This window comes from Affinirhizobium straminoryzae (assembly GCF_007004135.1).
Taxonomy (GTDB): domain Bacteria; phylum Pseudomonadota; class Alphaproteobacteria; order Rhizobiales; family Rhizobiaceae; genus Neorhizobium; species Neorhizobium straminoryzae.
On the sequence record NZ_VJMG01000080.1, the window covers coordinates 1 to 46,867 of the forward strand.

45 protein-coding genes are annotated in these 46,867 nt (G+C 64.0%); 35 read left to right on the forward strand and 10 right to left on the reverse strand.

Going from position 1 to position 46,867, the window contains the following annotated elements; genetic code table 11:
- Nucleotides 1–615 (reverse strand): uroporphyrinogen-III synthase (locus tag FNA46_RS23080; RefSeq protein ID WP_143127573.1); only part of this gene is annotated, 615 nt, incomplete at its 3' end.
- Between the two features lie 6 nt (nt 616–621).
- Entirely contained in the window at nt 622–1,551 is a 930-nt protein-coding gene (hemC, locus tag FNA46_RS23085; protein WP_143127574.1) for a hydroxymethylbilane synthase, read from the reverse strand.
- A 73-nt stretch (nt 1,552–1,624) separates the two neighbouring features.
- Between hemC and tsaD the strand changes: the two genes are divergently transcribed.
- From tsaD to FNA46_RS23110, 5 genes are read left to right on the forward strand one after another with little or no spacing between them, the layout of a single operon-like run.
- Nucleotides 1,625–2,719 (forward strand): tRNA (adenosine(37)-N6)-threonylcarbamoyltransferase complex transferase subunit TsaD, encoded by a 1,095-nt coding sequence (tsaD, locus tag FNA46_RS23090; protein ID WP_143127575.1) that lies wholly within the window; start codon nt 1,625–1,627, stop codon nt 2,717–2,719.
- Complete coding sequence (locus tag FNA46_RS23095; protein ID WP_143127576.1) at nt 2,716–3,720, forward strand: NAD(P)H-dependent glycerol-3-phosphate dehydrogenase; 1,005 nt, start codon at nt 2,716–2,718, stop codon at nt 3,718–3,720. Before tsaD ends, FNA46_RS23095 begins: the two co-directional genes overlap by 4 nt.
- An 18-nt stretch (nt 3,721–3,738) precedes the next feature.
- Nucleotides 3,739–4,035: a YciI-like protein gene (locus FNA46_RS23100; protein WP_143127577.1), complete on the forward strand. Its 297-nt coding sequence runs from the start codon at nt 3,739–3,741 to the stop codon at nt 4,033–4,035.
- 7 nt (nt 4,036–4,042) lie between these two features.
- Nucleotides 4,043–4,486, forward strand: a complete 444-nt coding sequence (locus FNA46_RS23105; RefSeq protein WP_143127578.1) for an EVE domain-containing protein — start codon at nt 4,043–4,045, stop codon at nt 4,484–4,486.
- Nucleotides 4,487–4,542: 56 nt separating this feature from the next.
- Nucleotides 4,543–5,142: a class I SAM-dependent methyltransferase gene (locus tag FNA46_RS23110; protein WP_425468801.1), complete on the forward strand. Its 600-nt coding sequence runs from the start codon at nt 4,543–4,545 to the stop codon at nt 5,140–5,142.
- A 47-nt stretch (nt 5,143–5,189) separates the two neighbouring features.
- Here FNA46_RS23110 and FNA46_RS23115 read toward each other — a convergent pair whose 3' ends face one another.
- A complete protein-coding gene (locus FNA46_RS23115; protein WP_143127579.1) occupies nt 5,190–5,600 on the reverse strand; it encodes a hypothetical protein in 411 nt (136 codons plus the stop codon).
- Nucleotides 5,601–5,897: 297 nt separating this feature from the next.
- Between FNA46_RS23115 and sdhC the strand changes: the two genes are divergently transcribed.
- From sdhC to FNA46_RS23205, 18 genes are all read left to right on the forward strand, one after another.
- Entirely contained in the window at nt 5,898–6,290 is a 393-nt protein-coding gene (gene sdhC, locus FNA46_RS23120) for a succinate dehydrogenase, cytochrome b556 subunit (protein WP_143127580.1), read from the forward strand.
- An 11-nt stretch (nt 6,291–6,301) separates the two neighbouring features.
- Nucleotides 6,302–6,682 carry a succinate dehydrogenase, hydrophobic membrane anchor protein gene (gene sdhD, locus FNA46_RS23125; RefSeq protein ID WP_143127581.1) on the forward strand — a complete coding sequence of 127 codons (381 nt, stop codon included), beginning with the start codon at nt 6,302–6,304 and terminating at the stop codon, nt 6,680–6,682.
- A gap of 6 nt (nt 6,683–6,688) precedes the next feature.
- Complete coding sequence (gene sdhA / locus FNA46_RS23130; RefSeq protein ID WP_143127582.1) at nt 6,689–8,530, forward strand: succinate dehydrogenase flavoprotein subunit; 1,842 nt, start codon at nt 6,689–6,691, stop codon at nt 8,528–8,530.
- 2 nt (nt 8,531–8,532) lie between these two features.
- Nucleotides 8,533–9,459, forward strand: coding sequence for a glycosyltransferase family 25 protein (locus FNA46_RS23135; RefSeq protein ID WP_143127583.1), 927 nt, complete (start codon nt 8,533–8,535; stop codon nt 9,457–9,459).
- Nucleotides 9,452–10,231, forward strand: coding sequence for a succinate dehydrogenase iron-sulfur subunit (locus tag FNA46_RS23140; RefSeq protein WP_143127584.1), 780 nt, complete (start codon nt 9,452–9,454; stop codon nt 10,229–10,231). The genes FNA46_RS23135 and FNA46_RS23140 overlap by 8 nt, the downstream gene beginning before the upstream one ends.
- Nucleotides 10,232–10,400: 169 nt before the next feature.
- Entirely contained in the window at nt 10,401–10,946 is a 546-nt protein-coding gene (locus FNA46_RS23145; protein WP_143127585.1) for a protease inhibitor Inh/omp19 family protein, read from the forward strand.
- A 48-nt stretch (nt 10,947–10,994) separates the two neighbouring features.
- Nucleotides 10,995–12,161 (forward strand): cell division protein ZapE, encoded by a 1,167-nt coding sequence (gene zapE, locus FNA46_RS23150; RefSeq protein ID WP_143127586.1) that lies wholly within the window; start codon nt 10,995–10,997, stop codon nt 12,159–12,161.
- Nucleotides 12,162–12,336: 175 nt separating this feature from the next.
- Nucleotides 12,337–13,299, forward strand: a complete 963-nt coding sequence (mdh, locus tag FNA46_RS23155) for a malate dehydrogenase (protein ID WP_143127587.1) — start codon at nt 12,337–12,339, stop codon at nt 13,297–13,299.
- A gap of 33 nt (nt 13,300–13,332) precedes the next feature.
- Entirely contained in the window at nt 13,333–14,526 is a 1,194-nt protein-coding gene (gene sucC / locus FNA46_RS23160) for an ADP-forming succinate--CoA ligase subunit beta (protein ID WP_143127588.1), read from the forward strand.
- Nucleotides 14,527–14,545: 19 nt separating this feature from the next.
- A complete protein-coding gene (gene sucD / locus FNA46_RS23165; RefSeq protein ID WP_143127589.1) occupies nt 14,546–15,448 on the forward strand; it encodes a succinate--CoA ligase subunit alpha in 903 nt (300 codons plus the stop codon).
- 188 nt (nt 15,449–15,636) lie between these two features.
- Nucleotides 15,637–18,633, forward strand: a complete 2,997-nt coding sequence (locus tag FNA46_RS23170; RefSeq protein ID WP_143127590.1) for a 2-oxoglutarate dehydrogenase E1 component — start codon at nt 15,637–15,639, stop codon at nt 18,631–18,633.
- Nucleotides 18,634–18,693: 60 nt separating this feature from the next.
- Nucleotides 18,694–19,935, forward strand: a complete 1,242-nt coding sequence (gene odhB, locus FNA46_RS23175; protein ID WP_143127591.1) for a 2-oxoglutarate dehydrogenase complex dihydrolipoyllysine-residue succinyltransferase — start codon at nt 18,694–18,696, stop codon at nt 19,933–19,935.
- A gap of 21 nt (nt 19,936–19,956) precedes the next feature.
- Complete coding sequence (locus tag FNA46_RS23180; protein WP_143127592.1) at nt 19,957–20,370, forward strand: MAPEG family protein; 414 nt, start codon at nt 19,957–19,959, stop codon at nt 20,368–20,370.
- Nucleotides 20,370–21,011: a LysE family translocator gene (locus FNA46_RS23185; protein ID WP_143127593.1), complete on the forward strand. Its 642-nt coding sequence runs from the start codon at nt 20,370–20,372 to the stop codon at nt 21,009–21,011. Before FNA46_RS23180 ends, FNA46_RS23185 begins: the two co-directional genes overlap by 1 nt.
- Nucleotides 21,012–21,030: 19 nt before the next feature.
- Nucleotides 21,031–21,783 carry an SDR family oxidoreductase gene (locus FNA46_RS23190; RefSeq protein WP_143127614.1) on the forward strand — a complete coding sequence of 251 codons (753 nt, stop codon included), beginning with the start codon at nt 21,031–21,033 and terminating at the stop codon, nt 21,781–21,783.
- A gap of 24 nt (nt 21,784–21,807) precedes the next feature.
- Nucleotides 21,808–23,214 carry a dihydrolipoyl dehydrogenase gene (gene lpdA / locus FNA46_RS23195; protein WP_143127594.1) on the forward strand — a complete coding sequence of 469 codons (1,407 nt, stop codon included), beginning with the start codon at nt 21,808–21,810 and terminating at the stop codon, nt 23,212–23,214.
- A gap of 140 nt (nt 23,215–23,354) precedes the next feature.
- The gene (locus FNA46_RS23200; protein ID WP_143127595.1) at nt 23,355–23,876 is read left to right on the forward strand and encodes a DUF2867 domain-containing protein; all 522 of its coding nucleotides are present in this window, start codon (nt 23,355–23,357) and stop codon (nt 23,874–23,876) included.
- Between the two features lie 154 nt (nt 23,877–24,030).
- The gene (locus tag FNA46_RS23205; RefSeq protein WP_143127596.1) at nt 24,031–24,537 is read left to right on the forward strand and encodes a cytochrome b; all 507 of its coding nucleotides are present in this window, start codon (nt 24,031–24,033) and stop codon (nt 24,535–24,537) included.
- On the opposite strand, the gene FNA46_RS23210 is transcribed toward FNA46_RS23205, so the two are convergent.
- Together FNA46_RS23210 and FNA46_RS23215 are read right to left on the reverse strand one after the other, a co-directional pair.
- Nucleotides 24,521–25,594 (reverse strand): TraB/GumN family protein, encoded by a 1,074-nt coding sequence (locus tag FNA46_RS23210; protein WP_143127597.1) that lies wholly within the window; start codon nt 25,592–25,594, stop codon nt 24,521–24,523. The two genes, FNA46_RS23205 and FNA46_RS23210, sit on opposite strands and share 17 nt — an antisense overlap.
- A 216-nt stretch (nt 25,595–25,810) precedes the next feature.
- Nucleotides 25,811–26,710, reverse strand: coding sequence for a tyrosine recombinase XerC (locus FNA46_RS23215; RefSeq protein WP_143127615.1), 900 nt, complete (start codon nt 26,708–26,710; stop codon nt 25,811–25,813).
- Nucleotides 26,711–26,902: 192 nt separating this feature from the next.
- Between FNA46_RS23215 and FNA46_RS23220 the strand changes: the two genes are divergently transcribed.
- The 8 genes from FNA46_RS23220 (at nt 26,903) to FNA46_RS23255 (ending at nt 35,793) form a co-directional block, all read left to right on the forward strand.
- Entirely contained in the window at nt 26,903–27,826 is a 924-nt protein-coding gene (locus FNA46_RS23220; RefSeq protein WP_143127598.1) for a GNAT family N-acetyltransferase, read from the forward strand.
- Nucleotides 27,827–27,870: 44 nt separating this feature from the next.
- Nucleotides 27,871–30,105 (forward strand): primosomal protein N', encoded by a 2,235-nt coding sequence (locus FNA46_RS23225; protein ID WP_143127599.1) that lies wholly within the window; start codon nt 27,871–27,873, stop codon nt 30,103–30,105.
- A gap of 65 nt (nt 30,106–30,170) precedes the next feature.
- Nucleotides 30,171–30,563, forward strand: coding sequence for an AGROH133_08824 family phage infection protein (locus FNA46_RS23230; RefSeq protein ID WP_143127600.1), 393 nt, complete (start codon nt 30,171–30,173; stop codon nt 30,561–30,563).
- Between the two features lie 248 nt (nt 30,564–30,811).
- The gene (locus FNA46_RS23235) at nt 30,812–31,378 is read left to right on the forward strand and encodes a F0F1 ATP synthase subunit delta (protein ID WP_185969972.1); all 567 of its coding nucleotides are present in this window, start codon (nt 30,812–30,814) and stop codon (nt 31,376–31,378) included.
- Nucleotides 31,378–32,907 carry a F0F1 ATP synthase subunit alpha gene (gene atpA / locus FNA46_RS23240; protein WP_143127602.1) on the forward strand — a complete coding sequence of 510 codons (1,530 nt, stop codon included), beginning with the start codon at nt 31,378–31,380 and terminating at the stop codon, nt 32,905–32,907. The genes FNA46_RS23235 and atpA overlap by 1 nt, the downstream gene beginning before the upstream one ends.
- 27 nt (nt 32,908–32,934) lie before the next feature.
- The gene (locus tag FNA46_RS23245; protein WP_143127603.1) at nt 32,935–33,813 is read left to right on the forward strand and encodes a F0F1 ATP synthase subunit gamma; all 879 of its coding nucleotides are present in this window, start codon (nt 32,935–32,937) and stop codon (nt 33,811–33,813) included.
- A gap of 27 nt (nt 33,814–33,840) precedes the next feature.
- Nucleotides 33,841–35,313 carry a F0F1 ATP synthase subunit beta gene (atpD, locus tag FNA46_RS23250; protein WP_143127604.1) on the forward strand — a complete coding sequence of 491 codons (1,473 nt, stop codon included), beginning with the start codon at nt 33,841–33,843 and terminating at the stop codon, nt 35,311–35,313.
- 72 nt (nt 35,314–35,385) lie between these two features.
- Nucleotides 35,386–35,793, forward strand: coding sequence for a F0F1 ATP synthase subunit epsilon (locus tag FNA46_RS23255; RefSeq protein WP_143127605.1), 408 nt, complete (start codon nt 35,386–35,388; stop codon nt 35,791–35,793).
- Between the two features lie 101 nt (nt 35,794–35,894).
- On the opposite strand, the gene FNA46_RS23260 is transcribed toward FNA46_RS23255, so the two are convergent.
- The 4 genes from FNA46_RS23260 to FNA46_RS23275 form a co-directional block, all read right to left on the reverse strand.
- On the reverse strand, nt 35,895–37,550 hold the full coding sequence (locus tag FNA46_RS23260; RefSeq protein WP_143127606.1) for a GMC family oxidoreductase: 1,656 nt from the start codon (nt 37,548–37,550) through the stop codon (nt 35,895–35,897).
- 7 nt (nt 37,551–37,557) lie between these two features.
- Entirely contained in the window at nt 37,558–38,775 is a 1,218-nt protein-coding gene (locus FNA46_RS23265) for a mandelate racemase/muconate lactonizing enzyme family protein (RefSeq protein ID WP_143127607.1), read from the reverse strand.
- 11 nt (nt 38,776–38,786) lie between these two features.
- Nucleotides 38,787–40,211, reverse strand: coding sequence for an aldehyde dehydrogenase family protein (locus FNA46_RS23270; protein ID WP_143127608.1), 1,425 nt, complete (start codon nt 40,209–40,211; stop codon nt 38,787–38,789).
- A 96-nt stretch (nt 40,212–40,307) separates the two neighbouring features.
- Nucleotides 40,308–41,237, reverse strand: coding sequence for a LysR substrate-binding domain-containing protein (locus FNA46_RS23275; RefSeq protein WP_185969971.1), 930 nt, complete (start codon nt 41,235–41,237; stop codon nt 40,308–40,310).
- A 163-nt stretch (nt 41,238–41,400) separates the two neighbouring features.
- Here FNA46_RS23275 and FNA46_RS23280 point away from each other — a divergent pair, with 163 nt between their 5' ends.
- Complete coding sequence (locus FNA46_RS23280; RefSeq protein WP_143127609.1) at nt 41,401–42,333, forward strand: L-lactate dehydrogenase; 933 nt, start codon at nt 41,401–41,403, stop codon at nt 42,331–42,333.
- Nucleotides 42,334–42,339: 6 nt separating this feature from the next.
- Here FNA46_RS23280 and FNA46_RS23285 read toward each other — a convergent pair whose 3' ends face one another.
- Complete coding sequence (locus tag FNA46_RS23285) at nt 42,340–43,416, reverse strand: sensor histidine kinase (RefSeq protein ID WP_246103328.1); 1,077 nt, start codon at nt 43,414–43,416, stop codon at nt 42,340–42,342.
- A 151-nt stretch (nt 43,417–43,567) separates the two neighbouring features.
- Here FNA46_RS23285 and FNA46_RS23290 point away from each other — a divergent pair, with 151 nt between their 5' ends.
- From FNA46_RS23290 to FNA46_RS23300, 3 genes are all read left to right on the forward strand, one after another.
- The gene (locus tag FNA46_RS23290) at nt 43,568–44,503 is read left to right on the forward strand and encodes a LysR family transcriptional regulator (RefSeq protein ID WP_143127610.1); all 936 of its coding nucleotides are present in this window, start codon (nt 43,568–43,570) and stop codon (nt 44,501–44,503) included.
- 138 nt (nt 44,504–44,641) lie between these two features.
- Nucleotides 44,642–45,121 carry a formate dehydrogenase subunit gamma gene (locus FNA46_RS23295; RefSeq protein ID WP_143127611.1) on the forward strand — a complete coding sequence of 160 codons (480 nt, stop codon included), beginning with the start codon at nt 44,642–44,644 and terminating at the stop codon, nt 45,119–45,121.
- Nucleotides 45,118–46,686, forward strand: a complete 1,569-nt coding sequence (locus FNA46_RS23300; protein WP_143127612.1) for a formate dehydrogenase beta subunit — start codon at nt 45,118–45,120, stop codon at nt 46,684–46,686. Before FNA46_RS23295 ends, FNA46_RS23300 begins: the two co-directional genes overlap by 4 nt.
- Nucleotides 46,687–46,867 lie beyond the last annotated feature (181 nt).

Genomic DNA, 46,867 nt, shown 5'->3' on the forward strand with positions numbered 1-46,867 from the left:
GGCCACCTGCGGGCTGAGGCACAGAACATGGAAAGCATGATCCCGCTTTTCGGTCAGCCGGGGTGTTAGCCGGCGAAAGACATGCCGGGCTGCTTCCTTCGAATAGAGAAGCAGGGCCTCGGGCAGCGGCGAGAGCGCCGCCACAGCCTCGGCACCCCATGCCACCTCCCGCATCGCATAGGCGACGACGGTGGACACCTTGATGCCGGCCCGGGCAAGCCCGGCCTCGAAGGCGGGAGAGCGCGGATCGCCCGCCAGATAGAGAAGGTTCCCCACCTGTCGGTCAATGATCAGCCTTGCCAGCGCCTCGCCCGTGCCGGTTCCGGCCTCGACATGGTGGAAGCCGGCCTGCCGCGCCGCCTCGGCGGTCGCCGCGCCGACCGCAAACACCGGTGTGTCGTAATGTGCGGTCAGGTCGAGGCCGATCAGTGCCCGCACCGCCTCGGCGCTGGTGATCGCAAGGCTGCCATGCGGGGTGGTGAGCGCTGCGGCAATCGCCTGCGAGTGATGTACCGGCTCCGTGACCGGCAGCAGGATTGGCTCGTGCCCGAGACGGCGGAGCTTTTCCGCCGTGCGTCCGGCACTTGCCGAAGGCCGGGTCACGATCACCCGCATGGTCCGTCAGCTCCAGTCGGAGAAGAAGGCGGGGCCGGCGGCCATGCGCACGGTGGTGCCGGCCTTGTGGCCGAGAGCCACCGCATCGCGGCGCCTGCCGTCCAGCTGCACTGCATGTTCCTGGCGCCCGTCCGGGGTCAGGATCAGGCCGGAGAATGTCAGGTGATCGCCGTCGCAGACCGCATAGCCCGCGATCGGCGTGCGACAGCTTCCGTCCAGCGCCGACAGAAAGGCGCGCTCGCAGCTGACCGCGTCGAATGTCGGCCGGTCGTTGATCGCTTCCAGCAGGTCGAGCACCCTGCGGTCGCCGATCCGGCTTTCGACGCAGATCGCCCCTTGCGCCGGTGCCGGCGGAAACTCTTCCGGATCCATCAGTTCGGTCACGACATCGGTCATGGAGAGACGGTTCAGCCCGGCAAGTGCCAGAAGCGTCGCATCCACCTGGCCTTCTTCCAGCTTGCGCAACCGCGTTTCCACCAGCCCGCGAAAGGTGATGACGGAAATGTCCGGCCGGCGGCGGCGGATCAGCGCCTGGCGACGCAGCGAGGAGGAGCCCACCACCGCGCCATCCGGCAGTGCGGACAGCGTCGGCGCGGTGCGGCCGATGAAGGCATCGCGAAAATCCTCGCGCGGCAGGAAGGCCGAAAGCTCCAGCCCGTCTGGCAGCATGGTCGGCATGTCCTTGGAGGAATGCACGGCAAAATCCAGTTCGCCGGTCAGAAGCTTGGCTTCCAGTTCCTCCGTGAACAAACCCTTGCCACCCACTTCCGAAAGCGCGCGGTCGGTGATGCGGTCGCCCTTGGTGGAGAGCACCACGATCTCGAACATCTCTTCCGGAAGCTGATGCGCCGCCATCAGACGGGCGCGTGTTTCAGAAGCCTGGGCCAGTGCCAGCGGGCTGCCGCGCGTGCCGATCCGGAAAGGTTTTGTTTGCATCTGTCGTCATCCATTGTTACCCGTCAGCTTCGTAACCGGCTTTGGCGGGCATCGCAATTCAACCTGACGCTTCATGACCTCTTCCCTGCGCATCCTTGGCATTGAAACCAGCTGCGACGAAACCGCGGCGGCCGTGGTTTTGCGGCATGCGGACGGCCGTGGCGAAATCGTCTCCGACGTCGTTTTGTCGCAGCTCGAGGAACACAGCGCCTTTGGCGGCGTGGTGCCGGAAATCGCCGCGCGCGCCCATGTGGAGGCGCTGGACGGCCTCGTCACCGAGGCGCTCACCCGCGCCGGCGTTTCCCTGCAGGAGATCGATGCCGTGGCGGCGACCGCCGGTCCCGGCCTGATCGGCGGCCTGCTGGTCGGCCTGATGACCGGCAAGGCGATCGCCATGGCGGCTGGCAAGCCGCTCTATGCCGTCAACCATCTGGAAGGCCATGCGCTGACGGCGCGATTGACCGATGGCCTTGCCTTTCCCTATCTGATGCTGCTCGTCTCCGGCGGCCATACGCAACTGGTCCTGATCAAGGGCGTGGGCGATTACGAGCGCTGGGGCACCACCATCGACGATGCGTTGGGCGAGGCCTTCGACAAGACCGCCAAGCTGCTCGGTCTGCCCTATCCCGGCGGTCCGGCGGTGGAGAAGGCGGCGCGGTCCGGTGATCCCGAACGTTTTGATCTGCCGCGTCCGCTGGTCGGCGAGGCGCGCCTCGATTTCTCCTTCTCCGGCCTGAAGACGGCCGTGCGGCAGGCGGCAACCGCCATCCAGCCGCTGACGGAGCAGGATATTGCCGATATCTGCGCCTCCTTCCAGCGCGCCATTTCGCGCACGCTGAAGGATCGCATCGGCCGCGGTCTTGCCCGGTTCCGTGAGCGCTATCCCGAGGAAAACAAGCCTGCGCTGGTCGTTGCCGGCGGTGTCGCCGCCAACCAGGTTTTGCGCGCCACGCTGCAGGAGCTTTGCTCCGCGCACGGCTTTTCCTTCATCGCGCCGCCGATCCGGCTCTGCACCGACAATGCAGCGATGATCGCCTGGGCGGGGCTGGAGCGCATGGCCGCCGGCCTGCCAGACGATCCGATGGCGGTTGCGCCGCGCTCGCGCTGGCCGCTCGATGCGGAGGCGGCCGCGCGGATCGGATCCGGCAAACGGGGAGCCAAGGCATGAGCGCACCACAGGACGGCCAACGCGAAAAGATCGTGGTGATCGGCGCCGGCGCCTTCGGCACGGCGCTCGCCACCGTGATTGCGCTGGAGGGCAAGGCTGGCGTCACGCTGCTCGGCCGCGATCCGGCCCTGATGTCGGATCTGCGCAATGACCGGATGCATGAAGCGGCGCTGCCCGGCGTTCCGCTGCCCGATGCCCTGGATTTTTCCACCGAGCCGGATGCGCTTGACGATGCAAGCATCGTGCTGTTTGCCATGCCCTCGCAGGCGCAGGGCGATGCGGCCCGCCATTACGGCCCCTATCTGCATGCTGATGCACTGGTGGTGACCTGCGCCAAGGGCATCGAGCGTTCCACCGGCCGTCTGCTGACCGACGTTCTGGAGCAGGCGCTCCCGCGCCATCCGGTTTCGGTGCTGTCCGGCCCCGGCTTTGCGGCCGACATCGCCCGTGGCCTGCCGACCGCGATGGCGATTGCCGCCGGCGATCCGGCGGTGGCCGAACGCCTCGCGCATGCGGTGTCCGGCCGCACCTTCCGGCTTTATGCCGCTACGGATCGCATCGGCGTCCAGCTCGGCGGTGCCTTGAAGAATGTGCTGGCGATTGCCTGCGGCATTGTGGAAGGCGCCGGCCTTGGCGATTCCGCCCGCGCCGCGCTGATTTCGCGTGGACTGGCCGAAATGTCGCGGCTGGTGTCTGCGATGGGCGGCCAGGCGGAAACCGTGCGCGGCCTCTCCGGCCTCGGCGACCTGGTGTTGACGGCAACCAGCCATCAGTCGCGCAACCTGCGCTTCGGTATCGGGCTCGGACAGGGGGAGCCTGCCGATGCGCTGGGCGGGCTGCTGGTCGAAGGCGCCTTCACGGCGGCCATTGCCGCAAGCCTTGGCCAGAGCCATCAGGTGGACCTGCCGATCACGGCGGCCGTCGCCGCCATCATCGAGGGCCGGCTAGACGTCGCGACCGCGATGGAACAGCTGATGACCCGCCCCATCACCACGGAATAGTCCAAGGAGACACGACCCATGGCCATCTTTGCCTTCGTTTGCGCCGACAAGCCGGATCACCTGCATGTGCGCATGGAAACCCGCCCGGCCCATCTCGACCACCTGAATGCGCTGAACGACAAGGGCATCCTGAAAATGGCCGGCCCCTTTCTCGATAACGAAGGCAAGCCGAATGGCAGCCTCGTGATCGTCGAGACCGACACGATCGAGGAAGCCCGCGCGCTGGCCGATGCCGACCCTTACGCCAAGGCCGGCCTGTTTGCCTCCGTCGAGGTCAAGCCCTTCAACTGGGTCTTCAACAAGCCGGGCGCGTGAGGCTGAAATGGCATCCTACTGGCTCTACAAGTCGGAACCCTTCAAGTGGTCCTGGGCAATGCAGAAGGCCAAGGGCGAGACCGGGGAGGAATGGACGGGTGTCCGCAACTATCTGGCGCGCAATAACATGCGGGCCATGAAGATCGGCGACAAGGGCTTCTTCTACCACTCCAACGAGGGGCTGGAGATCGTCGGCATCACCGAGGTCTGCGCGCTTTCGCATCCGGATTCGACGGCAGAAGGTGACCTGCGCTGGGACTGCGTGGATATCCGCGCTGTCTGTGACATGCCGAAGCCCGTTTCGCTGAAGGATGTGAAGGCGAACCCGAAGCTCGAAAAGATGTCGCTCGTCACCTCCATGCGGCTCTCCGTACAGCCGGTGACGGAGGAAGAGTATTTCGAGATCTGCCGCATGGGCGGTCTCGATAACCCGCCGCGCTCGCCGGATTGACGGGGGCCGCGCTGAAAACCGAGCCCCGCGCCTTCATCCTCGCCAATACACGCCTCATGGCGCCGCCGCATGTGCCGGAAATCAGCCTCCATCTGGCCGACGAGGCACATGATCTCTGGCTGAAGACGGAAGAGGATCTGGAGGCGATCGGTCTTCCGCCGCCGTTCTGGGCCTTTGCCTGGGCGGGCGGACAGGGGCTGGCCCGCTATCTCCTCGATCACCCGGATGTGGTGCGAGGGCGCCATGTGCTGGATTTCGCCACCGGCTCGGGCCTCGTGGCGATTGCTGCGATGCGGGCCGGCGCTGCCGGCGCTACTGCCGCCGACATCGATCCGTGGACGCAAAGCGCCGTTGCCTTGAATGCCGCGGCCAACGGTGTCGACATCACCTTCTGCGGCGCGGATCTGGTCGGCCGCGCCGTCGAGGCGGATGTCGTGCTGGCCGGCGACGTCTTCTACGACCGCACCTTTGCCGACCGGCTCGTGCCGTGGTTTGCCGGCCTTGCCGAGGCGGGCCGCACCGTCATCGTCGGCGATCCCGGCCGTGCCTATCTGCCGAAGGACAGGCTTGTCCCGCTCGCCACCTATCAGGTGCCTGTCACCCGTGCGCTGGAAGACAGCGAGATCAAGAAAACCACCGTCTGGCGCTTTGCCTGAGAACCACGGGGCCTTGGAACCACGGGCAGTCTCGATCCGTCGAACGCTCAGCGACCGCCGCGAATCACGCACACGCCCGCTTCGATGGTGCATGCCGCCTTTGGCAGGAACGCGTCGCGGCCGGTGTCGCTCGAGATCTCAATGATGCGGGCAGATGGCGGGTTTGCAGGCGCCGGGCGCGCGGCGACCGCGCCTGCCTCCCGCAGCAGATAGAGACCGTTGCCACGGATGCGCATGGCCAACAGGCTGCCGGCAAAGGTGCCAAGGCCCGGAACGACCGATGGCAGTCTGCTGCCCGCGATCTGCCGGCTTTTTGCCGTTTTCGCATGCAGTCCCGTCGGATGATCCGACGGCGACCATGCCGCCTGATCACTTCTGGCAGCCGTGCCCGTGGCGGTTATCCCGATTGCAAGAAGAAGAGCCGTCATCCTGACGGGAATGATGCGGAGTGCCATCATGGCCTCGTCCTGTCTGTTCATTTAAGCAAGCCTTAACACAAACTGTGTCCAATGGCGCCTAAGATCGTGAAAAACTGATCTATTTTCATATGCTAACGTAGATCCGATGCATGACGCATACGGACGTCCCGGGCCCGGCCGACCCCAATCGATTAAATTTAAAATCCTTCTGGAATCGGCTTGTGGTCTTGTCGTCCGGCGATTAAACCACCCGATGATGCAATGCACATCTTTACGGCATGGTGCATTGCCGGACGCGCTCCCGCGTGAATGCGCACCGAACGCCGCGAGGATATGATGGCGAATATGACAAAAAATCGGCCGCTGTCGCCGCACCTTCAAATCTACCGTTTCACCCCCACCATGGCCATGTCGATCGTGCACCGCATCACCGGTGGCGCACTTTATTTCGGCACCGTGCTGGTGGCTGCGTGGCTGATTGCCGCTGCCTCGGGTGAGCAGGCCTTCAATGCAGTGAACTGGTTCTTCGGCTCCTTCGTAGGACAGATCATCCTGTTTGGGTACACCTGGGCGATCCTGCACCACATGCTGGGCGGTCTGCGCCACATCATGTGGGACCTCGGCTACGGCTTCGAGAAGCATTTCTCCACGAAGCTTGCCAAGGCCAGCGTGGTCGCATCCGTAGCGCTGACCGTCCTTGTCTGGGCGGTGGTGCTGATCGTTCGCTAAGGAGAAGAACCATGGACATGCGTACTCCCCTCGGCAAGGTTCGGGGTCTCGGTTCGGCAAAGAGCGGCACGGAGCATTTCTGGAAGGTCCGCACGACCTCGATCGCGCTTGTGCCGCTGCTGCTGTTCTACGTGGTCTTCCTCATCGTGCATGCGGGCAAGCCCTATGCCGAGGTCGTCTCGGCGCTTTCCAATCCCTTCGTCGCCACCATCAATGCGCTCACGATCATCGCCAGCATCGTGCACATGAAGCTCGGCATGGAAGAGATCATTCAGGATTACATCCATACCGAAGTGACGAAGCTCGTGCTTCTCATGCTCAATTCCTTCTTTTCGCTTCTCATCGGCGGCCTCTGTCTGTTCGCCGCCCTGAAGATCGCATTCGCAGGATAACCCTCCATGGCATCGATCACCCCCATTGCGCAGACCGGCAAGGCCTACACCTATGTCGACCATTCCTATGACGTCATCGTCGTAGGGGCCGGCGGCGCGGGCCTTCGCGCGACGCTCGGCATGGCCGAGCAGGGCTTCAAGACGGCCTGCATCACCAAGGTTTTCCCCACCCGTTCCCACACGGTCGCGGCCCAGGGCGGCATCGCGGCCTCGCTGCAGAACATGACGCCGGACAGCTGGCAGTGGCACCTTTACGATACCGTGAAGGGCTCCGACTGGCTGGGCGACGTGGACGCCATGCAGTACATGGTCATGGAAGCGCCGAAGGCGGTCTATGAGCTGGAACATTACGGCGTGCCTTTCTCGCGCAACGAGGAAGGCAAGATCTACCAGCGTCCGTTCGGCGGCCACATGCAGAATTTTGGCGCCGGCCCGCCGGTGCAGCGCACCTGCGCCGCCGCCGACCGCACCGGCCATGCCATCCTGCACACGCTTTATGGCCAGTCGCTGAAGAACAATGCGGAATTCTTCATCGAGTATTTCGCGATCGACCTCATCATGTCCGATGACGGCCGCTGCACCGGTGTCGTCGCCTGGAACCTTGATGACGGCACCATCCATCGCTTTGCCGCCAAGATGGTGGTGCTGGCGACGGGCGGTTACGGCCGCGCCTATTTCTCGGCAACCTCCGCCCATACCTGCACCGGCGACGGCGGCGGCATGGTGGCGCGCGCCGGCCTTCCGCTGCAGGACATGGAATTCGTGCAGTTCCATCCGACCGGCATCTACGGTTCGGGCTGCCTGATCACCGAAGGTGCGCGCGGCGAAGGCGGCTACCTCGTCAATTCCGAAGGCGAGCGCTTCATGGAGCGCTATGCGCCGTCGGCGAAGGACCTTGCATCGCGTGACGTCGTCTCGCGCTGCATGACGCTGGAAATCCGCGAGGGTCGCGGCGTCGGCAAGAACAAGGATCACATCTTCCTGCATCTCGACCATCTCGATCCGGCCGTTCTGCACGAGCGCCTGCCGGGCATTTCCGAGAGCGCCAAGATTTTCGCCGGCGTCGACGTGACGCGCGAGCCGATCCCGGTCCTGCCGACCGTGCACTACAACATGGGCGGCATTCCGACCAATTACTGGGGCGAAGTGCTGAACGCCGACAGTGCCAATCCCGAACGTCTGATCCCCGGCCTGATGGCCGTCGGGGAAGCGGGCTGCGCTTCGGTGCACGGCGCCAACCGCCTTGGCTCCAACTCCCTGATCGACCTCGTGGTCTTCGGCCGCGCCGCTGCCATCCGCGCCGGCCAGGTCATCGACCGCGCCTCGCCGGTTCCGGCGCTCAATACGGCCGCCTGCGACAAGATCATGGATCGCTTCGACGGTCTGCGCCATGCCTCCGGCGGTACGCCGACGGCGGTGCTGCGCGACAAGATGCAGCGCGCCATGCAGGAAGACGCCGCCGTGTTCCGCACGCAGGAATCGCTGGAAAGCGGCTGCCAGCGTCTCTCGGCGATCTGGGGCGAGATGAAGGACATCAAGGTCACCGACCGCTCGATGATCTGGAATTCCGATCTGGTCGAAACGCTGGAACTGCAGAACCTGATGGCCAACGCCATCACCACGGTCTACAGCGCCGAGGCTCGCAAGGAGAGCCGCGGCAGCCATGCGCGCGAGGATTACACGGAAGGTCCGTTCGGCGGCCGTGACGATGTCAACTGGCGCAAGCACTCGCTGGCCTGGGTTGGCGAGAACGGCGAAGTGAAGCTGGACTATCGTCCCGTCCACACTGATCTGATCGCTGACGGTATCGACCCGGTCAAGATCGAACCGAAGGCGCGCGTGTACTGACGATGAACCTGGCGGCCTCTCCGATCGATGCGACGACCATCGCTCCCGGCGGGAGGCCTCTCGGGCTGTTTGCAATCAATCTCGACCGCTCGCCGGACCGGTGGGCCGAGATCGAGCGCGGCTTTGGCGGTATGCCCTGGCCGGTTCATCGGGTGCGGGCGCTGGATGCCCGCAGCGATGCGGATCGAGTCCTGTCGGTGCGCGGAACTGTGCTGTGCTTTCCGCCAGACGCAATCGGATGGAACGCACACCGCAACCGGCAGTTCATGTTAACGGAAGAGGCGTGCCTCTGCGGCCATGTGATGGCCTGGCGGCAGTTCCTCGCCTCGGATTTCCGTCACGCGATCGTGCTGGAGGATGATGCGGTTCCGCTCGCCGGCTTCGTGCCGGTAGTCAGCCGGCTTCTGAGCGACGGCTTCGATGCCGATGTGGTGAAGCTGGAAGGCATTTACCGTCCGGGCGGCCGCAAGGTCATCGATCTGGCACGGCTCGGCGATCATCGCCTGGTGCGCTCGCTGCGGCCGGTCTCAGGCGCTGCGGCCTATCTGATCACCCGCGCGGCGGCCGAACGGCTGCTCGAGCGGATCGGCAAGGCGCTCATTCCGACCGACGACTTCCTCTGGGCGCCGTCGTGGCATGGGTTGAAGGTCGCGGATGTCGCGCCCTTCGTCGCCATGCAGTCGGGTGCGACGAGCGTGATTGCGACCAGCGTGAAGGCCAAGAAGGCCGGCACCCGCAAACCCGTGCTGCGCGGCCTGACGACGGCGCTGACGCGGCTTTCGGAGCGGCTCTCCCTCTACTGGAGGGCCTGCGAGGGACGGCCGGTACGACTTTTGACTGCAACCATGGCGCCGTGGGTGCCGGATGACTATAACCTAGGAAACAGAACGGCGGTGATCGCCGAGGATCGAAGGTCCAGCAATGGTTGAACTTGCTCTCCCGAAAAACTCCCAGATGTCCGAAGGCAAGACCTGGCCGAAGCCGGCAGGCGCCAAGAACGTGCGTGAATTCCGCGTTTATCGCTGGAATCCGGACGATGGCCAGAACCCGCGCATCGACACTTATTTCATCGACGTCGATGATTGCGGCCCGATGGTGCTGGACGGTCTGCTCTACATCAAGAACAAGATCGATCCGACGCTGACGCTGCGCCGTTCCTGCCGCGAAGGCATCTGTGGCTCGTGTGCCATGAACATCGACGGCGCCAACACGCTCGCCTGCACCAAGGGCATGGACGATGTGACGGGCACGGTGAAGATCTATCCGCTGCCGCACATGCCGGTGGTGAAGGACCTCGTGCCGGATCTGACCAATTTCTACGCCCAGCATCGCTCGATCGAGCCCTGGCTGAAGACGGTATCGCCGACGCCGGCCAAGGAATGGAAGCAGAGCCATGAGGACCGGCTGAAGCTTGACGGCCTCTATGAGTGCATCCTGTGCGCCTGCTGCTCGACCTCCTGTCCGTCCTACTGGTGGAACGGTGATCGTTACCTCGGTCCTGCCGTTCTGCTGCAGGCCTATCGCTGGCTGATCGACAGCCGTGACGAGGCCAAGGGCGAGCGCCTGGACAATCTGGAAGATCCCTTCCGCCTCTATCGCTGCCACACAATCATGAACTGCGCCCAGACCTGTCCGAAGGGCCTCAACCCCGCCAAGGCGATTGCCGAAATCAAGAAGATGATGGTCGAGCGCCGCGTCTGACGCAGGCCTTGTCCGCCCTTGACCTCGCGCAGATGTGTTCCATCTGCGGGGGCATTGGGCGCATCGGCAGCATTGCGAGGCTTTCGCGGCTTGATTTGACATACCTCTTGGCGATAATTCAGCCGTCCGTCGCGCCTGGGTTCGGCGCGTGTTGCATGGGAGCTTTGTGATGCAGTTCAGATATGTGGTGACCGGCGTAGCGGTTGCTCTTGCCTTGGCCGGCTGCCAGCGTACGTCTTACAGTCCCTACAGCAACCTGCCCGGGCCGGCGCCGCTGCAGGCGCAGCCCGTTCCCTCCGTCCAGTCCGGCTCGCTTGATGCGCCGGCAGGCGCCGGAGATCCCTCGCAGTTCCCGGCTGCTCCCACCGGCAACACAGCGGTTGCCTCTCTGCCGCCGGGCGGTGCTGCTGCCGGTGCGCCGCCCGCCACCGCGCTCGATGTGACCAAGGAAACCATGGTGGGCAATTGGCGCGTGTCCAGCGCCGGTGCCACCTGCGACATGTTCCTGACGCTCACCAATCTCGGCAGCGGCTCGCGTGGCGGCACGCGCGGCTGCGTTGGCGAACTGACGACCATGGGCTCCTGGGAAGTCAGCGGCAAGACCGTTCTCTTCAAGAGCCGTGCCGGCGACGTGATCGCCCGTGTCTACAAGAGCGCCGACACCCGTTACGACGGCACGACCCAGTCGGGACAGCCGGTCAGCCTCTCCCGCTAAGCCATCGGGCGGAAGGGCGCTGCCTTTCCGCCGCAAGAGGCGCCTTCCATGCAATCCCTTCCCGATTTCAACCACAGCGTCGGCGACGAGCTGAAAGCCATGGTCGCCGCCGGCACGCTGACGCTCGACAAGGCGCAGCTCGATGTGGCGACCCGCCTCGACCGGGTGCTATCAGCGCTGCGCGAACAGCGGCCCGCGAAGAAGAGCAGCGTTCTTGGCTGGCTGTTTGCCAAGCAGAGCATGCGGCGCGAGGCCGGCATTCGCGGCCTCTACGTCTATGGCTCCGTGGGTCGCGGCAAGACCATGCTGATGGACATGTTCTTTGCCAAGGCGCCGGTTGCGAAGAAGCGCCGTTGCCATTTTCACGAATTCATGGCCGATGTGCATGCCCGCATCCACGCTCACCGCCAGAAGCTGAAGGCTGGAGAGACGAAGCAGGCGGATCCCGTGCCGCCGGTTGCAGCCGACCTGTTTGCCGAGGCAGAGCTGCTCTGCTTTGATGAGTTTTCCGTCACCGACATTGCCGATGCGATGATCCTCGGCCGGCTGTTCACCGAGCTGTTTTCGCTCGGCTGCGTGCTGGTCGCCACCTCCAACGTGGCGCCGGACGATCTTTATCGTGAAGGTTTGAACCGCAGCCTGTTCCTGCCCTTCCTCGATCTTTTGAAACGCTATGTCGAGGTGACCACGCTCGACTCGCCGACGGATTATCGCATGGAGAAGCTGGCAAGCCTGCCGGTCTATCTGACGCCGCTTTCCGGTGAGACATCGGTTGCCATGGAGGCCGCCTGGCATCAGGTGACGGATGGGGCCAAGGCGGCGCCGGCAGAAATTCCGCGAAAGGGTCGGGTGATCCGGGTGCCACGGGCCGCCGGCCGTGCTGCGCGTTTCAGCTTCGCCGATCTGTGCGAAGCCCCGCTTTCGGCTGCCGACTATCTCGAAATCGCCGCTCGCTACGATGTTGTCTTCGTGGAGGGCGTGCCTCTGCTCGGTCCCGAAAAACGGAATCAGACGAAACGCTTCATCAACCTCGTCGATGCACTCTACGACAAGACGGTGCGCCTGTTCGTCACCGCGGCCGCCACGCCTGACGCACTGCTGACAGAAAGGCGTGGTACCGAAGGCTTCGAATTCGACCGGACGATATCGCGTCTGTTCGAGATGCGCAGCCCCGACTACCTGAGCCTGCATCACGAAAAACGACGCGGGATTTAACGCTTTCTTGATAAAAACTCTTACGTTTACGTAAGAGTTTTTATATCTAACCGTTTGAAAATGCTGGTCTCAAAATAATCGGTTGCCATTTTCCGGCGCAAGGGCTATGCGAGTGGCCGAAACCGGTCGACAGATCGCATGCCGGCCGTGCATTCCAAACAGAGGAAGCATTTCGATGGCTCGCAAGAAGATTGCACTTATTGGTTCCGGCATGATCGGCGGCACGCTGGCTCATCTGGCCAGCCTGAAGGAACTGGGCGACATCGTCCTGTTCGACATCGCCGACGGCATTCCGCAGGGCAAGGGCCTCGATATTGCGCAGTCCGGTCCGGTGGAAGGCTTCAACGCCAAGCTTTCCGGTGCCAGCGATTACGCAGCCATCGAAGGTGCGGATGTCTGCATCGTCACCGCTGGCGTTGCCCGCAAGCCGGGCATGAGCCGCGATGACCTGCTGGGCATCAACCTCAAGGTCATGGAACAGGTCGGTGCCGGCATCGCCAAGTATGCGCCGAACGCCTTTGTGATCTGCATCACCAACCCGCTCGATGCCATGGTCTGGGCGCTGCAAAAGTTCTCCGGCCTGCCGAAGAACATGGTCGTCGGCATGGCCGGCGTTCTCGACTCCGCACGCTTTCGCCTGTTCCTCTCGGAAGAATTCAATGTTTCGGTTCAGGATGTCACGGCCTTCGTTCTCGGCGGTCACGGCGACACCATGGTGCCGCTCGCCCGCTACTCCACGATCGGCGGCATTCCGCTGACCGATCTGGTCAAGATGGGCTGGATCACGGAAGAGCGCCTGGAGCAGATCATCCAGCGCACCCGTGACGGCGGCGCCGAAATCGTCGGCCTGCTGAAGACCGGCTCGGCTTACTACGCGCCGGCTGCTTCCGCCATCGAGATGGCTGAATCTTACCTCAAGGACAAGAAGCGCGTGCTGCCCTGCGCCGCCCATCTGACCGGCCAGTACGGCGTCAACGACATGTATGTCGGCGTGCCCACCATCATTGGTGCGGGTGGCGTCGAGCGCGTCATCGAGATCGATCTCAACGGCGACGAGAAGGCTGCCTTCCAGAAGTCCGTCGGCGCCGTTGCCGGCCTCTGCGAAGCCTGCGTCACAATCGCGCCGGTTCTCAAGTAATCGCCAAGCGGCCCAGAACCCAAGGACCAGACGATGAACATTCATGAATACCAGGCCAAGGCTCTCCTGAAGGGCTATGGCGCGCCGGTCGCTGAAGGCGTGGCGATCCTTTCCGTCGATGAGGCCGAAGCTGCTGCCAGGCAGCTTCCGGGTCCACTCTACGTGGTCAAGAGCCAGATCCATGCCGGCGGTCGCGGCAAGGGCAAGTTCAAGGAACTCGGCCCGGACGCCAAGGGTGGCGTTCGCCTGGCGAAGTCGATCGAGGAAGTCGTGGCGCACGCCAAGGACATGCTCGGCAACACGCTGGTGACGGCCCAGACCGGTGAAGCCGGCAAGCAGGTCAACCGCCTCTACATCGAGGACGGCGCCGACATTGCCCGCGAACTCTACTGCTCGCTGCTGGTGGATCGTTCGGTTGGTCGCGTGGCCTTCGTTGTGTCCACCGAAGGCGGCATGGACATCGAAGCCGTTGCCCATGACACGCCGGAAAAGATCCACACCATCGCCATCGACCCGGAAGCCGGCGTGACCGCCGATGATGTGGCCAAGATCGTTGCGGCGCTCGCCCTCGACGGTGCTGCTGCCGAAGACGCCAAGTCGCTCTTCCCGGCGCTCTACGCTGCCTTCAATGAGAAGGACATGTCGCTTCTCGAGATCAATCCGCTGATCGTCATGACCAACGGTCACCTGCGTGTTCTCGATGCGAAGGTATCCTTCGACGGCAACGCGCTGTTCCGCCACGACGATGTCAGGGCGCTGCGCGACGAGACCGAGGAAGACACCAAGGAAATCGAGGCCTCCAAGTGGGATCTCGCCTACGTGGCGCTCGACGGCAATATCGGCTGCATGGTCAACGGCGCAGGCCTTGCCATGGCGACGATGGACATCATCAAGCTGTACGGCAAGGAGCCGGCAAACTTCTGCGACGTCGGCGGCGGCGCCGGCAAGGAGAAGGTGGCGGCTGCCTTCAAGATCATCACCGCTGACCCGAAGGTCGAGGGCATCCTCGTCAACATCTTCGGCGGCATCATGAAGTGCGACGTCATCGCGGAAGGCGTGATCGCCGCCGTGAAGGAAGTCGGCCTCAAGGTTCCGCTGGTCGTGCGTCTGGAAGGCACCAATGTCGAGCTTGGCAAGAAGATCCTGAACGAATCGGGCCTTGCCATCACGGCTGCCGACGACCTCGACGACGCGGCCAAGAAGATCGTTGCCGCGATCAACGGCTAATTGAAGGACCGGAACGACAATGTCCATTCTTGTTAACAAGAACACCAAGGTCCTCGTTCAGGGCCTGACCGGCAAGACCGGCACCTTTCACACCGAGCAGGCGCTCGCCTATTACGGCACGCAGATGGTCGGCGGCATCCACCCGAAGAAGGGCGGCGAAACCTGGACCGGCTCCAAGGGTGAAACCCTGCCGATCTTCACTTCGGTTGCCGAAGCCAAGGAAAAGACCGGCGCCGACGCCTCCGTGATCTACGTTCCGCCGGCAGGTGCTGCAGACGCGATCATCGAAGCGATCGATGCTGAAATCCCCTTCATCACCTGCATCACCGAGGGTATCCCGGTCATGGACATGGTGCGCGTGAAGGCAAAGCTCGACAAGTCGAAGTCCCGTCTGCTCGGCCCGAACTGCCCGGGCATCCTGACGCCGGAAGAATGCAAGATCGGCATCATGCCGGGCTCGATCTTCCGCAAGGGCTCGGTCGGTATCGTTTCGCGCTCCGGCACGCTGACCTACGAAGCTGTCTTCCAGACCTCCAACGAAGGTCTCGGCCAGACGACGGCTGTCGGCATCGGCGGCGACCCGGTCAAGGGCACCGAATTCATCGACGTGCTGGAAATGTTTCTGGCCGACGAAGCCACGACCTCGATCATCATGATCGGCGAAATCGGCGGCTCGGCGGAAGAAGATGCAGCACAGTTCCTGATCGATGAAGCCAAGAAGGGCCGCAAGAAGCCGATGGCCGGCTTCATCGCGGGTCGTACGGCTCCGAAGGGCCGCACCATGGGCCACGCCGGTGCTGTCGTTTCCGGCGGCAAGGGTGACGCAGAATCCAAGATCGCGGCGATGGAAGCGGCTGGCATCAAGGTTTCGCCGTCCCCGGCGCGCCTTGGCAAGACTCTGGTTGAAGTCCTCAAGGGCTGACGCCACATAAGACCGAGCTGATAAGCTCCGGGCAGGCGAATCAGGAAAGGTTCGCCTGCCTCTGTCGCAACTGGGAATGGCTCGTCCTTCCGGCGTGACAGGCGACGAATGCAAGCGACGGTCGGCGCTTTCCAAGATCCGGCCCCCAATTACGTCAGGAGGCGGGCGTTCAGGTCCGCATAAAGATCATGGCACGGCAAGAAGCCAACGAGCAGTTTCTCATCACCTCGTTCCTCGACGGCGCGAATGCGGCCTATATCGAGCAGCTCTACGCTCGGTACGAGGAAGATCCGACGTCGGTCGGTCCCGAATGGCAGTCCTTCTTCAAGGCGCTGGGCGACAATCCGGACGACGTGAAGAAGGCGGCGACCGGTGCCTCCTGGCAGCGCAAGAACTGGCCGATCCCGGCCAATGGCGAGCTGGTCTCGGCGCTCGACGGCAATTGGCCGGTGGTCGAGAAGGCCATCGAGAAGAAGGTCCAGGCCAAGGCCGAGGCAACCGCTGCCGCTGCCGGCAAGCCGGTTGATCCGGCCGCCGTGCTGCAGGCGACACGCGACAGCGTGCGCGCCATCATGATGATCCGTGCCTATCGCATGCGCGGCCACCTGCATGCCAAGCTCGACCCGCTGGGTCTGGCTGCGCCGGTGGACGATTATAACGAATTGTCGCCGACGGCCTACGGCTTCACGGAGGCCGATTACGACCGCAAGATCTTCATCGACAACGTGCTTGGCCTCGAATACGCGACCATTCGCGAAATGCTGGCCATCCTGGAGCGCACCTATTGCTCCACGCTCGGCGTCGAGTTCATGCACATTTCCAACCCCGAGGAAAAGGCCTGGATCCAGGAGCGCATCGAGGGGCCGGACAAGGGCGTTGCCTTCACCGCCGAAGGCAAGAAGGCCATTCTGCAGAAGCTGGTCGAGGCCGAGGGCTTCGAGCAGTTCATCGACGTCAAGTACAAGGGCACCAAGCGTTTCGGCCTTGATGGCGGCGAATCGCTGATCCCGGCGCTGGAACAGATCATCAAGCGCGGCGGCCAGGACGGCATGGAAGAGATCGTTCTCGGCATGGCCCATCGCGGCCGCCTGAACGTTCTGACCAACGTCATGCACAAGCCGCACCGCGCCGTCTTCCACGAGTTCAAGGGTGGCTCCTTCAAGCCCGACGAAGTCGAGGGTTCCGGCGACGTGAAGTATCACCTTGGCGCCTCCTCGGATCGCGAGTTCGACGGCAACAAGGTCCACCTGTCGCTGACGGCCAACCCCTCGCATCTGGAAATCGTCAACCCGGTCGTCATGGGCAAGGCCCGCGCCAAGCAGGATATGCTGGCCAAGGTCTGGGATGGCGACGTGATCCCGCTCAAGGAACGCGCCAAGGTTCTGCCGCTTCTGATCCACGGCGATGCGGCCTTCGCCGGCCAGGGCGTCGTGGCTGAAATCCTCGGTCTCTCCGGTCTTCGCGGCCACCGCGTTGCCGGCACGATGCACGTCATCATCAACAACCAGATCGGCTTCACCACCAATCCGGCCTATTCGCGTTCCTCGCCCTATCCGTCGGATGTCGCGAAGATGATCGAGGCGCCGATCTTCCACGTCAACGGCGACGATCCGGAAGCGGTCACCTATGCCGCCAAGATTGCCACCGAATTCCGCATGAAGTTCCACAAGCCGGTCGTGGTGGACATGTTCTGCTACCGCCGCTTCGGCCATAACGAAGGCGATGAGCCGGCGTTCACCCAGCCGAAGATGTACAAGGTCATCCGCGCCCACAAGACGGTGACGGAACTTTATGCCGACCGCCTGATCTCGGAAGGCCTGATCACCGACGGCGAATTCCAGAAGATGAAGGCCGACTGGCGCGCCCATCTGGAACAGGAATTCGAAGCCGGCCAGAGCTACAAGCCGAACAAGGCCGACTGGCTCGATGGCCAGTGGTCCGGTCTGCGCTCGGCCGACAATGCCGACGAGCAGCGCCGCGGCAAGACCGCTGTGCCGATGAAGAACCTGAAGGAGATCGGCCGCAAACTCGCGACCGTTCCGGACAGCTTCAACGCGCACCGCACGATCAAGCGCTTCATGGAAAACCGCGCGCAGATGATCGAGACGGGCGAAGGTATCGACTGGGCCATGGCCGAGGCGCTTGCCTTCGGTTCGCTGGTCACCGAAGGCCACAAGATCCGTCTATCCGGTCAGGATTGTGAGCGCGGCACCTTCTCGCAGCGTCATTCTGTTCTTTACGATCAGGAGACCGAAGAGCGCTACATTCCGCTCGCCAACCTCGCGCCCAACCAGGCCCGCTACGAAGTCATCAACTCGATGCTGTCGGAAGAGGCGGTTCTCGGCTTCGAATACGGCTATTCGCTGGCCCGTCCGAATGCGCTGACGCTGTGGGAAGCCCAGTTCGGCGACTTCGCCAACGGTGCGCAGGTGGTGTTCGACCAGTTCATCTCGTCGGGCGAACGCAAGTGGCTGCGCATGTCCGGTCTCGTCTGCCTTCTGCCGCATGGCTATGAAGGTCAGGGTCCGGAACACTCTTCGGCACGTCTGGAGCGCTTCCTCCAGCTCTGCGCCGAAGACAACATGCAGGTTGCCAACTGCACGACGCCGGCCAACTATTTCCACATCCTGCGCCGTCAGATGAAGCGCGACTTCCGCAAGCCGCTGGTGCTGATGACGCCGAAGTCGCTGCTGCGCCACAAGCGCGCAACCTCGACGCTGGCGGAAATGGCGGGCGAAAGCTCGTTCCACCGCCTGCTGTGGGACGATGCGGAAGTGATCAAGGACGGTCCGATCAAGCTGCAGAAGGACGCCAAGATCCGCCGCGTCGTGATGTGCACGGGCAAGGTCTACTACGATCTCCTCGAAGAGCGCGAAAAGCGCGGCATCGACGACATCTACCTGCTGCGCATCGAACAGCTCTACCCCTTCCCGGCCAAGGCGCTGATCAACGAACTCTCCCGCTTCCGTCATGCGGAAATGGTCTGGTGCCAGGAAGAGCCGAAGAACATGGGGGCCTGGGCCTTCATCGACCCGTACCTGGAATGGGTGCTGGCCCATATCGATGCAAAATATCAGCGCGTCCGTTACACGGGCCGCCCGGCTGCCGCCTCGCCGGCGACCGGCCTGATGTCGAAGCATCTCGCCCAGCTCGAAGCCTTCCTCGAAGACGCGCTCGGCGGCTGATTTCAGCCGCCCCGTCTTCCCCTGCGCAACATGATATCGGATTGAAAACGGAAACAGATCATGGCCACCGAAATTCGCGTCCCCACCCTCGGCGAATCCGTCAGCGAGGCAACCGTCGGCACCTGGTTCAAGAAGGTCGGCGACACGGTCAAGGCTGACGAGCCGATCGTCGAACTGGAAACCGACAAGGTCACCGTCGAAGTGCCGGCGCCTGCCGCCGGTGTTCTCACGGAAATCGTCGCCCAGGCGGGCGAGACCGTCGGTCTCGGCGCGCTGCTCGGCCAGATCGCCGAAGGCGCTGCCGGTTCCGCCGGCGCCTCCGCTCCGGCAGCGGCACCTGCTCCGGCCGCAGCGCCGGCGCCTGCCGCTCCGGCTCCGGCCGCCGCCCCGGCACCCGCTGCCGCTTCCGCCATGCCTGCCGCTCCGGCTGCCGCAAAGCTGGCCGCCGACAACAACATCTCGACGGCTGATGTCGACGGTTCGGGCAAGCGTGGCCAGGTGCTGAAGGGCGACGTTCTCGCCGCCATCGCCAAGGGTCCGGTTGCTGCTGCGGCGCCTGCCGTTCCGGCCGCTCCGCGCGCCCCGTCCACCACGGAAGATGCCGTGCGCGAAGAGCGCGTGAAGATGACGCGCCTGCGTCAGACGATTGCCAAGCGCCTGAAGGATGCCCAGAACACCGCTGCCATGCTGACCACCTACAACGAGGTGGACATGAAGGCCGTGATGGACCTGCGCAACCGCTACAAGGACGTATTCGAGAAGAAGCACGGCGTGAAGCTCGGCTTCATGGGCTTCTTCACGAAGGCTGTCACGCATGCCCTGAAGGAACTGCCGGCGGTCAACGCCGAAATCGACGGCACCGACATCATCTACAAGAACTATTGCCATGTCGGCATGGCCGTCGGCACCGACAAGGGCCTGGTCGTTCCGGTCATCCGCGATGCCGACCAGCTGTCGATCGCCGGCGTCGAGAAGGAACTCGGCCGTCTTGCCAAGGCAGCCCGTGACGGCTCGCTCGGCATGGCCGACATGCAGGGCGGCACCTTCACCATCACCAATGGCGGTGTCTACGGTTCGCTGATGTCCTCGCCGATCCTGAACGCCCCGCAGTCGGGCATTCTCGGCATGCACAAGATCCAGGATCGCCCGGTCGTCGTCGGCGGCCAGATCGTCATCCGCCCGATGATGTATCTTGCACTCTCCTACGATCACCGCATCGTCGACGGCAAGGAAGCCGTCACCTTCCTGGTGCGCGTCAAGGAAAGCCTGGAAGATCCGGAACGCCTCGTTCTCGATCTCTGATCAACGCCAAGGGAGGACGGGATGGACACGATCGCTTCACATGCCACGCCGTATGTCGCGCTGTTGGCTGTCTCGGTCGTGCTGCTCGTCCTCCACATCATGCTGCAGGGCTTTCTCGCCACCCGCGAGCTGGGCTCGCAATGGAATGCAGGCCCCCGCGACGAGGGCCTGAAGCCAAAATCGCCGCTCGCCGGCCGTGCGGAACGGGCCTCGTCGAACTATCGTGAAACCTATCCGGCCGTCGTCGGCCTTCTGCTGGCGCTTGCCTTCTATGGCGATCTCGCCGGCTGGGGGCTGATCGGCGGCTGGCTGTGGCTTACCTGCCGCATCGTCTATCTGCCGCTCTATCTGGCCGGCATTCCCTATCTTCGCTCGCTGGTCTGGCTGGGGTCGCTCGGCGGCATCGGCCTCATGATGCTCGGATTGTTCGTGTGATGCATCCCTATCTGGTCGAACTCGCCTCGCTGATGGCGATCTTTTCCTTCGCCATCGTTTCGCCGGGCGCCGATCTCGCCATGGTCATGCGCCAGTCGCTGGTGCACGGGCGGCGGCAAGCCATCATCACCAGCTTCGGCATCGGCACCTCGCTGATGTTCCACGTCACCTACACTATCCTCGGGCTCGGGCTGATCATTTCCCAGTCGATCTATCTTTTCAACATCGTCAAATGGTGCGGCGTCGCCTACCTGATCTATATCGGGGTGAAGGCGCTGCGGGCCGGCAAGGCGGATCTTTCCGTCAAGCTCGACGGCGCCGATGCGGACGGGCCGCGTCAGTCGGGCCTGCGCGCCTATGGCCTCGGCTTTGCCGCGAATGCCTTGAACCCGAAGCCGGTTTTCTTTTTCCTGTCGATCTTCTCGACCGCCGTCAGCGCGCACACGCCGATGCCGGTGAAGTTCGGCTACGGCCTCGTGATGGCAAGCTGCCTGATCGTCTGGTTCGTCGGCGTCAGCATCTTCATGACGACGCCGCGCATGCGCGCTGCCTTTTCGCGTGCCAGCCAGTGGATCGACCGGGCGAGCGGGCTGGTCTTCATCGCGCTCGGCCTGAAGCTTGCTGCGCAGAAGGCGACCTGAGGAAAGAACGGAGATGTCGATGCAACACCAGCCTGTCCTGCTCGTCACCGGCGCCAGCCGCGGCATTGGCGCCGCCGTCGCCGTGAAGGCGGCTGCGGCCGGATGGGCGGTTGCGATCAACTATCTCTCCAATGCCGTGGCCGCCGAAGCCGTCGCCAAGGCGATCACCGAAAACGGCGGCACCGCCCGCCTCGTCCAGGGCGATACCGGCACGGAAGACGGCATTGCCGCGATCTTTGCTGCCATCGACCGCGATTTCGGTCGCCTCGACGGGCTCGTCAACAATGCCGGCGTGGTGGACCAGACGGCCCGCGTCGATGAAATGTCGCGCGAGCGGCTCGAGCGGATGTTCGCCATCAACGTGATCGGCAAGATCCGCTGCGCCTCCGAAGCGGTGAAGCGCATGTCCACCCGCCACGGTGGCAAGGGCGGCGTCATCGTCAACATCTCGTCCATGGCGGCCGTTCTCGGCAGTCCCGGCCAATATGTGGATTATGCCGCGGCCAAGGCGTCGATCGACACCTTCACGGTCGGTCTGGCGCGCGAGGTCGCCGGCGAAGGCGTGCGGGTGAATGCGATCCGCCCCGGCATTATCGATACCGACATCCATGCCTCCGGCGGCCTGCCGGATCGCGCACGGGATCTGGCACCCACGGTGCCCATGCAACGCGCCGGGACGGCGGACGAAGTGGCGGAGGCGGTGCTCTACCTCCTCTCGCCGCAGGCCTCCTATGTCACGGGCGCAATCTTGAATGTGAGCGGCGGCAGATAGCGCCGACAGGAAGGAACGTCATCCATGGCTTATGATCTCATCGTAATCGGAAGCGGCCCCGGCGGTTATGTCTGCGCCATCAAGGCGGCCCAGCTCGGCCTGAAGGTGGCCGTCGTCGAAAAGCGTGCCACCTTCGGCGGCACCTGCCTCAATGTCGGCTGCATCCCCTCGAAGGCGCTGCTGCATGCTTCCGAAGTGTTTGCTCACGCCAGCCACGGCATGGCAGATCTCGGCGTCGAGGTGTCCGGCACCACGCTGAACCTCGAGAAGATGATGGGCCACAAGGATGCGACCGTGAAGTCGAACGTCGATGGCGTCGCCTTCCTGTTCAAGAAGAACAAGGTCGAAACCTTCATCGGCACCGGCAAGATCGTCGCCGCCGGCAAGGTGTCCGTCACTGCCGAAGACGGTTCGGTGCAGGAACTGGAAACGAAGAACATTGTGATCGCCACCGGCTCCGACGTCGCCGGCATTCCGGGTGTTCCGGTCGAAATCGACGAGAAGGTCATCGTCTCCTCCACCGGCGGCATCGCGCTCGACAAGGTGCCCGGCCATATGGTCGTCGTCGGCGGCGGCGTGATCGGCCTCGAACTCGGGTCGGTCTGGCTGCGCCTCGGCGCCAAGGTCACCGTGGTCGAATATCTCGACACGATCCTCGGCGGCATGGATGGCGAAGTCTCCAAGCAGTTCCAGCGCATCCTCGGCAAGCAGGGCATGGTCTTCAACCTCGGCGCCAAGGTGACCGGCGTTGAAAAGACCGAAGCCGGCGCCAAGGTGACGTTCGAGCCGGTCAAGGGTGGTGAAGCCCAGACGATCGATGCCGATGTCGTGCTGGTTGCCACCGGTCGCAAGCCCTACACCGCCGGTCTCGGCCTGGAAGAGGTGGGCGTTGCCCTCGACAACCGCGGCCGTGTTGAAATCAATGGCCATTATGCCACCAACGTCCCCGGCATCTATGCGATCGGCGACGTGGTGAAGGGCCCGATGCTCGCCCACAAGGCGGAAGACGAGGGCGTGGCATTGGCCGAAATCCTCGCCGGCCAGCATGGCCATGTGAACTACGATGTCATTCCGGGCGTCGTCTACACCCAGCCGGAAGTGGCTTCCGTCGGCAAGACCGAAGAAGAACTGAAGGCTGCGGGCGTTGCCTACAAGGCCGGCAAGTTCCCCTTCACGGCCAATGGCCGCGCCCGCGCCATGCAGGCGACCGATGGTTTCGTCAAGGTTCTCGCCGACAAGGACACTGACCGCGTTCTCGGCGTGCACATCATCGGCTTCGGCGCCGGCGAAATGATCCACGAAGCCGCCGTGCTGATGGAATTCGGCGGCTCTTCGGAAGACCTCGGCCGCACCTGCCATGCGCATCCGACCATGTCGGAAGCCGTGAAGGAGGCTGCGCTCGCCACCTTCTTCAAGCCGATCCACATGTGATCGCAAGCGTTTCCGAACGTTACAAGGCCGTCGTCTGTCCATCAGGCGGCGGCTTTTTTCATGGCGCCCGTGACCGCGTGCCACACGCCGTTCCGATGATTGTTCTCGCGGCCCGGACGCGCGGATTATAGGGTTCGCCGATGATCTCCTCCGCGCAAAAGCTTGTCCGGCCCACGCTCTACCCGTCGCCCCTGCCACATGCGGCACTGCCGCTGGCCGACTGGGCCGATTGTTATCGTGTCTGCGTTGCCGCCCATCCGGATCTGTCGGCAATGGCCTTCGCGCGGCTGGCGCTCGGCCGCTTCCCGCCCTGGGCGCGGCTGTTGCTCAGGCTGCGCGACGCGCTGGTCCGGCCCTTCGGGGTGCAGACAACCGACGATCTGGTCGCGAAGGGGGCGGAATCGATCGGCTTCTTTCCGGTTGTCTCGGCGACGGAGCGACAAGTGGTGGTGGGGCTCGATGACACCCATCTCGACTTTCGGCTGGTCATCGATGTCGTTGATCAGGGGCCGGCAGGGACGACCGTTTCCGTCACCACGCTGGTCCATCGAAAGATCCTGCTGGGTCGGCTTTACATTGCCGTGATCACGCCGTTTCACCGGCTGATCGTCAGGGCCGCGCTGTCGGCTGCCGCACGCCGGCTGGCCGCAGCGGCTGCATGACGCCTCGGCGCGCCATCCTGTCGCGGCAGCCGGACCTGCGATCCATCAACTGGCGGATGAAAATCTAGAAACATTCCAAACTACCGCTTGGCACCGCCCGGCGGGCCTGTCATTCTCCGGGCCAGCAACGAACCGATCACACAAAGGTGATGACATGGCTCCGCTTTCCTATTCCGTCCCGCAGCGCATCCTGCACTGGGGCATGGCTCTTCTGATTTTTTTCAATCTCATCTTTTCCGATGGTATCGAGCACTGGCATCACCTTGTCAGGCGTGGCCAGACCATAACGCCGGATGATATCGCAGCCGCCAATATTCATGCCTATGTCGGCATCGCGATTCTGCTGCTGGCTGTGCTGCGCCTCGCACTTCGCCGCATTCAGGGCGTGCCGGTTGCGCCGGCGGAAGAGCCGCCGCTGCTCTCGCTGGTGGCGAAGGTCACGCACGGGCTTCTCTATCTGCTGCTGATCCTGATGCCCCTCAGCGGTATCGGGGCCTATTACTTCGGCAACGGGACGGCGGGCGATGTCCATGCCGACATTCTGAAGGTTGTGCTCTGGGCGCTGCTGGTCGCGCATATCGCGGGCGCGCTTGTCCACCAGTTCTACTGGAAGACGGATGTGCTGGCCCGCATGACGCATGGTGTCAGGAAGCGGGCGTGACCGTATAGCCGGCGTTGCGGAACAGGGTCACCAGACCCTCGTCGCCGACCAGATGCATGGCGCCGACCGCGATGAAGGCGCCGCCGTCCTTCAGGATCGGCAGGGCGCGTTCCGCCATGCGGCGGTTGCGCTCGGTAATGATCCGCTGCTCGAAGGCAGCATAGCCTTCGCCGTCGGATCCATCGGGCGCCAGCGCTTTCAGAAGCGGCATCAGCAGGCCAACGTTACCGGCGAGATAGAGGTCGACGGTGGTCGCTGTGATATCGCCCATCCGGTCGTCCTGTTCGATGCCCTCCATCAGCGATTTCATGTGCAGATCGGTCGGCACGGCGGCCATGGATTCCAGCTGTTCCTGCAGCGTTTCCAGCCCCTTCACGGGCTTTCCGGCGCGCACGGCATCCTCGGCGATCTTCTGGTCCAGAAAGGCTTCGCCGGTAGCCTTGCGGTTCATCTCGCAAGGGGAAAGGGCAAAGAAGCTGTAGAGCATCCACGGCTGCATGCGCGAGACGGCGGCAAGCGGAATGCCGCGCTTCTTCAGCGCCGCCTCCAGCAGCCGCGCCTGATCGGCCGTCAGATAGCTCTGCAGTGTCTTGCCATCGGTCATCATGGTCAGCTGCGGCTTGGTCAGAAGCTTGCCCATGGCCTTCTGCTGGTCGAGGATCTCGTCCGATTCCAGCACGGTGACGCGTGAAGCGGCCTGTGCCTCGGCCGCGCCCTTCGGCATGGCAAGCACGCGCGGGTCGGTCAGGTGCATGGTGCCGAGCAGCCAGGAGGGGGCAAGACCCGGCTTCTCGATCTTCCAGAAGATCGCCTTGCCATTGGCGATGCCATCGGCCGCCGCAACAATCCGCGCATAGCCGGCCGGATCCTTCGCCTGCATCTCCGCCGCCAGATTACGGCCGCCACAGGCATCCTCGGCCGCGGCCACCGGCTGAAGCGCGCCCAGCACCAGCAGGAGGGAGAGCAGGGCGAGCACATGCAGGGCGGCGAGTGTGGCAAGCGCCACATCGGCGGACTGGCGCAGCACGGACAGGGGGCGGACGGCGAGGCGGGTCATCGGTATCGGGCTCCGGGATCATAGAGAAACGGGCATCGGTGACCTGGCCATCGCGCCAGACCGGGCTTTGCGAAGGACGGCAAGGCGCGCATGGGGCATGGTGGCACCCTTGCCGTCATGCCTAGCGAAACGGCCTGCACGAAGCCTTAAAGAACATGGTTAATGTCAGGCGCCCGGCAGGATTGTGGCGGTGTCCGGCGGTTGACTGTCCCGTTTTCAGGCACGCGGATGCGCCCGGTCATAGACCTCCAGCAGCCGGGCCTGATCGACGCCGGTATAGACCTGCGTGGTGGAGAGGCTGGCATGGCCGAGCAGTTCCTGGATGGTGCGCAGATCGCCGCCGCCGGCCAGAAGATGGGTGGCGAAGGAGTGGCGCAGCGCATGCGGCGTGGCGCTGTCGGGAAGGCCCAGGGCGCCGCGCAGCTTCTGCATCTCGCGCTGGATGATCGACGGATTCAGCTTGCCGCCGCGCGCGCCGCGAAACAGCGGTTCCTCCGCGGCGAGATGATAGGGGCAGAGCGTGCGGTAGGTCTCCACCGCCTGCGGCACCACGGTGAGAAGCGGCACCAGCCGCGTCTTGCCGCCCTTGCCGGTTATCCGCAGTGTTGTGGTGTCGGCGGAGACATCGCCGGCCTTGAGGTCCAGCGCCTCGGAAATGCGAAGCCCGCAGCCATAGAGCAGGGTCAGCACGGCGGCATCGCGCGCTGCGATCCATGGCTCCTCGTGCAGCTGCGCCTGCTGGGTCACCACCTCCAGCGCCTGGACGTCGCTTAAGGGCTTGGGCAGCGATTTCGGCTGTTTCGGCGCGCGGATCGCACCGGCGGCAGCGGCATTCACCAGGCCCTTGCGTTCGAGGTAGCGCAGGAAGGAGCGCAGGCCCGCCAGATGCCGCCCGAGCGAGCGGGCACCCGCGCCGTCGCGCCGTCGCTGGGCCAGAAAGGCGCGCAGATCCGCCGTGCGCAGCGTGTGGATATCGGCAAGCGTCGCCGGGCCGCCGAGATGCCCCGTAAGGAATGTCAGGAACTGCCGGGTGTCCCGCTCATAGGCGTCCAGCGTATTGGCCGCCAGCCGGCGCTCGCTGTGGAGGCTTTCCAGCCACTGGCGGCGCTTTTCCATCAGCTCGGGGGAGGCGGGAATCAGGATTTCGCTCACGGAATGCCCGTTGTTTTTGCCGGTGATCGCCCCACATTGGCCGTGTTGCGTTACCAAATTGCTAACCTTACCGGCGGCAGCCCTGTCGCGGTTCGATCGTCATCGTTCGATCATACACGGCTGCGATAAAGTCGGGATAGGCAGGCGGGAGTTTTCATGCAACGCCGTGAGTTGACGTCTTCCATCGGCCAGTTTGCCGAGGCCATTGCCCTCGTTTCCCACGGTACACCCGGCCATATCGTCGATACGCTGATTGCCGAGCGTGGCACCCGCATTGTCCGGCATCCGCTCTGGCCGGTCATGCGGCCCTTTCTGTATTCGCTCCTGCGCTACAGCAGCGCGATCCGCTTTACCAACCGCATCGAGGGCCTTTCGGGGTTCGAGTCCTTCTCCTATCTCAGCCAGCTGTTGAAGCTCGATGTGCGGGTGCGTAATGCCGAGCGCATTCCGGCCAAGGGCGGCTTCATCCTGGTCAGCAATCATCCGACCGGCATTGCCGACGGGGTGGCTGTGTTCGATCTGCTGAAGGATCGCCGGCCGGACATGATGTTTTTCGCCAACCGCGATGCGGTGCGCGTCAATCCGCGGTTTGCCGAGATGATCATTCCCGTCGAGTGGCGCGAGCAGTTCAAGACCAAGGACAAGGCGCGCGAGACGCTGAGGCTTACCAATCATGCGGTCGAAACCGGCAAGGTCACCGTGCTTTTTCCCTCTGGGCGCATCGCCTACTGGGAGAACGGCCGGCTGAATGAACGGCCGTGGAAGACCTCGGCCGTCAGCCTGGCCCGCAAATACAATCTGCCGATCCTGCCCATGCATATGCGGGCCCGCAATTCCGGCCTGTTCTACTGGTTCGCCAAATGGTCGACCGAGCTGCGCGACATGACGGTGTTCCACGAGTTGCTCAACAAGAAACGCGATCTCTTCGATTTCTCCATCGGCCAGATGATTTCCCCCGATGCTCTGGACGGCGATCCGACAGAGATCACGCGGGCGCTCGAGAAGCATACGGTGTTCGAACTGGCCGAAAACCCCGATGCGCGCTTTCACCCGTTGCACATCCGCGCCGCCGCGGCCTGATTTGCGGTTCCCTTTTGTTCCCGGTCGGGGCATGGTCCCGCTCCATGGGAAAAGATTCGTCCGATCTGTTCGGCGCCCTGTTCGATGCGCCTCCGCTTGCCCGCCCGCCGCTTGTCAGCGTGGTCTCGGTTCTGGTGCCGCTGCCGGTGCCGGAGGCCTATAGCTATGCCGTGCCGGACGGCATGGCGGTGATGCCGGGTTCCGTCGTGCAGGTGCCGCTGGGGCCCCGCCAGGTGATCGGCGTCGTCTGGGACGGCGAACCCGATCCGCGTCTCGATCCGAAGAAGCTGCGGCCGATCACCCAGGTCTTCGATTGCCCGCCGCTGACGGACGAGATGCGCAGCTTCATTGACTGGGTGGCCGGCTACACGCTGTCGCCGCCGGGGCTTGTCGCGCGCATGGCCGTGCGCGCGCCGGCAGCACTTGAGCCCGAGCCGATGGTGGAGGCGCTGCGCTATCGCGGCGGTGAGCCGGAGCGGATGACGCCGGCGCGTGCCCGCGTGATGGATCTGGTGCGTGACGAGGTGCCGTTCACCCGCAGCGGCCTGTCGCATGCGGCGGGCGTTTCCATCAGCGTCATCGACGGCCTGGTGAAGCAGGGCCTGTTCGAGACGGTCTTCCTGCCGCCGCCGCCGGTCGTCGCCCGTCCCGATCCCGATTACACCGCGCCGCGCATCGAGGGGCCGCAGAAGCAGGCGGCTTCCGAAATCGTGGAGGCCATGCAGGGCGGCGGCTTTTCCGCTTCCCTCATCGATGGCGTCACGGGTTCCGGCAAGACCGAGGTCTATTTCGAGGCGATCGCGCAAGCCTTGCGCCAGGGCCGGCAGGTGCTGATCCTGTTGCCGGAAATCGCGCTGACGGCGAGTTTTCTCGAGCGTTTTCAGGATCGCTTCGGCGCCAAGCCCGCCGAATGGCATTCCGATCTCGCTCCCCGCATGCGCGAAAAAGTCTGGCGCGGCGTCGTCACCGGCGAGGTCCGGGTGGTGGCCGGCGCGCGCTCGGCGCTCTTCCTGCCCTTCGAGGAGCTTGGTCTCATCATCGTCGACGAAGAGCACGATTCGGCCTACAAGCAGGAAGACCGCGTCTTCTACAATGCCCGCGACATGGCGGTGGTGCGCGCGCGCATCGGCCAGTTTCCGGTCGTGCTGGTCTCTGCCACGCCCTCGGTCGAAAGCCAGGTCAACGGTCAAAGCGGCCGGTATCATCTGGTGCATCTGCCGACACGCTTCGGCGAGGCGGCCATGCCCGATCTCCACCTCATCGACATGCGCCGGCATCCGCCGGAGCGCGGCGGCTTCCTCTCGCCGGTGATGCTGCGGGCGGTGAAGAAGACCATCGAGAAGGGCCAGCAGGCGCTGCTCTTCCTCAACCGGCGCGGCTATGCGCCCCTGACGCTTTGCCGCGTCTGCGGCCATCGCTTCCAGTGTCCGCAATGTTCCAGCTGGCTGGTGGAGCACCGCTTCAAGGGCCAGATCCAGTGCCATCAGTGCGGCTACGCGGAAAAGACCCCGGAAGCCTGCCCGGAATGCGGCACCTTCGACCATCTGGTCGCCTGCGGCCCCGGCGTGGAACGCATTGCCGAAGAGGTGGAGAAGCATTTTCCCGAGGCGCGCACCATCGTCATGTCCTCCGACCTGCTCGGCGGCGTCAAGCGCATGCGCCTCGAGCTGGAGGCGATCGCCAAGGGCGAGGCGGACATCGTCATCGGCACGCAGCTGGTCGCCAAGGGCCATAACTTTCCGCTGATGACGCTTGTCGGCATCATCGATGCCGATCTCGGGCTGGCAAATGGCGATCCGCGCGCCGCCGAGCGCACCTTCCAGCTGCTGAGCCAGGTGACGGGACGCGCCGGCCGCACGGGCCTGAAGAGCCATGGCCTGCTGCAGACCTACCAGCCGCAGCATCCGGTGATGCAGGCGATCGTCTCCGGAGATGCCTCGGCCTTCTACGAGCGCGAGATTGGCGAGCGGGAAAAAGCGCTTTTGCCGCCCTTCGGCCGGCTCGCGTCGATCATCGTCTCGGCCGATACGCGACTTGATGCGGAAACCCATGCGCGGGCCCTGCGGGCCGCAGCGCCAAAGGTTTCGGGAATCACGGTGCTCGGACCCGCCGAAGCGCCTCTTGCGCTGGTGCGCGGTCGCCACCGTTTCCGGCTTCTCGTGCACGGGCGCCGCAACAGCGACATGCAGGGCTACCTGCGCAGCATGCTTGCCAACGGGCCGAAGGTGCGCGGCACGGTGCATGTGCAGCTCGATGTCGATCCGCAAAGCTTTCTCTGACCATTTCGCTGCACTTGCCGGCTTGTGTCTTTCGACTTGTCTCTATTTCCGATCAGGAGTCGCCCATGGATTTTTACTTCCCCGCCGAACGTCCCGAACAGCTGGCTTTTCTCGCCTCCGCGCTGGTGGCCTTGATCGGCCTCTTCATTCTGGCGCTGCCGCAGGCGGCGCTGAAGCTCGCCGGCTTTTCCGTCGGCGAGGTGACGGCCAGCGGCTACGGCGCCACACGCGCCACGGGCGGGCTCTATCTCGGCCTTGGCCTCACCGCCGTGCTGGTTGCCCAGGATTGGACCTATCTCGCTCTCGGTGCCTCGCTGCTGACGGCCGCCTTCGGCCGCCTCGTTTCGATCCTCGCTGACCGGGGTTTCACGCTCCAGAATCTTGCGCTTTTGCTGCTTCAGGTTGCGCTTGCGGCATTGCCTCTCGGCTATGTCCTGGGATACCTCTCCGGGCTGTAGGACGCAGGAGGGAGGCGTCCTGGGGGATTTCTTCGCAAAATGACATAAAATCGGTTCAAGCCCTTGCAGAGAAGGCTCTTTCCGCCGTCACGCGTGTTGCGAGTCCCAACATCCTATGCTAGACGAACCGCGAATTTCGGAAAAAGACCGAAGCCCTTCTTCGGTACTGTTGAGAAAAAGAAGCAAATTCAAGCATTTGTCTGGGCTCCGAAAACAGGCCGAATGCTTGGATGAAAATCAGGGAAATTGTGCCCGTGGCAGACACATCCCAGCGGACTTCCGGCGTTGCCGACCGTTACGCCTCATCCCTCTTCGAGCTGTCGCTCGAAGCTGGTGCGATCGATCAGGTGCGCGCAGATCTTGACCGTTTTCAGGCAATGATCGACGAAAGCGACGACCTGAAGCGGCTGATCGCAAGCCCGGTCTTTTCGTCCGGTGATCAGGTGCGCGCCATCGTCGCGCTCTGCGAAAAGGCGGGCATTCAGGGGCTCGTGGCCAACTTCCTCAAGGTTGTTGCGGCAAACCGTCGCCTCTTTGCTCTGCCGGGCATGATCCGTGCCTATCGTGATGCTGTTGCTCGCCATCGTGGCGAAGTCACCGCCGAGGTCGTCTCGGCCCATGCGCTCTCCGCGGCGCAGGAAGAAGAACTGAAGTCGGCGCTGAAGGGCGTAACGGGCAAGGAGGTCGCGGTTGACGTGACTGTCGACCCGTCGATCCTCGGTGGCCTGATCGTCAAGGTCGGCTCCCGTCAGATTGATACGTCTCTCCGCACCAAACTTTCCACCCTTAAGCTTGCACTGAAAGAGGTTGGCTGATGGATATCCGCGCCGCGGAAATTTCCGCAATTCTCAAAGATCAAATCAAGAACTTTGGCCAGGAGGCTGAGGTTTCCGAAGTCGGCCAGGTGCTCTCCGTTGGTGACGGTATCGCCCGCGTCTACGGTCTGGACAATGTTCAGGCCGGCGAAATGGTCGAGTTCCCGGGCGGCATCCGCGGCATGGCGCTGAACCTCGAAGCCGACAATGTCGGTGTGGTTATCTTCGGTTCCGACCGTGACATCAAGGAAGGCGACACCGTCAAGCGGACCGGCGCCATCGTCGACGTTCCGGTTGGTCCGGAACTGCTCGGCCGCGTTGTTGACGCGCTCGGCAATCCGATCGACGGCAAGGGCCCGATCAATGCGAGCCGCCGTTCGCGCGTCGACGTCAAGGCGCCCGGCATCATCCCGCGCAAGTCGGTTCATGAGCCGATGTCGACCGGCCTCAAGGCTATCGATGCTCTCATTCCGGTCGGTCGTGGTCAGCGCGAGCTCGTCATCGGCGACCGCCAGACGGGCAAGACCGCCATCATTCTCGATGCCTTCCTCAACCAGAAGGCCATTCACGACAATGGTCCGGAAAACGACAAGCTGTTCTGCGTCTACGTGGCTATCGGCCAGAAGCGTTCGACGGTTGCGCAGTTCGTGAAGGTGCTCGAAGAGCGCGGCGCCCTGCCGTACTCGATCGTTGTTGCCGCGACCGCCTCCGACCCGGCTCCGATGCAGTATCTCGCACCGTTCGCCGGTTGCGCCATGGGCGAATACTTCCGTGACAACGGCCAGCACGCCCTGATCGCCTATGACGACCTGTCGAAGCAGGCTGTCGCCTACCGTCAGATGTCGCTGCTGCTGCGCCGCCCGCCGGGCCGCGAAGCCTATCCGGGCGACGTTTTCTATCTGCACTCGCGTCTCCTTGAGCGCGCTGCCAAGCTCTCCGACGAGCGCGGCGCCGGTTCGCTGACGGCTCTGCCGGTCATCGAAACCCAGGGCAACGACGTGTCGGCCTTCATCCCGACCAACGTGATCTCGATCACCGACGGCCAGATCTTCCTCGAAACCGACCTGTTCTACCAGGGCATCCGCCCGGCCGTGAACGTGGGTCTCTCGGTTTCGCGCGTCGGTTCCGCCGCCCAGATCAAGGCCATGAAGCAGGTTGCCGGCTCCATCAAGGGCGAACTCGCGCAGTACCGCGAAATGGCGGCCTTCGCCCAGTTCGGTTCGGACCTCGACGCCTCCACGCAGCGCCTCCTGAACCGCGGTGCCCGCCTGACCGAACTCCTGAAGCAGCCGCAGTTCTCGCCGCTGAAGACGGAAGAGCAGGTTTCGGTGATCTTCGCCGGCGTCAACGGCTACCTCGACAAGCTTCCGGTCGCTCAGGTCGGCAAGTTCGAACAGGGTCTGCTGAACTACCTGCGTACCGAAGGCAAGGCCATCCTGGACGCGATCCGCACCGAAAAGCAGCTGTCGGACGATACCCGTGCAAAGCTGAAGTCGGCTCTGGACGCATTCTCCAAGACCTTCGCCTGAACGGATAAGCTCAAGGACCGATAACGGATGCCTTCACTTAAGGATCTGAAAAACCGGATCGCCTCCGTCAAGGCGACGCAGAAGATCACCAAGGCGATGAAAATGGTCGCCGCGGCGAAGCTGCGCCGTGCGCAGGAGGCGGCCGAAGCGGCTCGTCCTTATGCGGAACGGATGAACCGTGTTCTCGCCAGCCTCAGCGCTGCCAATGCCGAAAACGCAGAGGCACCGCTGCTCCTCAAGGGCACCGGCCGGAACCAGACCCATCTGCTGATCGTTGCGACCGGCGAGCGCGGACTGGCGGGGGGCTTCAACTCCTCGATCATCCGCCTCGCGCGTGACCACGCGCTGAAGCTCATCGCGGAAGGCAAGACCGTCAAGATCCTGACCGTCGGCCGCAAGGGTAACGACATCCTGCGCCGTACGTTCCGCGAAAACATCGTGGATTACGTGACGTTCCGCGAAGTGAAGCAGCTTGGCTTCGTCAATGCCAACGACGTGGCGCAGAAGGTTCTGGCGCTGTTCAACGCCGGCGAATTCGATGTGGCCACGCTGTTCTTCGCCCGCTTCCAGTCGGTGATCTCGCAGATCGCCACGGCGCAGCAGATCATTCCGGCCAAGTTCGAGCAGGGTGCGCAGGCCGGTTCCGCCGATGCGCTCTACGAATACGAGCCGAGCGAACAGGAAATCCTCGAAGACCTCTTGCCGCGCAACATCGCGGTACAGATCTTCCGTGCGCTCCTTGAAAACAACGCTTCCTTCTACGGCGCGCAGATGTCCGCAATGGACAACGCGACCCGCAACGCCGGCGAGATGATCAACAAGCTGACGCTGTCCTACAACCGCCAGCGTCAGGCGCAGATCACCAAGGAACTCATCGAAATCATTTCGGGCGCTGAAGCGCTCTGAAGGCCCAGAGAAGAAGGGTAAGAACACATGGCTAGAGCAGCGACCCTGAATACCAATTCGAGCAGCACGAGCGAGTCCGTCGGTCGCGTGACGCAGGTGATCGGCGCCGTCGTCGACGTTGCCTTCACGGGTGACCTGCCGGCGATCCTGAACGCGCTGGAAACCGACAACAACGGCAACCGCCTCGTTCTGGAAGTTGCCCAGCACCTCGGCGAAAACCAGGTCCGCACGATCGCCATGGACTCGACCGAAGGTCTCGTCCGTGGTCAGCCGGTCGCCAACACCGGCGCCCCGATCTCGGTTCCGGTCGGCGACGAAACGCTCGGCCGCATCATCAACGTCATCGGCGAGCCGGTTGACGAACTCGGCCCGGTTCCGACCCAGGCACGCCGCGCCATCCACCAGCCCGCTCCGGAATATGTCGAGCAGTCGACGGAAGCCCAGATTCTGGTGACCGGCATCAAGGTCGTCGACCTCCTGGCGCCTTACGCCAAGGGCGGCAAGATCGGCCTGTTCGGCGGCGCCGGCGTCGGCAAGACCGTTCTGATCATGGAACTGATCAACAACGTCGCGAAGGCACACGGCGGTTACTCCGTCTTCGCAGGCGTCGGCGAGCGGACCCGCGAAGGCAACGACCTCTACCACGAAATGATCGAATCCAAGGTCAACGTGGACCCGCATGAGAACAATGGTTCTGCTGCCGGCTCCAAGTGCGCCCTGGTTTACGGCCAGATGAACGAACCGCCGGGTGCGCGCGCTCGCGTCGCTCTGACCGGTCTGACGATCGCTGAAGACTTCCGCGACAAGGGCCAGGACGTTCTGTTCTTCGTCGACAACATCTTCCGCTTCACGCAGGCTGGCTCGGAAGTGTCGGCTCTGCTCGGCCGCATCCCGTCTGCCGTTGGTTACCAGCCGACGCTCGCAACGGACATGGGCGCCCTGCAGGAGCGCATCACGACCACCAACAAGGGTTCGATCACCTCGGTTCAGGCCATCTACGTTCCGGCCGACGACTTGACCGACCCGGCACCGGCAACCTCGTTCGCCCACCTGGACGCAACGACCGTTCTGTCGCGCTCGATCGCCGAAAAGGGTATCTACCCGGCCGTTGACCCGCTCGACTCCACGTCCCGCATGCTCGACCCGATGATCATCGGCGAGGAGCATTACGAAGTGGCCCGTAAGGTTCAGTCGACGCTGCAGCGCTACAAGGCCCTGCAGGACATCATCGCCATCCTCGGCATGGACGAACTGTCGGAAGAAGACAAGCAGACGGTTGCCCGCGCCCGCAAGATCGAGCGCTTCCTGTCGCAGCCGTTCCACGTCGCCGAAGTCTTCACCGGCTCGCCGGGCAAGCTCGTTTCGCTGGAAGACACGATCAAGGGCTTCAAGGGCCTGGTCAACGGCGAATACGACCACCTGCCGGAAGCCGCCTTCTACATGGTTGGCTCCATCGAGGAAGCCATCGAGAAGGCCAAGAAGCTGGCCGCTGGCGCCTGATCTCAGACGGACCGGCGCCCGGGAAACCGGGCGCTCTTCCTTTCCGCATAACGCCCAAAGAAGTGGACCGTCATGGCCGACTCTTTCGAATTTGAACTGGTTTCGCCCGAACGCCTTCTCCTGTCGGAAAAGGTGACGGAAGTCGTGATCCCGGCGACGCTCGGTGAAATGACCGTGATGGCGAAGCACGCGCCGACGATGACGACCATCAAGCCCGGCGTGGTCACCGTGAAGCTCGCCTCCGGTGGCGTGAAGAAGTATGTGGTTTTCGGCGGCTTCGCCGATATCCTGCCGACCGGTTGCACGCTGCTGGCCGAATCCGCTGTTCCGCAGGAAGAGGCCAATCGCGACCTGTTCCAGCGCCGGATCGATGCGTTGCGTCAGGACATCTCCGATGCTCCGACCGACGAGCATCGCACCCGTCTCGAGCACATGCTCGGCGACCTCACCCATCTCAACCATGCGATGCCGCACGAGTGATCGCGCGGTCTTGATGAGGGATCGAAGCCGGGTCTTGTGCCCGGCTTTTTCATGTCTGCGGGTCGGTCTCTGCCTGCCGATAGTCCTTGCCAGAGGCTGGATCAGGACGCTTGTGACCGATCGCGGACCTGCCGCGATGGCTGCTCCCTTGCGTCGGAGAGAATGAGCGCCGAGGCCTTTTCCGCCACCATCATGGTCGGGGCGTTGATGTTGCCGGCAGTAATGTTGGGGAAGATCGAGGCATCCGCGATCCGCAGCCCTTCGACGCCATGCACCCTCAGATCCGGAGTGACGACGCTGTTTCGCGGATCGGGCCCCATCGCGCAGGTGCCGCACAGGTGATAGATCGAGCCGCTGTTGTCGCGGAAATAGTCGATCAGGCCGCCATCCTCCGCAATGGCCGGGGAGGGGGAGACTTCCGCTTCCAGCCAGTCCGACAGCGCCGGCGCGGAGGCGATGCGGCGCATCAGCCGCATGCCTTGCAACGCTTCCGCGACATCGCGTTCGGCCGAAAGATAGCGGGGGGCAATCAATGGCGCTGCTGCGGGATCGGGCGAGGCCAGCCGGATTTCGCCGCGGCTTGCAGGCCGGCAAGCGCTGATCGCCATCAGGAAACCGTGATAGGGCTCCGGCTTCAGTCCCGCCTTCGCATCGGGGGGGATGCGATAGGAGAGGGGGTTGAAATAAAGCTGCAGGTTGGTGCGGTCTGCTGTTTCGCTGCCGCGAAAGAAGCCGCCCGCCTGGTTGACGCTCATGGCAAAAGGCCCCTTACGCGTCAGCAGATACCGCAGGCTTAACAGCGCCTGGCCGGTCAGGCTGCCGAACAGCGCATTCAGCGTCGGCCGGCGGGAGCGATAATAGAAGCTGGCGCAGAGATGGTCCTGCAGGTTCTGCCCCACCGCCGGCAGATGGTGGCGAGGGGTTATGTTGAGCGCCTGCAGTTGCGCGCCATCGCCGATGCCCGAGCGCTGGAGCAGAGCCGGGCTTTGCACGGCACCGGCGGCAAGAACGACCTCGCGGCGGGCCGTAAACAGTCGCCGTTGCCCGTTCTGGCGTACGGCGACACCGCTCACCCGTCCGTCCCCGTCGAACAGCAGATGCTCGGCAAAGGCCTGCCGTTCCACGTGCAGATTGGGGTGTTTCAGCGCCGGGCGGAGATATTCGGCGCCGGAATGCGAGCGCAGGCCCCGTCTCGTGTTGATGTCATAGATGCCGGCCCCCTCGATCGAGGCGCCGTTGAAGTCCGGATTGGCCGGATATCCCAGTTCGTCGCAGGCCGAGAGGAAGGCGCGGCTGACCGGATGGATGCCGTCGCGCATCGGCGTCACATGGATCGGGCCCTCGCCGCCGTGCCAGCGGGAGGCGCCATCGGCATGGGTTTCCAGCCGCTTGAACCAGGGCAGCACGTCGTCCGCCCCCCAGCCGGGATTGCCGGCAGCCTTCCAGTCGTCGAAATCGGCCGCGGCACCGCGCACGAAAACCATGGCATTGATCGCACCGGAACCGCCCAGCACCTTGCCGCGCGGCACATAGACCCGGCGATTGTTCAGCCCCGGCTCCGGCTCGCTCCAGTGCATCCAGTTGACGGCGGGGTCGTAATAGCTCCTGGCATAGCCGACCGGAATCTTCAGCCACGGCGAACGATCGCCGCCGCCCGCCTCCAGCAGCAGAACGCTGTAGCGCCCGTCCTCGCTGAGGCGATGCGCCAGGATGCAGCCGGCCGATCCGGCGCCGACGATGATAAAGTCGAACAGCATCGACGGATCACCCCTTGGCCGGCGCGAACTGTTTCACATCGGCGGGCTCGGCTGCCATCTGCAGGTGTAGCCGCTCGCCGCGATAGGGCGAGTGCGCGGCAACCACCGCATGGTTCAGCTCCACCCCGATCCCCGGCTCGCGCGAGGGGATGAGGTAGCCGTCCTCGACCACAAGCTTGGTCTTCAGCACCTCGGCGTGGAAGCCGGAGAAATCCATGATCGCCTCGTGGATCAGGAAATTCGGCGTGGCGGCGGCCAGCTGGATGCTGGCGGCCGCACCGACGGGGCCGTTGTAGAGATGCGGCGCGATCTCGGCATAGAAGCTTTCGGCCATGCCGGCGATCTTCTTCGCCTCCAGCAGCCCGCCGACGCGGGCGACATTCATCTGCAGGATCGAGGCGGCACCCTCCTGCAGCACGCGCTGGAATTCGTATTTGGTGGTCAGCCGCTCGCCGGTCGAGACGGGAATGGAGGTCGCGCGCGCCACCGTCGCCATCGCTGCCTCCTGTCCGGGCGGCACCGGCTCCTCGAACCACAGCGGATCGTATTTTTCGAGCCGTTTGGCCAGCCGGATGGCGGAGGCCGGCACCATCTGCCCATGCGTGCCGAACAGGATGTCGGCCCGCGCGCCGATCGCCTCGCGGATCTTGCGGCAGAAGGTTTCGCAGCGGTCCATCACGCCAAGCGACAGGTGATGGCCGCTATATTGCGTGTAGGGGCCGGCCGGATCGAATTTGAGCGCGGTAAACCCCATTTCCACCATGCGCACCGCTTCCTCGGCGGCGAGGTCCGGATCATTGTAGTCGTAGTCGCCGGCCGCATTCTTCGGATAGAGATAGGTATAGGCGCGCAGCCTCTCATGCACCGTGCCGCCCAGGAGATCGGCAACCGGCCGCCCCGCCGCCTTGCCGATGATGTCCCAGCAGGCGATTTCAAGGCCTGAAACAATGCCCATCATCGTCGGGTCGGGGCGCTGGGTGAAGCCGCTGGAATAGGCGGCGCGCCAGAAGCGTTCGATCCGGTGCGGGTCGTGGCCTTCCAGATGGCGCTGGAACACATCCTCGATCAGCGGCACCAGCGCGTTGGGATCGAAGGCGGTGGAATAGATCTCGCCCAGTCCGCGTATGCCGCAGGCCGTCTCCAGTTCCACGAAGATCCAGTACATGCCGCCGATATGCGGAGGCGGCACGGCGACGACATGGGTTGCAAGCGATGTCAGCTTCATCGGTCTGCTCCTCAGTAATTCAGGATCACGAGCCGTGTCTGGGTGAATTCCAGCATGCCGTGCTTCCCATCGTCGCCGCCAAGGCCGGAGCGTTTCCAGCCGGCGTGGTAGCCCTGATAGGGATCGGCCGGGAAGCGGTTGATGTAGAGTTCGCCCGCTTCCATCGCCGTCGTTGCCTGCATCACCTTGCGGTAATCGTTGGAAAACACCACGGAGGCGAGGCCGTACTGGCTGTCGCTTGCCAGCCGCAGCGCCTCGTCGAAATCGCGGTAGACGATCACCGGCAGCACGGGGCCGAACACCTCGTCCCGCACGATCTCCATTTCCTGCCGGCAGCCGGAGAGAAGGGTGGGGGGATAGAAATAGCCCGGTGTGTCCGGCAGAACGCCGCCGGCCTCCAGCACCGCGCCCTCGGCCACCGCGCGCTCCACCATGGCATGCACGCGCTTTCGTGCGGCTTCGGAGGCAAGCGGCCCCATCAGGCCCGCATCCGTCGCGCGGTCGCCGAAGCTGCGTGCGGCAAAGCCGGCCTTCAGCCGCGCGAGCAGCGCATCATGAATGGAGGCATGCACGTAGAGTCGCTCGACCGAGGTGCAGACCTGGCCGCAATGGGCGGTCTTGGCGGCAAGCACCATGCGCGCCACCGCATCGAGATCGGCATCCGGCTCGACGATCACCGGTGTCTTGCCGCCAAGCTCCAGGGAGGGCTTGGTGATGTTCTGCTTGCAGAAATCCAGCACCGCACGACCGGCGGTCACGCTGCCCGTCAATGTGATCATGCCGACTTCCGGCCGCGTGCACAGTGTTGCCGCCACGTCATGCGTCATGGTCAGGATACTGACGAGACCCTCCGGCAGCCCGGCCTCCGCCAACGCTTCGGCAAAGGCAAAGGCGGAGGTCGGCGTTGTGTTGCTGGGGCGCACCACCACCGCATTGCCGGCCATCAGCGCCGGCGCGATCTTGCGCACCAGCGTGTAGATCGGAAAGTTGAAGGGGATCAGGCAGGCCACCACGCCGATCGGCACCCGCTGCAACATCAGCGTTTCGTTCGGCGTGTCGCTGTCGATCACTTCGCCGTCGATGCGCCGTGCCCATTCGGCATGGTAGCGCATCAGTTCCACGCCGTAGCCGACTTCCGCCGTCGCATCGGCAAGGCTCTTGCCGGATTCTTCCGCCAGTGCCGCGCCGATGATCACGGCCCGCTTCTGCAGACTGTCAGCCAGCCGGCGCAGGGCATCGCCGCGCTCGATCGAAGGCCTTTTGCCCCAGTCCTTCTGCGCGGCGGCGGCGCGCTGCACCGCCTCGATGACTTCGGCATCGGTGGCGGCCGGCACCTCGGCAAACACCGCACCGGTGGCGGGGTTGTGGACCGCGATCCTCTCCGCGCTTGCGGGCTCGACAGGCTGTCCGGCGATGACATTGCGATAGACGCGCATGGGTGTCCTCCCTGCTTTTCCCTGCAAGGAGATGTCAGACGCAGGCTGTGCCGCAAGCGAGGAATTCTCGGCCCGAGCATTCCAAAAAGGAATGTTTCAGGCGCGTCGCGCCCCAGGCGCCGTGGCGCGGTCGCTTTCGAGTTCGCTCTGGAGTTCGTTGCGCAGCCAGTCGCGAAACGCCGCCACCCGTCGCGACGGCAGCTGGTCGGTGCGGGTCACCAGCCAGTAGGCCTCGTGCCCTTCCACCTCCACGTCCAGCACCTGCGCCAGCTGACCCGTCGCCATCAGCGGCGCCACCATCGCCTTGTCGGCAACGGCAACGCCGAGCCCGTTGCAGGCGGCTTCGATGACGAGATCCAGCAGATCGAATTCCAGACCACCCCGGGTATCTGTCTGGCTGAGGCCTGCCGCGTCCAGCCAGCGCTGCCAGGTGAGATAGCGCTGGTCGGCGGAGGCCAGCACATGCAGCAGGGTGAAACGGGACAGGTCGATCGCGCCATCCACCGGTAACAGATGCGGTGCGCAGACGGCGATATGCCGTTCCGTCATCAGCCGCTCGGAGGCGAGAATCGGCCATTCGCCATCGCCGAAACGGATCGCGCAATCCAGCAGGCTGCGCTCGGCGAGGCTGTCGGCAGGATCGGTGGTGATGCTGATGTCGATGTCCGGCAGCGCGGCATGCAGGCGGGAAAGGCGGGGCAGCAGCCAGCGCTTGGCAAAGGTGGGCGGCACATTGATGCGCAGCCGGTGGCGGTTGCTCTTTTCCATGATGCCGCGCACCGTCAGCTCCACCGAATGGAAGGCGTGCTGCAGGCTGGCGTAAAGCTCGGCGCCGGAGGGCGTCAGCTCCAGATGGTGATGGTGGCGGATCACCAGCTTCTCGCCCAGCTGGTCCTCCAGATTGCGCACCTGCCGGCTTACCGCGCTCTGGGTCAGGTTCAGCCGCTCGGCCGCGCGGGTGAAGCTGCGGGTCTGGCCCACCACCTCGAACACCTTCATCGCTGTCAGTGCCGGCAACCGTCGCATGCAGGACCCTCCGTCTGCCGGCATATAAACAGACGGAATGCTGCATCGTCATCCTGTTTTTCCGCGCTACGTCTATCGATTGGGGCGCCGGGTTGAGGCATGTCATGACACAGCGTGGATCCGGCCTTAACCTCTCTGCAAATCCCAGCCACGGAGGACACGGATGAAGGTCGGAATCGTAGGTGCTGGCATGGTCGGCAGCTCGGCAGGTTATGCGCTGGCGCTCACCGGCACGGCGAGCGAAGTGGTGCTTGTCGATGTCAGCGAGAAACTGGCGATTGCCCAGGCGGAAGACATCGCACATGCCACGCCCTTTCACTCGGCGACCAAGGTCCGCGCCGGGGATTATCAGGCGCTGGCCGGTGCCGGCATCGTCATCCTCGCCTGCGGGGTGAACCAGAAGCCGGGCGAAAGCCGGCTGGCGCTCCTGGAGCGCAATGCAGAGGTGTTCCGCCAGGTGGTGGGCGCCGTGCTGGCGGTGGCGCCGGATGCAATCCTGCTGATCGCCTCCAACCCGGTCGACATCATGACGGAAATCACCACGCGGCTTTCCGGCCTTCCAGCCACCCGTGTCATCGGTTCCGGCACCATTCTCGATACGGCCCGCTTCCGCAGCCTGCTCGGTCGCCATCTCGGCATCTCGCCGCAATCCGTGCATGCCTATGTACTCGGCGAACACGGTGACAGCGAGGTCCTCACCTGGTCGAATGCGCTGGCGGGTTCCGTCTCCGTCGCCTCTTTCGCCGAACAGGTGGGGCGGCCGCTGACGCCCGAACTGCGGGCCGAGATCGACGACAATGTCCGCAATGCCGCCTATCGCATCATCGAGGGCAAGGGCTCGACCTATTACGGCATCGGCGCCGGGCTGGCGCGGCTGGTCAAGGCCATCGCGCTCGACCAGCGGGCGGTCTTCTCCGTCTCGATCCTGACGCCGGAAGTGGAAGGCGTGCGGGATGTGGCGCTGTCCGTGCCCCGTGTCGTTGGCGCGTCCGGCGTGATCGTCGATCTCTTTCCCGAACTCGATGCGGCGGAACATGCGGCGCTCGCCCGCAGTGCTGCCCTTCTCAAGGAGAAGACGGCCTCGCTTCAGCTGTAAAGACGCTCAGCGCTTCAAGGCCGGCGTATCGATCCGGTAGGACAGGCCCTCCGGTGCATAAGTGAGCGTGGCGCTGCCGCCGAAATCATGCGGCACCACCCGCTCCATCAGCGTGGTGCCGAAGCCGCGGCGGGAGGGTTTCGTCACCGAGGGGCCGCCCTGTTCTCTCCAATGGAGGATAAAGGAGCCTGCTCCGTCGCCCTGCCAGCACAGATGGACCCGCCCGTCCTCGACGGAGAGGGCGCCATATTTCATGGCATTGGTCGTCAACTCGTTGATGGCCAGCGAGAGCGACAGCGCCTGCTTGTCGCTCAGCATCACCTCCGGACCATCGGCATGCACCTGGCTGGAGACGGTGCGATGCACCGAAAGCGCCGTTTCCACCACCTGCGCCAGGGACACATCGCCCTTCGGCGCGTCGGTCACCAGCGCATGGGCGTTGGCGACGGCGGCCAGCCGCTGCAGCAGCAGCGGACGGCTCTCCTCCACCGAATGGGCCACCCGCAGCGTCTGGCTGACGATGGAGGTGACCATGGCGAACATGTTCTTCATGCGGTGCTGCAGTTCGGAATTCATCAGCCGCACCTGGCGCTGGCTTTCCATCCGCGCCGTCGTCTCGATGACCGTATCCAGCAGCCCGACGATCCGCCCAGCATCGTCGCGCAACGGGCTGTATGAAAAGGTAAAGAAGGCCTCTTCCGCATAGCCGTTGCGTTGCACGGTCAAGGGAAAATCCTCGATGAAGGTTGCCTGGCCTGCCAGTGCCTTGTGAGCAATGGGGGCGATATCCTCCCAGATCTCCGCCCAGACACGGCTCAGCGGTTGTCCCATAGCCTCCGGCTTGCGGCCGAGAATCGGATGGAAGGCGTCATTGTAGATCATGGTCAGTTCAGGGCCCCAGGCGATCATGGCCGGAAAGCCTGAGGTCAGGACCATCCCCGCTGCCGTTTTCAGCGCCACTGGCCATTGCCGGATGGGACCAAGCGGCGTGTTCGACCAGTCGAGGTCGCGGATCATCTCCGCCGAACGGCCACCGCCGTCCAGAAAGGAAAATGTGTCGTCCGTTGTTACCTTGTCCATCATGACCGAGCCTCCGGTCGATAAATGGCGACTGGCGGGCTTTGGTTCCCGCCAGGTTCCAGTCGCGGATGCCCAACGACGAGCCGGCGGCGGCTTGACGCACGGCGCCCGCTGCCCTCACAACAGAAGGCTCACAAAACCCCGGAGCGGTGCCATGATCGACAAGCTGGAATTCTTCATTGCGCTTGCCGGGGCAGGTCATTTCGGCCGTGCGGCGGAGGAATGCGGCATTTCGCAGCCAACACTCTCGGCCGCGATCCGCCAGCTGGAGGATCAGCTCGGCGTGGTGCTGGTGGTGCGCGGCTCGCGGTTCCAGGGGCTGACGCCGGAAGGGCAGCGCGTGCTGGAATGGGCGCGCCGCATCGTCGGCGATACCCGCACCATGCGCGAGGAAATGCGCGCCGCCCGCAAGGGGCTTGCCGGCCATATCCGGCTGGCGGTCATCCCGACCGCGCTTGCCATGGTGCCGCGGCTTACCGAACCCTTTCAGGCCCGCCATCCGAACGTCACCTTTTCCGTCACGTCGCGCACCTCGCTGCAGGTTCTGAGCCAGCTGGAAAACCTCGAAATCGACGCCGGCATCACCTATCTCGACAACGAACCGCTTGGCCGCGTCACCACGGTTCCCCTGTATTCAGAGCGCTATCACCTGATCGCCGCAGCCGGCACGCCGCTTGCGGATCGTCAAAGCGTGACCTGGAAGGAAGTCTCGGATCTTCGGCTTTGTCTATTGACGCCTGACATGCAGAACCGCCGGATCATCAACAAGCACATGGCCGAAGCCGGGGTGCGGGCCAAACCAACGCTCGAATCCAATTCCATGATCGTGCTGTTTTCCCATATCCGGACCGGCCAGTGGGCCTCGATCATGCCGCGTAACGTTGCGGAATCCTTCGGGTTTTCTGAGGAGATCCGGATGATCCCCATCAGCGAGCCGGAGGCCGAGCATCTGGTGGGCCTTGTTGCCACGCATCGCGAACCACACACGCCGCTTGTCTCCGCCCTGCTGCACGAGGCGCGATCCCGCGCTGCAGCATCCGCATTCGATAGATTTTTTCTATCGCACAACGAGACGGCGATATTGACCTGATGTATGCATCTTCGTCATCCTTCACGAACAGGCAGTGATGCCGTTTCGGATGACGGCGCCCGGATCCTCTGCGATCCATGACATCAACCGGTGGTTTTGCCGGGAAGCGTGCCGGGCGTCGGTTTGGGAGGACTGACCATGAATGTTCGGGTGGTTGCCGTGGATGAGGCAACCCGTATTGCGGCCATCATCGAGGACTGTCGGCATCTGGAAGGTCCGATGCTGCCGATCCTGCACAAGGTGCAGGCGGAATTCGGCTATATCCCTGACGGCGCCAAGCAGATCATTGCACAGGCGCTGAACCTGTCGCGCGCCGAGGTGCACGGCGTTGTCACCTTCTACCATGATTTCAAGGATCATCCGGCCGGCCGCCACACGCTAAAGCTCTGTCGCGCCGAAGCCTGCCAGTCGATGGGCGGCGATGCGCTGGCCGAGCGGGTGAAGGCGAAGCTCGGCCTCGGCTGGCATGAAACGGCGGCCGATGGCTCGGTCACGCTGGAACCGGTCTTCTGTCTCGGGCTCTGTGCGCAGGCGCCGGCCGCCATGCTGGACGGTGAGCTTTATGCGCGCCTCGACGAAGACTGTCTGAACGACATTGTCGCGGAGGTGCGTGCATGAGCGTGCCCGAAACCATCACTGTTTTCGTTCCCCGCGATGCGGCAGCCCTTGCCGTCGGTGCCGACAAGGTCGCCGCCGCGATCGAGCGCGAGGCAAAGGCCCGCAATCGCGATGTGCACATCGTCCGCAACGGCTCGCGCGGCATGCTGTGGCTGGAAGTGCTGGTCGAGGTGCGCACCGATCACGGTCGCGTCGCCTATGGCCCCGTCAGGGCTGCCGACGTGCCGTCGCTGTTCGAAGCCGGCTTCCTCGCCGGCGGCGATCACCCGCTCTGTCATGGGCTGACCAGCGAGATCCCTTTCCTCAAGAACCAGACGCGGCTCACCTTCTCCCGCTGCGGCATCACCGATCCGCTGTCGCTCACGGATTACCGGCACTACAAGGGCCTCACGGGTCTTCAAAAGGCCGTGGCCATGCCGCCGGCCGACATCGTCAAGCAGGTCACCGACAGCGGGTTGCGCGGTCGCGGCGGCGCCGGCTTCCCGACCGGCATCAAATGGAAGACGGTCGCGGACGCGACGGCTGACCAGAAATATATCGTCTGCAATGCCGACGAGGGCGACAGCGGCACCTTCGCCGACCGGATGATCATGGAAGGCGATCCCTTCGTCCTGATCGAAGGCATGGCGATTGCCGGCATCGCAGTCGGCGCAACCAAGGGCTATGTCTACACCCGCTCCGAATATCCGCATGCCATTGCGATGATGGAAGAGGCGATCGCCATCGCCAGGCGCGAAGGCATTCTCGGTCCGTCCGTGTTAGGCTCTGCTTACGCATTCGACATGGAAGTGCGCATGGGCGCCGGCGCCTATGTCTGCGGCGAGGAAACCTCGCTGCTGAACAGCCTTGAAGGCAAGCGGGGTATCGTGCGCGCCAAGCCGCCGCTGCCGGCGCTGCAGGGCCTGTTCGGCAAGCCGACGGTCGTCAACAACGTCATGTCGCTCGCCTCCATCCCCGTCATCATGGACCGTGGCGCCCAATTCTACCGCGATTACGGCGTCGGCCGTTCGCATGGCACGATCCCGATCCAGCTCGCCGGCAATCTGAAGCATGGCGGGCTTTATGAAACTGCCTTCGGCCTGACGCTCGGAGAACTGGTCAACGAGATCGGTGGCGGCACCATCAGCGGCCGTCCGGTCAAGGCGGTGCAGGTCGGTGGCCCGCTCGGCGCCTATTTTCCGCCGGCGCTGTTCGACACGGTGTTCGATTACGAGGCCTTTACCGCCGCCGGCGGTCTCATTGGCCATGCGGGCATCGTGGTGTTCGATGACAGCGTCGATATGCTGAAGCAGGCGCGCTTTGCCATGGAATTCTGCGCTGTGGAAAGCTGCGGCAAGTGTACGCCCTGCCGCATCGGCTCGACGCGCGGCGTCGAGACCGTGGACAAGATCGCCCGCGGCATCGAGCCGGAGAAGAACAAGGTGCTGCTGGAAGACCTCTGCAACACCATGAAGTTTGGTTCGCTCTGTGCGCTCGGCGGCTTCACGCCCTATCCGGTGATGAGCGCCATGACGCATTTCCCGCAGGATTTTGCGCCGGCCCCGGTGAGGGAGGCTGCGGAATGAGTGTCGTAGAAAGACCCCTCCCGCTCGCTTTGCTCGCCGCCCTCCCCACAAGGGGGAGGGCTCAGTCCGCGGCACCGTCTCGCCCAACGCAAGCGCATAAGGCAGCTGCGCCGTCACTCGCCCGCTCGTTTGGTTACCGTGAGCAGACGGCCGCCACGGGTTCTCTCCCCCCTTGTGGGGG

What these genes read in the sequence shown, in the direction of transcription:
- hemC (WP_143127574.1), bottom strand. Translation starts at nt 1,551, where the DNA reads ATGCAAACAAAACCTTTCCGGATCGGCACGCGCGGCAGCCCGCTGGCA.
- tsaD (WP_143127575.1), top strand. Translation starts at nt 1,625, where the DNA reads ATGACCTCTTCCCTGCGCATCCTTGGCATTGAAACCAGCTGCGACGAA.
- FNA46_RS23095 (WP_143127576.1), top strand. Translation starts at nt 2,716, where the DNA reads ATGAGCGCACCACAGGACGGCCAACGCGAAAAGATCGTGGTGATCGGC.
- FNA46_RS23100 (WP_143127577.1), top strand. Translation starts at nt 3,739, where the DNA reads ATGGCCATCTTTGCCTTCGTTTGCGCCGACAAGCCGGATCACCTGCAT.
- FNA46_RS23105 (WP_143127578.1), top strand. Translation starts at nt 4,043, where the DNA reads ATGGCATCCTACTGGCTCTACAAGTCGGAACCCTTCAAGTGGTCCTGG.
- FNA46_RS23110 (WP_425468801.1), top strand. Translation starts at nt 4,543, where the DNA reads ATGGCGCCGCCGCATGTGCCGGAAATCAGCCTCCATCTGGCCGACGAG.
- FNA46_RS23115 (WP_143127579.1), bottom strand. Translation starts at nt 5,600, where the DNA reads ATGATGGCACTCCGCATCATTCCCGTCAGGATGACGGCTCTTCTTCTT.
- sdhC (WP_143127580.1), top strand. Translation starts at nt 5,898, where the DNA reads ATGGCGAATATGACAAAAAATCGGCCGCTGTCGCCGCACCTTCAAATC.
- sdhD (WP_143127581.1), top strand. Translation starts at nt 6,302, where the DNA reads ATGGACATGCGTACTCCCCTCGGCAAGGTTCGGGGTCTCGGTTCGGCA.
- sdhA (WP_143127582.1), top strand. Translation starts at nt 6,689, where the DNA reads ATGGCATCGATCACCCCCATTGCGCAGACCGGCAAGGCCTACACCTAT.
- FNA46_RS23135 (WP_143127583.1), top strand. Translation starts at nt 8,533, where the DNA reads ATGAACCTGGCGGCCTCTCCGATCGATGCGACGACCATCGCTCCCGGC.
- FNA46_RS23140 (WP_143127584.1), top strand. Translation starts at nt 9,452, where the DNA reads ATGGTTGAACTTGCTCTCCCGAAAAACTCCCAGATGTCCGAAGGCAAG.
- FNA46_RS23145 (WP_143127585.1), top strand. Translation starts at nt 10,401, where the DNA reads ATGCAGTTCAGATATGTGGTGACCGGCGTAGCGGTTGCTCTTGCCTTG.
- zapE (WP_143127586.1), top strand. Translation starts at nt 10,995, where the DNA reads ATGCAATCCCTTCCCGATTTCAACCACAGCGTCGGCGACGAGCTGAAA.
- mdh (WP_143127587.1), top strand. Translation starts at nt 12,337, where the DNA reads ATGGCTCGCAAGAAGATTGCACTTATTGGTTCCGGCATGATCGGCGGC.
- sucC (WP_143127588.1), top strand. Translation starts at nt 13,333, where the DNA reads ATGAACATTCATGAATACCAGGCCAAGGCTCTCCTGAAGGGCTATGGC.
- sucD (WP_143127589.1), top strand. Translation starts at nt 14,546, where the DNA reads ATGTCCATTCTTGTTAACAAGAACACCAAGGTCCTCGTTCAGGGCCTG.
- FNA46_RS23170 (WP_143127590.1), top strand. Translation starts at nt 15,637, where the DNA reads ATGGCACGGCAAGAAGCCAACGAGCAGTTTCTCATCACCTCGTTCCTC.
- odhB (WP_143127591.1), top strand. Translation starts at nt 18,694, where the DNA reads ATGGCCACCGAAATTCGCGTCCCCACCCTCGGCGAATCCGTCAGCGAG.
- FNA46_RS23180 (WP_143127592.1), top strand. Translation starts at nt 19,957, where the DNA reads ATGGACACGATCGCTTCACATGCCACGCCGTATGTCGCGCTGTTGGCT.
- FNA46_RS23185 (WP_143127593.1), top strand. Translation starts at nt 20,370, where the DNA reads ATGCATCCCTATCTGGTCGAACTCGCCTCGCTGATGGCGATCTTTTCC.
- FNA46_RS23190 (WP_143127614.1), top strand. Translation starts at nt 21,031, where the DNA reads ATGCAACACCAGCCTGTCCTGCTCGTCACCGGCGCCAGCCGCGGCATT.
- lpdA (WP_143127594.1), top strand. Translation starts at nt 21,808, where the DNA reads ATGGCTTATGATCTCATCGTAATCGGAAGCGGCCCCGGCGGTTATGTC.
- FNA46_RS23200 (WP_143127595.1), top strand. Translation starts at nt 23,355, where the DNA reads ATGATCTCCTCCGCGCAAAAGCTTGTCCGGCCCACGCTCTACCCGTCG.
- FNA46_RS23205 (WP_143127596.1), top strand. Translation starts at nt 24,031, where the DNA reads ATGGCTCCGCTTTCCTATTCCGTCCCGCAGCGCATCCTGCACTGGGGC.
- FNA46_RS23210 (WP_143127597.1), bottom strand. Translation starts at nt 25,594, where the DNA reads ATGACCCGCCTCGCCGTCCGCCCCCTGTCCGTGCTGCGCCAGTCCGCC.
- FNA46_RS23215 (WP_143127615.1), bottom strand. Translation starts at nt 26,710, where the DNA reads ATGGAAAAGCGCCGCCAGTGGCTGGAAAGCCTCCACAGCGAGCGCCGG.
- FNA46_RS23220 (WP_143127598.1), top strand. Translation starts at nt 26,903, where the DNA reads ATGCAACGCCGTGAGTTGACGTCTTCCATCGGCCAGTTTGCCGAGGCC.
- FNA46_RS23225 (WP_143127599.1), top strand. Translation starts at nt 27,871, where the DNA reads ATGGGAAAAGATTCGTCCGATCTGTTCGGCGCCCTGTTCGATGCGCCT.
- FNA46_RS23230 (WP_143127600.1), top strand. Translation starts at nt 30,171, where the DNA reads ATGGATTTTTACTTCCCCGCCGAACGTCCCGAACAGCTGGCTTTTCTC.
- atpA (WP_143127602.1), top strand. Translation starts at nt 31,378, where the DNA reads ATGGATATCCGCGCCGCGGAAATTTCCGCAATTCTCAAAGATCAAATC.
- FNA46_RS23245 (WP_143127603.1), top strand. Translation starts at nt 32,935, where the DNA reads ATGCCTTCACTTAAGGATCTGAAAAACCGGATCGCCTCCGTCAAGGCG.
- atpD (WP_143127604.1), top strand. Translation starts at nt 33,841, where the DNA reads ATGGCTAGAGCAGCGACCCTGAATACCAATTCGAGCAGCACGAGCGAG.
- FNA46_RS23255 (WP_143127605.1), top strand. Translation starts at nt 35,386, where the DNA reads ATGGCCGACTCTTTCGAATTTGAACTGGTTTCGCCCGAACGCCTTCTC.
- FNA46_RS23260 (WP_143127606.1), bottom strand. Translation starts at nt 37,550, where the DNA reads ATGCTGTTCGACTTTATCATCGTCGGCGCCGGATCGGCCGGCTGCATC.
- FNA46_RS23265 (WP_143127607.1), bottom strand. Translation starts at nt 38,775, where the DNA reads ATGAAGCTGACATCGCTTGCAACCCATGTCGTCGCCGTGCCGCCTCCG.
- FNA46_RS23270 (WP_143127608.1), bottom strand. Translation starts at nt 40,211, where the DNA reads ATGCGCGTCTATCGCAATGTCATCGCCGGACAGCCTGTCGAGCCCGCA.
- FNA46_RS23275 (WP_185969971.1), bottom strand. Translation starts at nt 41,237, where the DNA reads ATGCGACGGTTGCCGGCACTGACAGCGATGAAGGTGTTCGAGGTGGTG.
- FNA46_RS23280 (WP_143127609.1), top strand. Translation starts at nt 41,401, where the DNA reads ATGAAGGTCGGAATCGTAGGTGCTGGCATGGTCGGCAGCTCGGCAGGT.
- FNA46_RS23285 (WP_246103328.1), bottom strand. Translation starts at nt 43,416, where the DNA reads ATGATGGACAAGGTAACAACGGACGACACATTTTCCTTTCTGGACGGC.
- FNA46_RS23290 (WP_143127610.1), top strand. Translation starts at nt 43,568, where the DNA reads ATGATCGACAAGCTGGAATTCTTCATTGCGCTTGCCGGGGCAGGTCAT.
- FNA46_RS23295 (WP_143127611.1), top strand. Translation starts at nt 44,642, where the DNA reads ATGAATGTTCGGGTGGTTGCCGTGGATGAGGCAACCCGTATTGCGGCC.
- FNA46_RS23300 (WP_143127612.1), top strand. Translation starts at nt 45,118, where the DNA reads ATGAGCGTGCCCGAAACCATCACTGTTTTCGTTCCCCGCGATGCGGCA.